Annotated in this window: 50 protein-coding genes, 1 tRNA gene and 1 pseudogene; 7 read left to right on the top strand and 45 right to left on the bottom strand. The window is 61.5% G+C overall.

Translation table 11 applies throughout. The features are described 5' to 3' along the window. Positions 1–1,092 (bottom strand): annotated as a pseudogene (locus IAE40_RS22865) (MFS transporter); the annotation flags it as partial. Between the two features lie 100 nt (positions 1,093–1,192). Between IAE40_RS22865 and IAE40_RS22860 the strand changes: the two are divergent. Beyond that, positions 1,193–1,621: a winged helix-turn-helix transcriptional regulator gene (locus IAE40_RS22860; RefSeq protein WP_200603916.1), complete on the top strand. Its 429-nt coding sequence runs from the start codon at positions 1,193–1,195 to the stop codon at positions 1,619–1,621. Between the two features lie 83 nt (positions 1,622–1,704). On the opposite strand, the gene IAE40_RS22855 is transcribed toward IAE40_RS22860, so the two are convergent. Both IAE40_RS22855 and IAE40_RS22850 read right to left on the bottom strand, forming a co-directional pair. Then, on the bottom strand, positions 1,705–2,637 hold the full coding sequence (locus IAE40_RS22855) for an NAD-dependent epimerase/dehydratase family protein (RefSeq protein WP_200603915.1): 933 nt from the start codon (positions 2,635–2,637) through the stop codon (positions 1,705–1,707). Beyond that, positions 2,630–3,514: a sugar nucleotide-binding protein gene (locus IAE40_RS22850; RefSeq protein WP_063542503.1), complete on the bottom strand. Its 885-nt coding sequence runs from the start codon at positions 3,512–3,514 to the stop codon at positions 2,630–2,632. Before IAE40_RS22850 ends, IAE40_RS22855 begins: the two co-directional genes overlap by 8 nt. A gap of 435 nt (positions 3,515–3,949) precedes the next feature. Here IAE40_RS22850 and IAE40_RS22845 point away from each other — a divergent pair, with 435 nt between their 5' ends. The 3 genes from IAE40_RS22845 to IAE40_RS22835 are packed head-to-tail and all read left to right on the top strand — an operon-like array spanning position 3,950 to position 6,661. Continuing rightward, positions 3,950–4,993, top strand: coding sequence for a hypothetical protein (locus IAE40_RS22845; protein ID WP_200603914.1), 1,044 nt, complete (start codon positions 3,950–3,952; stop codon positions 4,991–4,993). Between the two features lie 19 nt (positions 4,994–5,012). Further along, positions 5,013–5,807: a TSUP family transporter gene (locus IAE40_RS22840; protein ID WP_200603913.1), complete on the top strand. Its 795-nt coding sequence runs from the start codon at positions 5,013–5,015 to the stop codon at positions 5,805–5,807. An 8-nt stretch (positions 5,808–5,815) separates the two neighbouring features. After that, complete coding sequence (locus IAE40_RS22835) at positions 5,816–6,661, top strand: alpha/beta hydrolase (RefSeq protein WP_200603912.1); 846 nt, start codon at positions 5,816–5,818, stop codon at positions 6,659–6,661. 192 nt (positions 6,662–6,853) lie between these two features. Here the strand turns inward: IAE40_RS22835 and IAE40_RS22830 are convergent, their stop codons facing one another. Further along, a complete protein-coding gene (locus IAE40_RS22830) occupies positions 6,854–7,666 on the bottom strand; it encodes a helix-turn-helix domain-containing protein (RefSeq protein ID WP_054893579.1) in 813 nt (270 codons plus the stop codon). Between the two features lie 178 nt (positions 7,667–7,844). On the opposite strand from IAE40_RS22830, the gene IAE40_RS22825 reads away from it, so the two are divergent. Next, a complete protein-coding gene (locus IAE40_RS22825) occupies positions 7,845–9,287 on the top strand; it encodes an alanine/glycine:cation symporter family protein (protein ID WP_054893578.1) in 1,443 nt (480 codons plus the stop codon). 72 nt (positions 9,288–9,359) lie between these two features. After that, a complete protein-coding gene (locus IAE40_RS22820) occupies positions 9,360–10,349 on the top strand; it encodes an asparaginase (RefSeq protein WP_200603911.1) in 990 nt (329 codons plus the stop codon). Positions 10,350–10,468: 119 nt separating this feature from the next. Here the strand turns inward: IAE40_RS22820 and IAE40_RS22815 are convergent. The 10 genes from IAE40_RS22815 to IAE40_RS22770 all read right to left on the bottom strand — a co-directional run bounded on the left by IAE40_RS22815 (position 10,469) and on the right by IAE40_RS22770 (position 26,156). Continuing rightward, positions 10,469–10,564: transfer RNA gene (locus IAE40_RS22815), tRNA-Sec, on the bottom strand. Between the two features lie 6 nt (positions 10,565–10,570). Further along, positions 10,571–12,493 (bottom strand): selenocysteine-specific translation elongation factor, encoded by a 1,923-nt coding sequence (selB, locus tag IAE40_RS22810; RefSeq protein ID WP_200603918.1) that lies wholly within the window; start codon positions 12,491–12,493, stop codon positions 10,571–10,573. Then, the gene (selA, locus tag IAE40_RS22805) at positions 12,490–13,917 is read right to left on the bottom strand and encodes an L-seryl-tRNA(Sec) selenium transferase (RefSeq protein ID WP_200603910.1); all 1,428 of its coding nucleotides are present in this window, start codon (positions 13,915–13,917) and stop codon (positions 12,490–12,492) included. Before selA ends, selB begins: the two co-directional genes overlap by 4 nt. 167 nt (positions 13,918–14,084) lie before the next feature. Then, positions 14,085–15,011, bottom strand: a complete 927-nt coding sequence (fdhE, locus tag IAE40_RS22800) for a formate dehydrogenase accessory protein FdhE (protein WP_200603909.1) — start codon at positions 15,009–15,011, stop codon at positions 14,085–14,087. A gap of 4 nt (positions 15,012–15,015) precedes the next feature. Beyond that, positions 15,016–15,672 (bottom strand): formate dehydrogenase subunit gamma, encoded by a 657-nt coding sequence (locus IAE40_RS22795; protein WP_054893574.1) that lies wholly within the window; start codon positions 15,670–15,672, stop codon positions 15,016–15,018. Next, positions 15,669–16,619: a formate dehydrogenase subunit beta gene (gene fdxH / locus IAE40_RS22790; protein ID WP_054893573.1), complete on the bottom strand. Its 951-nt coding sequence runs from the start codon at positions 16,617–16,619 to the stop codon at positions 15,669–15,671. Before fdxH ends, IAE40_RS22795 begins: the two co-directional genes overlap by 4 nt. Then, complete coding sequence (gene fdnG, locus IAE40_RS22785) at positions 16,619–19,687, bottom strand: formate dehydrogenase-N subunit alpha (RefSeq protein WP_200603908.1); 3,069 nt, start codon at positions 19,685–19,687, stop codon at positions 16,619–16,621. The genes fdxH and fdnG overlap by 1 nt, the downstream gene beginning before the upstream one ends. Positions 19,688–19,963: 276 nt before the next feature. Next, complete coding sequence (locus tag IAE40_RS22780) at positions 19,964–23,929, bottom strand: hypothetical protein (RefSeq protein ID WP_200603907.1); 3,966 nt, start codon at positions 23,927–23,929, stop codon at positions 19,964–19,966. A 280-nt stretch (positions 23,930–24,209) separates the two neighbouring features. Then, positions 24,210–24,752: a single-stranded DNA-binding protein gene (locus IAE40_RS22775; protein ID WP_054893569.1), complete on the bottom strand. Its 543-nt coding sequence runs from the start codon at positions 24,750–24,752 to the stop codon at positions 24,210–24,212. Between the two features lie 9 nt (positions 24,753–24,761). Further along, positions 24,762–26,156, bottom strand: a complete 1,395-nt coding sequence (locus tag IAE40_RS22770) for an MFS transporter (protein ID WP_063542485.1) — start codon at positions 26,154–26,156, stop codon at positions 24,762–24,764. Positions 26,157–26,285: 129 nt separating this feature from the next. Here IAE40_RS22770 and uvrA point away from each other — a divergent pair, with 129 nt between their 5' ends. Further along, complete coding sequence (gene uvrA, locus IAE40_RS22765) at positions 26,286–29,120, top strand: excinuclease ABC subunit UvrA (protein ID WP_054893567.1); 2,835 nt, start codon at positions 26,286–26,288, stop codon at positions 29,118–29,120. Between the two features lie 66 nt (positions 29,121–29,186). Here uvrA and bfr read toward each other — a convergent pair whose 3' ends face one another. The 31 genes from bfr to IAE40_RS22610 form a co-directional block, all read right to left on the bottom strand. Next, positions 29,187–29,651 carry a bacterioferritin gene (gene bfr / locus IAE40_RS22760; RefSeq protein WP_063542481.1) on the bottom strand — a complete coding sequence of 155 codons (465 nt, stop codon included), beginning with the start codon at positions 29,649–29,651 and terminating at the stop codon, positions 29,187–29,189. 165 nt (positions 29,652–29,816) lie between these two features. Beyond that, positions 29,817–31,256, bottom strand: a complete 1,440-nt coding sequence (locus tag IAE40_RS22755) for a catalase (protein WP_063542479.1) — start codon at positions 31,254–31,256, stop codon at positions 29,817–29,819. A gap of 172 nt (positions 31,257–31,428) precedes the next feature. Then, positions 31,429–31,815, bottom strand: a complete 387-nt coding sequence (gene rplQ, locus IAE40_RS22750) for a 50S ribosomal protein L17 (protein WP_003255451.1) — start codon at positions 31,813–31,815, stop codon at positions 31,429–31,431. Between the two features lie 42 nt (positions 31,816–31,857). After that, positions 31,858–32,859, bottom strand: coding sequence for a DNA-directed RNA polymerase subunit alpha (locus IAE40_RS22745; RefSeq protein WP_003255452.1), 1,002 nt, complete (start codon positions 32,857–32,859; stop codon positions 31,858–31,860). Between the two features lie 22 nt (positions 32,860–32,881). Next, the gene (gene rpsD, locus IAE40_RS22740; protein ID WP_063542477.1) at positions 32,882–33,502 is read right to left on the bottom strand and encodes a 30S ribosomal protein S4; all 621 of its coding nucleotides are present in this window, start codon (positions 33,500–33,502) and stop codon (positions 32,882–32,884) included. A 15-nt stretch (positions 33,503–33,517) separates the two neighbouring features. Further along, entirely contained in the window at positions 33,518–33,907 is a 390-nt protein-coding gene (gene rpsK / locus IAE40_RS22735; protein WP_003255454.1) for a 30S ribosomal protein S11, read from the bottom strand. 18 nt (positions 33,908–33,925) lie between these two features. Beyond that, positions 33,926–34,282 carry a 30S ribosomal protein S13 gene (gene rpsM / locus IAE40_RS22730; protein ID WP_003257112.1) on the bottom strand — a complete coding sequence of 119 codons (357 nt, stop codon included), beginning with the start codon at positions 34,280–34,282 and terminating at the stop codon, positions 33,926–33,928. A gap of 131 nt (positions 34,283–34,413) precedes the next feature. Beyond that, entirely contained in the window at positions 34,414–34,530 is a 117-nt protein-coding gene (gene rpmJ, locus IAE40_RS22725) for a 50S ribosomal protein L36 (protein ID WP_011531897.1), read from the bottom strand. Between the two features lie 28 nt (positions 34,531–34,558). Beyond that, positions 34,559–35,890: a preprotein translocase subunit SecY gene (gene secY, locus IAE40_RS22720; RefSeq protein ID WP_003255459.1), complete on the bottom strand. Its 1,332-nt coding sequence runs from the start codon at positions 35,888–35,890 to the stop codon at positions 34,559–34,561. After that, positions 35,891–36,325 (bottom strand): 50S ribosomal protein L15, encoded by a 435-nt coding sequence (gene rplO, locus IAE40_RS22715; RefSeq protein ID WP_054893563.1) that lies wholly within the window; start codon positions 36,323–36,325, stop codon positions 35,891–35,893. 3 nt (positions 36,326–36,328) lie between these two features. Continuing rightward, the gene (rpmD, locus tag IAE40_RS22710) at positions 36,329–36,505 is read right to left on the bottom strand and encodes a 50S ribosomal protein L30 (protein WP_029614570.1); all 177 of its coding nucleotides are present in this window, start codon (positions 36,503–36,505) and stop codon (positions 36,329–36,331) included. Between the two features lie 2 nt (positions 36,506–36,507). After that, the gene (gene rpsE, locus IAE40_RS22705) at positions 36,508–37,008 is read right to left on the bottom strand and encodes a 30S ribosomal protein S5 (protein WP_003255465.1); all 501 of its coding nucleotides are present in this window, start codon (positions 37,006–37,008) and stop codon (positions 36,508–36,510) included. 3 nt (positions 37,009–37,011) lie between these two features. Continuing rightward, complete coding sequence (gene rplR / locus IAE40_RS22700) at positions 37,012–37,362, bottom strand: 50S ribosomal protein L18 (protein ID WP_023629183.1); 351 nt, start codon at positions 37,360–37,362, stop codon at positions 37,012–37,014. 10 nt (positions 37,363–37,372) lie between these two features. Further along, a complete protein-coding gene (gene rplF, locus IAE40_RS22695; RefSeq protein ID WP_027594874.1) occupies positions 37,373–37,906 on the bottom strand; it encodes a 50S ribosomal protein L6 in 534 nt (177 codons plus the stop codon). Positions 37,907–37,918: 12 nt separating this feature from the next. Further along, positions 37,919–38,311, bottom strand: coding sequence for a 30S ribosomal protein S8 (gene rpsH / locus IAE40_RS22690; protein WP_023382627.1), 393 nt, complete (start codon positions 38,309–38,311; stop codon positions 37,919–37,921). Between the two features lie 209 nt (positions 38,312–38,520). Then, positions 38,521–38,826 (bottom strand): 30S ribosomal protein S14, encoded by a 306-nt coding sequence (rpsN, locus tag IAE40_RS22685; protein WP_013970638.1) that lies wholly within the window; start codon positions 38,824–38,826, stop codon positions 38,521–38,523. Between the two features lie 13 nt (positions 38,827–38,839). Beyond that, the gene (gene rplE / locus IAE40_RS22680; RefSeq protein ID WP_003255474.1) at positions 38,840–39,379 is read right to left on the bottom strand and encodes a 50S ribosomal protein L5; all 540 of its coding nucleotides are present in this window, start codon (positions 39,377–39,379) and stop codon (positions 38,840–38,842) included. Between the two features lie 20 nt (positions 39,380–39,399). After that, entirely contained in the window at positions 39,400–39,714 is a 315-nt protein-coding gene (gene rplX / locus IAE40_RS22675; protein ID WP_003255476.1) for a 50S ribosomal protein L24, read from the bottom strand. Between the two features lie 11 nt (positions 39,715–39,725). Beyond that, the gene (gene rplN, locus IAE40_RS22670) at positions 39,726–40,094 is read right to left on the bottom strand and encodes a 50S ribosomal protein L14 (protein WP_011063774.1); all 369 of its coding nucleotides are present in this window, start codon (positions 40,092–40,094) and stop codon (positions 39,726–39,728) included. Between the two features lie 23 nt (positions 40,095–40,117). Next, positions 40,118–40,384 carry a 30S ribosomal protein S17 gene (gene rpsQ / locus IAE40_RS22665; RefSeq protein WP_023534981.1) on the bottom strand — a complete coding sequence of 89 codons (267 nt, stop codon included), beginning with the start codon at positions 40,382–40,384 and terminating at the stop codon, positions 40,118–40,120. Positions 40,385–40,386: 2 nt separating this feature from the next. After that, positions 40,387–40,578: a 50S ribosomal protein L29 gene (gene rpmC, locus IAE40_RS22660; protein ID WP_002555481.1), complete on the bottom strand. Its 192-nt coding sequence runs from the start codon at positions 40,576–40,578 to the stop codon at positions 40,387–40,389. Next, on the bottom strand, positions 40,578–40,991 hold the full coding sequence (gene rplP / locus IAE40_RS22655) for a 50S ribosomal protein L16 (protein ID WP_009397508.1): 414 nt from the start codon (positions 40,989–40,991) through the stop codon (positions 40,578–40,580). Before rplP ends, rpmC begins: the two co-directional genes overlap by 1 nt. A 12-nt stretch (positions 40,992–41,003) precedes the next feature. Continuing rightward, entirely contained in the window at positions 41,004–41,690 is a 687-nt protein-coding gene (gene rpsC / locus IAE40_RS22650; RefSeq protein ID WP_003255481.1) for a 30S ribosomal protein S3, read from the bottom strand. A 13-nt stretch (positions 41,691–41,703) separates the two neighbouring features. Further along, positions 41,704–42,036 (bottom strand): 50S ribosomal protein L22, encoded by a 333-nt coding sequence (rplV, locus tag IAE40_RS22645; RefSeq protein ID WP_003103908.1) that lies wholly within the window; start codon positions 42,034–42,036, stop codon positions 41,704–41,706. Between the two features lie 11 nt (positions 42,037–42,047). Next, entirely contained in the window at positions 42,048–42,323 is a 276-nt protein-coding gene (gene rpsS, locus IAE40_RS22640; protein ID WP_010486981.1) for a 30S ribosomal protein S19, read from the bottom strand. Between the two features lie 16 nt (positions 42,324–42,339). Further along, positions 42,340–43,164: a 50S ribosomal protein L2 gene (gene rplB, locus IAE40_RS22635; protein WP_029614573.1), complete on the bottom strand. Its 825-nt coding sequence runs from the start codon at positions 43,162–43,164 to the stop codon at positions 42,340–42,342. A gap of 14 nt (positions 43,165–43,178) precedes the next feature. Continuing rightward, positions 43,179–43,478 carry a 50S ribosomal protein L23 gene (gene rplW / locus IAE40_RS22630; RefSeq protein ID WP_003255484.1) on the bottom strand — a complete coding sequence of 100 codons (300 nt, stop codon included), beginning with the start codon at positions 43,476–43,478 and terminating at the stop codon, positions 43,179–43,181. Continuing rightward, positions 43,475–44,077 carry a 50S ribosomal protein L4 gene (gene rplD, locus IAE40_RS22625; protein WP_009397517.1) on the bottom strand — a complete coding sequence of 201 codons (603 nt, stop codon included), beginning with the start codon at positions 44,075–44,077 and terminating at the stop codon, positions 43,475–43,477. Before rplD ends, rplW begins: the two co-directional genes overlap by 4 nt. Before the next feature lie 12 nt (positions 44,078–44,089). Then, complete coding sequence (gene rplC, locus IAE40_RS22620) at positions 44,090–44,725, bottom strand: 50S ribosomal protein L3 (protein ID WP_054893562.1); 636 nt, start codon at positions 44,723–44,725, stop codon at positions 44,090–44,092. 81 nt (positions 44,726–44,806) lie between these two features. After that, positions 44,807–45,118 carry a 30S ribosomal protein S10 gene (rpsJ, locus tag IAE40_RS22615; protein ID WP_003186070.1) on the bottom strand — a complete coding sequence of 104 codons (312 nt, stop codon included), beginning with the start codon at positions 45,116–45,118 and terminating at the stop codon, positions 44,807–44,809. A gap of 141 nt (positions 45,119–45,259) precedes the next feature. Next, positions 45,260–45,889, bottom strand: a 630-nt coding sequence (locus IAE40_RS22610) for an EF-Tu/IF-2/RF-3 family GTPase (protein ID WP_200603906.1), incomplete at its 5' end; no start/stop codon positions are given.

Genomic DNA, 45,889 nt, shown 5'->3' with positions numbered 1-45,889 from the left:
CCCCGTAGACCCAGCTCGCCGTCACCGCCCCGCCCCACTACCCACCGAATAGCAGCACATGTACGCGCCAATCAGACGACTGGCCATCTCGGCACGCCCGGCCAGCAGCAGGCTCTGGTTGGTCACATGCACTGCCTGCACGGCGAGGTCCAGCATCACCACACCGGCTACCAGCGCCAGCAGCGACTGCCCGACGAACAGGCTCGGCAGCCATGACAGTGTCAGCAGCCCCAGCGCCAGCCCTGTGGTGCGCTGCCCCAGGCCGCGATCGGCCAGGCGCCCGGCACGCGATGCGGCAAGGGCTCCGGCGACACCGGCCAGGCCGAACAGGCCGATCTGGGTGTGGGTCAACTGCAGCGCACTCAACGGCAGCACCATGCTGCTCCACAGCACGCTGAACGCGGCGAAGATCAGCAATGCGAACACACCCCGCTGGCGCAGCAGGCGATCATCGCGCAGCAGCACCGCCATGGAGCGCAACAGCGCCCGGTACTGTTGGCGCTGCCCCACAGGTCGTGCAGCGGGCATACGCCAGCCGAGCAGCACGACCATCAGCAGCCCCAACCCGGCAGCAGCGAAATAAACCCCTCGCCAGCCAGCCAGATCAGCCACGACTCCCGCCAACAGCCGCGCCAGCAAAATCCCCAGCACGATGCCGCTGGTAACCGTCCCCACCGCCTGCCCCTGCTGCGCCGGTGTCGCCAGAGTGGCCGCCTGGGCGACCATCAGCTGCGTCACCACGGCCATCAGCCCGACCATACCCATGGCCGCCAAGAGCGCCGCCCAATGCTGGGCCAGGCCGACCGCGACCAGCGCCAGTGCCGACAGCAGCAACTGCGCGAGGATCAAGCGCTTGCGGTCGAGCAGGTCCCCTAGCGGCACGATCAGCAGCAATCCCAATGCATAGCCTGCCTGGGTTGCGCCGACAACCCAGCCGACCTGACGACTCGGCACGCCCAGGCTCTGGGCCATGGACTCCAGCAGGGGCTGGGCGCAGTACACCGTGGCCACCGCCAGTGCGCAGGCTGCGGCCAGCAACAGGGTCAGGCCGCGAGTGAGTTGAAACGAAGATGCATCGTGGGCGGATGACATGCAGACTCCTGGCAATCTGGTCTCAAAACAAAACCACAAGCTGGATTTCTAGCAAACCTGGTTTTAATATGCAACCAAACTGGCTCATCCGGAATGATCGATGCTCGACGAAAACAACAGCCGATGCCCCGTGGCCCGGGCACTCGAAGTGCTCGGCGACCGCTGGGCACTGATGATCCTGCGCGACGCGTTCGATGGGCTGCGCCGTTTCAGCGAGTTCCAGAAGAACCTGGGGCTGGCGAAGAACATCCTCGCCACGCGCCTGAAGCTGCTGGTGGAAACAGGGCTCATGGAGCTGCAGCCGGCCTCGGATGGCAGTGCGTACAAGGAATATGTGCTGACAGAAAAAGGCCGCTCGGTGTTTCCGATCGTGGTGGGCCTGCGTCAGTGGGGGGAGCGGTTTCAGTTCGAGGCGGGCGAGGCGCGTTCGGTGCTGCTGGACAATGCCAAGGGCGAACCTGTGGCGAAGCTGGAAGTACGGGCGCGGGATGGGCGGGTGCTTGGGCCGGAGGATTGTCGGCGGGCTTGATGGTGTTCTGGCCTGTCAGGGCTTGTTCGCGGTACTCCACTGTCCTGGAGATCAGTGGAGTACCTGGAAGGCCAGCGTGTTTGTCAGTCTTTGCCCAACAAACGCGCCAGCCCCTCGGCGATCGGCGTCGCCTGGGGAAAATCAAAACGCGCCAACAGCCGGTGGTTGTCCGCCCGCGAGTGGCGGATATCTCCCGCGCGCGCCGGGCCATGGCTGATCGTCGGCAAGCTGCCAACCACCTGCTGCAATGCCGCCAGCAAGTGATTCAGCGAAGTCGCCTGGTTCAAGCCGATGTTCACAGCGCCCTCTTCCACCTGCGACTGCTCCAGCGCCTGCACCATCACCTGCACCAGGTCACCGACATAGAGGAAGTCACGGGTCTGCTCGCCATCGCCGAACACAGTGATCGGCAAGCCCTTGGTCGCACGCTCGCAGAAGATACTGATCACCCCCGAGTACGGCGAAGAGGGATCCTGGCGCGGCCCGAAGATATTGAAGAAGCGGAACACCACAGGCTCCAGCCCATGTTGGCGGCGGTAGAAGTCCAGGTACTGCTCGCCAGCCAGCTTGTCCACGGCGTAAGGCGTCAGTGGCGCCTTGGGCGTGTCCTCGGTGATCGACTGGCCTTCGCCATTGTTGCCGTAGACCGCCGCGCTCGAGGCGAACAACACCCGGCGCACACCATTGATGCGCATCGCCTCGCAGACATTGAGAGTGCCGATGAAGTTGCTCTGGTGGGTCTTGACCGGGTCGTCCACCGACGCCTGCACCGACGCGACTGCAGCGAGGTGGACCACCGCCGCGCAACCGGCGGCTGCACGGGTAACCAGTGCAGTGTCGGCAACATCACCTTCGATCAGTTGCAGGCGCGGATGGTCGATCTGCAGGTTGCTGCGCTTGCCGGTGGACAGGTCATCGAGAATGCGCACCGCATAGCCTTTGTCCAGCAGCGCATCGCACAGGTGGGAGCCGATGAAACCAGCTCCGCCGGTAATGAGGATGGGGGCATCAGCCATGACGATAGAAACGGTCCAGTAGGGGCGGCAAGCCGGCGCGCCAGGCGCGGGGCTTGATGCCGAAGGTATGAAGGATCTTCTTGCAGGCCAGCACCGCATGCTGCGGCTCCTCGCTGGCATCCGGGCGCGCGGCGTGGGCCTGTGCGGTGGGGGCCTGCACGGCCAGCTTGTGCCACTGCGCTGCCTCGGAAAGGATAGCTTGTCCCAGCGCCAGCGGTGTGGTCGCCTCGTTGCCAGCGTAATGGTAGGTGCCCCACAGCGGCGCATCGCAGTCCAGCTGCTTGATCACCGAGAGGATCACCCGGGCGGCATCGTCGACCGGCGTCGGGTTGCCGCGGCGGTCATCGGCCAGCAGCAGCTCCTGCGGTTGCTCGGCGCGCGTCAGGAAGCGCCCGAGTGCGCCGTCGAGGCTTTCGTCCAGCACCCAACCGAAACGCAGCAGCACATGCTGCGGGCAGGCCGCACGCACGCTCTGCTCGATGCGCCACAGCGCCTGGCCACGCAGGCCCAGCGGCACCGGCTCGTCCTTCTCGCTGTAGGAGGTGGCGCGCGAGCCGTCGAACACGCGATAGCTGGAAGGCTGGACCAGCGTGATCTCGTGGTGCTGGCACAATTCGGCCAGACGCTCCACGGCACGCTCCTGAAGGGCCAGGCGCTGTTCGCTGACCGACTCGGCCTGGAACCAGTCGAAGTAATAGGCCAGGTTGACCAGGGCATCGGGGCGGTGATCGTCGAGCAACTGGGTGAGGCTGGCCGGATCCCAGCCCTCGTCCGGCGGGCGCGGTGCCAGAAACGCGATGTCTTCCTCGGCCCCGAGACGAATCAGCGCTTGCCCGAGGGCATTGCCACCACCCAACAGCATCAGGCGCATACGCATAGAGTCAGCAGGTCCGCTCAGATCGATTAGGGAAAGGGGTCATTTTGCGGTTTCCGCCAGGGGAAGTCCAACCCTAGGGGCTTCCTCGTCTGCACGTAGGAAGTTTCCAACAGGCATCGAAGCTTTCTCTGTCGCTCACATAAAACCGGTCTTGCACCACGCCGGACGAAAACCTTGAACTAATAGCAGAGACCAGGCATGGCAGCCCCGTATGCGCACCCGATAACCAGGAGCACCACCATGACGCGCCGGCTTCGATCTTCACATCGTTTCACGGCCGTGAAATTTTCCAACCCCTCTTTTGCACCTTCGGAAACTACCCGATACTGCGCGGCAGTTGGCCACTACCGTCTGGAGTCTCCCCAGTCAGGTCAACTCACTCCAGCTGTCGGCCGGCACGGAACGCCAACACAACAATAACAAGGAAGGTTTCCCATGCAGGATTCCGAAGTCGCGTACCTGGAATTTACCCAGGATCAAGCCGATGCGCTGTTCGTCGCCAGCCAATCCCTCGCCCGACTCGGCGGCCCGGAAGTCTTCGGGGCAGCCGGCAAGGCACGGCAATGCGCCGAAGCGCTGACAAGATCGCTCGATGCCCAGCAACAAGCGACACTGCGGCGCTTCGCCGACGGCACGCTGTCTGCACTGATGTACCGCGGCATGAGCTGCCCGGAGCACGATCCCATCCCCGAAGACCTGCCTGAGCTGCAGGGCCTGGAGCACGATCCCCGCTGCATCTACCTGGCCTCACGCAACCAGATCCTGCTGGAGCTGGTGCGCTACCGGGCGTTCGCCTTCGATATCGACAACGAAGGCAAGCAGGTGCGTCTGGTCGGCAACTTCAAGGGTGGCGGCAGCCAGCCGCGTCCGCAGGAAACCCGCGACACCCGCGTGGAACTCAGTTCCCACGCCGGCCTGCGCCTGGGCCCACACACCGAAGCTCCGTACAACTGCTCGGTGATCGCTCGCGATGACCATTCGCCGGCACCCTCTGCGCTGATCCTCACCGCGCGCTGGAACCCGGCGAACGAGCCGACCCACGTCATTCCCATGCGCGAGGTCATAGAAGGCTTGGGCAGCCTGCACGCGCTGGCGCTGACCTCAGCGTCGTTCGACTTCACCCGCAGCGACTGCTTCGTCGCGGGCAGCGGTGAACCGGAGCAGGCCACCGCGATGCTGCAGTTCGACGCCAACGGCGGCTTTGCCCTGCGTTACAACTCGTATCGGTTCTCGCTCAACGACCAGGCCAGCGACCTCGCCGCCCAGGCCTTCGACGCCTTCCAGCAGCGGGTCGCCGAAACGCGGCCACGGCCCTTCGTGCTGCAACCGGACACCGCCCTGGTGATCAACAACAACCGCGCCCTGCATGGTCGCGACATCGTCCAGGACAACCGTCGCCTGCTGGTGCGGCTGTTCGGCTACTCCCCCTTCGCCCAACCTCGGGTGATCACTCCGGATCCGCTGCTGGTGCGCGGCTGAATAAAAGGAACGTGCGGTAATGATGGAAATCGATGTCTCCCTGCTGCTGACCCTCGCGTCGGTGGCGCTGATGGCCGGCTTCTTCGACGCCATCGCGGGTGGCGGCGGGCTGATCACCCTGCCGGTACTGTTCGTCGCCGGCATCGACCCGTTGGCGGCCATCGCCACCAACAAATTCCAGGCGGCGTCGGCGACGGTGTCGGCCACCGTCGCCTTCGCCCGCAAGGGCATGATCGACTGGCAACGCGGCCTGCCCATGGCCGCCATGGCCTTCGCCGGCGGCGCCCTCGGCGCGCTGTCGGTGAGCCTGGTGCCCAAGACGTTCCTGCAAGCCTGCGTGCCGGTGCTGCTGATCCTGGTTGCGGCCTACTTCTCTTTCAGCCCCAAGCCCGACGAGCACGAGCGCAAGGCGAAGATCTCCAACGCCGTGTTCTGCCTGACCGCCGCCCCGCTGATCGGCTTCTATGACGGCGTGTTCGGCCCTGGGGTGGGTTCGTTCTTCATGCTCGCCTGCGTAATCCTGCTGGGTCAGCACCTGCTGCGCGCCGTGTGCAACAGCAAGCTGCTCAACGCCGCGTGCAACCTGGGCGCCCTCTCGGTATTCTCGCTGAGCGGGGCAATCATCTGGCCCCTGGCCCTGGCGATGGCCTGTGCCGCGTTCATCGGTGCGCAACTGGGCGCACGCTGCGCGGTGCATTTCGGACCCAGGCTGATCAAGCCGTTGCTGGTCTGCGTGTGCTGCATCATGGCCCTCAAGCTGCTGCTTGGCGCAGGCAACCCGCTCGGTGAATGGCTGCAACACCAGTTCCTCTAGGGAGCGCCATGGACTTCGCGAACACCTCCGAGCAACGCGGCAGCTGGCAATACGACGAACCTGCGCCGGGCACCGAATGCTTCATCGACGAAGCATTCGACGGTTATCAACAGCAGGCACGCCTGCTTTTGCCCGACAGCGAGCGCGCTCCGCCACTGTTCGTGGTCGGCGGCGCACGCTCCGACTTCACCCGCCTCAATCCGCTGCTCTATCGCCTGCAACGCCAGGGCATCGGCTCGCTGACCGGCAACCTGTCCGGCCACAGCCAGGCGAGCGAACCCGGCGCCAGCGCACCGACCCTGGCGATCAACCTGCAGGAGGCCCGGCGCTTCCACCGGCATATCGCCGAACGCTGCCGTACCCTGGTCGGCCACAGCCTGGGTGGCGCCATTGCCCTCAAGCTTGCGGCGCAACTGCCAGACATCGACAAGCTGGTGCTGATCTGCCCGGCGGTCTACCCCGATGACGCCCACGACGCGCCATTCGGGCCGGCCTTCAGCGCGGCGATCCGCAAGCCCTACGCCTTTCTCGACTGCGACAGCTACGCCTTCCTGCGCCAGTTCCAGGGGCGGGTACTGCTGGTGATCGGCGAGTACGACGGCCTCAACTCCCAGACCCACGGCCAAGGCCCCGGCACCAGCGCCGGTACCCGAATGCTGCGCGGTGTGCAGCGCTACAGCCCGATACCGGAGGAAGTCACCCATGCGCTGCTGCGCTCGGTGCCGGCGCCCCATGTGGAATGCCTGTTGCTGACCGACTGCGACCACGGCATCGCCGCACACCTGCGCGATGCACCGGAGATTGCCGATCAGGTAGCGGATGCGGTGGCGGCGTTCATTCTCGAACGAGAGTGACTGGTTCGGCACCCCACTTGTCCCGCGAACACGGGCGTAGCGCGTGCCAGGGAGCGTGGTGTCTTTTTCGCGGGCAAGCCCGCTCCCACAGCCCCCATAGCGTCTGAATACGCTGGTGTTACCTGTGGGAGCGGCGGTTCGCCGCTGCGACTTGCCCGCGAAAAAGACGCCGCGCTGGTAGAGCCGAAACCCCTATTCGATCTCGAACAACCCGTTGCTGATCGCGCCGGCGCCGAGCCGGTCGCGAATATCATCGTCGATACGCGGGTCGTCCGGGCGATAGAGCTTCACCTGGCGATAGGCATTGATACGGTTGATCTCTTCACCAAGAAACTCCCACACCACGCGGGTGCAGGCAGGGTTGCGCCGGTCGCCGCTGGAGACCCCGGTCTTGAGCCCGTTGAGGCGGGTGATACGGCTCTTGAAGCTGGGAATGAGCACGGTCTGGCTCATCTCGTTGAGGGTCAGCGACTCGTAGTCGATCAGGAACACCCGATCCTGCAACTGGAACGCTGCGCCCAGGTAGCGGCAACGCACCTCCGCATGCTGGCTGCCGGCACTGCTGCGCTCCTGGCGTTCCTGGCGCTCGAACAGGAAGCTGCCGCGCTCCTCCCACAGGTGCACCAGCGACACCAGGATCGAGCCTGGTACCGACATGCAGTTGGAATATTCGAAGTAGTAGCCGCAATAGCGCGACAGGTTGCCGGCCTGGGCATGCAAGGGCTTGAACAGCTCGCTGATCGGGTCGTCCTGCGGGCCTGACGACACCGAAGGGTTGCGCGCACCGATCAGCCGGGCGAACTGTTCCGGCGGCAGGTTCAGCTCGTAATCCTCGACCCCGAAGAAATCGCCGATGCGCTTGAGGTTGTAGGTCGTCGGCTGGCTCTGCCCGCTCAGGTACTTGTTGAATTGCGCGCGATTTATCGACAGCTGTCGGCAAACCTCTGAAATAGAGCGGTAGTGACTGCAGGCGAGTTTGAGATTGGCGGCTAGAAAATCGGCCATGAACGGCGTTCCAGGTGATGCGAGTGGTGCAAGTCTAGCATCAAGTCGCACCAAAACAGAGCAACCCGCGAAATTGTAACCACAGGTGTCATGACCAACCATGCGCGCCAACGATAGCGCGCGTCTCTGTCGCCGCTGGTCACTCCACACGAAGAATAAGAATCGAGGTCATTTTCCAATGCTCGAAGCACTTAACGATTTCCTTTCAGGAAAACTGCTCATCGTCCTGATCGTCGGGCTCGGTAGCTACTTCACCATTCGTTCACGGTTCGTCCAGTTCCGCCACTTCGGCCACATGTTCGGCGTGTTCAAGGAGTCCCTGCGCGGCCAGGCTGGCCAACTGAGCTCGTTCCAGGCCCTGATGCTGAGCCTCGCCGGCCGCGTCGGTGCAGGTAACATTGCCGGTGTCGGCATCGCCGTGACCCTGGGCGGCCCAGGCGCAGTGTTCTGGATGTGGGTCACCGCACTGGTGGGCATGTCCAGCAGCTTCTTCGAATGTACCCTGGCCCAGGTCTACAAGCGCGCCGACGGCGACGGCCTGTACCGCGGCGGCCCGGCCTATTACATTCAGCACGGCCTGAAGCTCAAGAGCATGGCGATCGTGTTCTCGATCCTGCTGCTGGTCACCTACGGCTTCGCCTTCATCGGCCTGCAGTCGTACACCGTGACCCATTCGCTGCAGAACGCCTTTGCCTTCGACCCACGCCACACCGGTATCGTCCTGGCAGTGCTGCTGGCCATCACCTTCATCGGCGGCATCAAGCGCATCGCCGCGGTGTCGGACCTCCTGGTGCCGATCAAGACCCTGGCCTACATCGGGGTGACCCTGTACGTGATCGGCACCCAGATCGAACACGTGCCTGCCATGCTGGAAACCATCTTCAAGAGCGCCTTCGGCCTCGACCCGGCCTTTGCCGGCCTGCTGGGCAGCGCCATCGTCATGGGCGTGAAACGCGGCGTGTTCGCCAACGAAGCGGGCCTGGGCAGTGCCCCGAACGTCGCGGCCGTGGCGGCGGTGAAGCACCCGGGCGCCCAGGGCGTGGTGCAGGCCTTCAGCGTGTTCCTCGACACCTTCGTGATCTGCACCTGCACCGCGCTGCTGATCCTGCTGTCGGGCTTCTACACCCCAGGCTTCGAAGGCGACGGTATCGTCCTGACCCAGAACTCGCTGGCCGCCGTGGTCGGTGACTGGGGCCGCATCTTCGTCAGCGTCGCGCTGTCGCTGTTCGTCTTCACCTGCATCCTCTACAACTACTACCTGGGCGAGAACAGCTTGCAGTTCCTGAGCCGCAACCGTGTCGTGCTGATGGCCTTCCGCGGCCTGGTGCTGGCGCTGGTGGTGTGGGGTTCGATGCAAGACCTGTCGACCGTGTTCGCCTTCGCCGACATCACCATGACCTGCCTGGCCTTCGTCAACCTGGTCGCCCTGGCCCTGCTGTTCAAGGTCGGCCTGCGCGTGATGCGCGACTACGACGCACAGCGCAAGGCCGGCATCAAGCAGCCGGTGTTCGACTCCAGCAAATTTGCCGACCTGGACCTGGACCGTGCCGCCTGGCCAGCCAATCCTCAGGCTGAAACAGCCACTGACAAAGCTGCTGGCGAACTTCAGCACCAGCGCTGATACCCTGCCCTGCCCGGCCGCCCCGCTCGTGGGCGGCCGGCTTTCCTTCGCTCCTCGCTTCGGAATCCTTCCATGGGTGCAGTCAAGAATCTCCTCGTTCTCTACACAGGTGGCACCATCGGCATGCTGCAGACCCCCGCGGGCCTGGCGCCGGCGGGTGGCTTCGATGCACGTATGCGTGACCACCTGGCACAGCGCAATGACGCGCCGACACTGCAATGGACCTTGCGCGAGCTCAACCCGCTGATCGACAGCGCCAACATGCAGCAGGCCAATTGGCTGGCGATGCGTGATGCCATCGTCGAGGCGGTCGAGCATGACGGCCATGACGGCGTGCTGGTACTGCATGGCACAGACACGCTGGCCTACAGCGCGGCAACGTTGTCGTTCCTGCTGCTCGGCCTGCAGGTGCCGGTCCTGCTTACCGGCTCCATGCTGCCGGCCGGTGCGCCAGACAGCGACGCCTGGGACAACCTGGTCGGCGCGTTGCGTCAGTTCGAGCAGGGCCTGGGCAACGGCGTGCAGTTTTACTTCCACGGCCGGTTGCTGCACGGCTGCCGCGCCTCGAAACTGCGCAGCGAAGCCTTCGATGCGTTCACCGTGATGGAACGCCACCGCGAAGGCGAGCGCGCTGAGCAGATCCCTGCCAGCCTGGATTACCGCCAGGTGCGCCAAGCGGTGAAGCTGGCGGTGCTGCCGGTGTTCCCGGGGCTGCGTGCAGATTACCTGCGCGGGCTGTTCGACGCTGGGGTCCAGGGCTTGCTGTTGGAGTGCTATGGCAGCGGTACCGGCCCGTCCGATGACCAGGCACTGCTCGACGCGCTGCACGATGCGCGTCAACGCGGGGTGATGATCGTCGCGATCAGCCAGTGCCCCGAAGGCGCGGTGGTGTTCGACACCTATGCCGCCGGCAGCAAGCTGCGTGATACCGGGCTGGTCAGTGGCGGCGGGATGACTCGCGAAGCGGCGCTGGGCAAGATGTTCGCGCTGCTGGGGGCTGGGTTGGATGTGGAGGCCGCAGAGCGGTGGTTTGCATTGGACCTGTGTGGGGAGCGGGCTTAGGTTTCAGCCTGTCATGGCCTCTTCGCGGGCAAGCCCGCTCCCACAGGGATTTCCACAGTTCTTGAGAATTGTGCTGTACCTGTGGGAGCGGGCTTGCCCGCGAATGGGCCTGGCGAAAATGGCGGAAGGCAGCGGGAGTCGAACCTGCCCGGGAACGGCTGCCGTCCCCAACCGGGTTTGAAGCCCGGCCGCGCCACCGGGCGCGATTGCCTTCCTTGAACTCAGGGCCTGGCCTGCTGCCGGGCCAGCGCGCTATCGGCGCGGATGTGACGTTGCTCGGCAACCCTGCGGGTCAGGCCGAGCCGGTCGAAGTACTCGAGAATCTGCACGCTGCGCTTGCGACCGATGCCCAACATATCGCGAAACGCCGCCACCTGCACTACCGGCGTGTCCTGTGCCTGCCGCAACAACATCTCGGCCATGCGCTGGATCGTCTCCTGCGGGTAGAACAGGTCGCGCACCACCTGGTGCAGCACTCCCAGCCGCGCCAGCTTGCGCATCAGCAGGCGCACGTGGGTTTCCTCCACCTGCTCGGCTGCAGCCAAGGTCCTGACCCAGGGCGGATCGAACGCGCCGTCCAGCAAACGCGGTTGCAGACGCTCCCAGAGCGCAGTATCGGCGTCACTCAACTGCACCTTGTGATCCGGCAGGTGCAACCACGGGCCGCTGCTGGCGACTGCGCCCTCACCGAGCAACTCGTCCAGCAGGCTGACAAAGGCGGCACGCTCCAGCGGCAAGGCGCAGAAGCGGCGCAGGCGGTCGCGGTCGGGGCCAAGCTGGTCGGGCTCCTGCTCGTGGAACCGCGCCAGTTGCTCGAGCACTTCACGCCTGAGCGCCTGCCATTGCTGACGATCGAACAGCAACGGCCCCTGGCGGGTGGCAATGACCTGGACGTCATCGGGCAACCGCCAACTGTCACGCAGACGGTTGAACTGTCGCTCCAGACGCTGCGGGTCGAGCCCGGCGGGAGCCGCCGCCAGCAGGGCCGGCAGCGCCTGCTCCAGATCGCAGGCATCGCGCAGCACCTGCAGTTGGCGCAAGCGCGACTCGCTGCGGCGCTGCCTGCTGGGGGCGAAAGGATCAAGCACCCGACCACCGCCGAGGGTGCGCTGGGCACGCTGGTCGCGCAGCACCAGGCGGTCGCCATGCACCGCCTGCAGCGGCGCGTTGAGCAGTAACTGGGCGAACATGCGTTGGCCTGCCGTCAGAGCCTCGCCCTCCAGCAGCGCCACCCGCGCGGTCACGTCCTGGGTACCGAGGTGCACATGCACCGCGCTGAAATGCTCGAAGGTGCGCGTTTCGCCCGGCAACAATGACAACTCGATATCGATACGCGAACTGGGCGCATGCAGCCACTCGGGCACCAGCCAATCGCCACGGTGCACGTGCTCCACGGCCAGGCGCTCGGCACTGATGTTCAGCGCCACGCGCTGTCCGGCCTCGGCCACCAGCGCGGCCTGGTTCTGCGCATGCAGGCCACGCACCCGCACAGCTTTGCCAGCCTTGCCCAGCAACAGGGTGTCGCCCGCGCTCACCTGCCCGGCCAGCGCGGTGCCAGTCACCACCACACCGGCACCGGAAACGGCGAAAGCACGGTCAATTGCCAGCCGAAAGCCTCCTTGGCTCCCGCGCCGCAGCACCTGCGTGCGCGCCTCGACCAACGCCTGGCGCAGCACTTCGACGCCTTCACCGGTCACGCTGGACAAGACGAACTGCCGAGCCCCGGCATAAGGCCCGGGGGCCAGCAGCGCTTCGACTTCGTGCTGGACTTCCAGCAGTCGCGATGCCTCGACCCGGTCGCACTTGCTGATCGCCACCAGCGCCTGGGGAATGCCCAGCAGCTCGATGATCGCCAGGTGTTCACGGGTCTGCGGCATAACGCCGTCATCAGCGGCCACTACCAGCAACACCAGGTCGATACCATGGGCGCCGGCGAGCATGTTGTGGATAAAACGCTCGTGACCGGGGACGTCGATGAAACCGGTCAACGGCTCGCCTTCGGCCAGCGCCGCATAGCGATAGCCGAGGTCGATGGTCATGCCCCGGGCGCGTTCTTCCTGGCGCTGGTCGCCGGCCTGGCCGGTCAGGGCCTGGAGCAGCGCAGTCTTGCCGTGATCGATATGCCCGGCGGTGCCGACGATCACTGCACCGGCCCCAGCTGTAATGCCGGCAACTGGGCCAGCCACTGGATTTCGTCATCCAGCTGACGCAGGTCGAGCCACAGGGCATCGTCATCGATGCGGCCGAGCACCGGCACCGGCAACTCGCGCAGTGCGCGCTCCAGCACCCTCAGGCTGCGACCACGCAGCTTCTTCGAGACCTGTGGGCGCAGGCACAACGCTGCGCTGGGCAGCCGCGCCACCGGCTGGCTGCCGCTGCCGATCATGCCCAATGCGGGCTCGACCGTGACCGTCCACTGCTCGCCCAGTCGCTCGGCCAGTTCCGGCGCCAAGCGCTGCGCCTGGGTTGCGATCTCGTCCTGGGGCCGGGTCAGCAGGCGCAGGCTGGGCAAGCGTTCGGCCAGGCGGTCGGGGTCACGGTACAGCGCCAGCACCGCCTCGAGCGCCGCCAGGGTGATCTTGTCCACACGCAGCGCGCGCTTGAGCGGGTTCTTCTTGATCCTGGCGATCAGCTCCTTGCGCCCGACGATGATGCCCGCCTGCGGACCACCCAGCAGTTTGTCGCCGCTGAAGGTGACGATATCGGCGCCGTCCGCCAACGCCTGACGCACCGTCGGCTCGGCGGGCAGGCCCCAACGGGTGAGGTCGAGCAGGCTGCCGCTGCCCAGGTCTTCGAGCAGCGGCAGATCATGTTGATGGGCGATGCGCGCAAGCTCGGCGGTCGGCACCTGGGTGGTAAAGCCCTGGATGCTGTAGTTGCTGCAATGCACGCGCATGAGCAGGCCGGTGCGCGGATTGATCGCCGCCTCGTAGTCGCGGGCATGGGTGCGGTTGGTGGTGCCGATCTCGTGCAGGCGCACACCGGCACGGGCCATGATGTCGGGGATGCGGAAGGCGCCGCCGATCTCGATCAGCTCGCCACGGGAGATGATCCCTTCCTTGCGCGCACCCAGGCTGTTGAGCGCCAGCAGCACGGCAGCGGCGTTGTTGTTGACCACGGTGACTGCCTCGGCGCCGGTCAGCTCGCGGATCAGTCCCTCGATCAGGTCATCGCGGTCACCGCGCTTGCCGGTGGCCAGGTCGAACTCGAGGTTGAGCGGATAACGAGCGGCGGTCTGCATCGCCTGTACGGCCTCTTCCGGCAACAGGGCACGACCGAGGTTGGTGTGCAGCACCGTGCCGGTGAGGTTGAAGACCCTTCGCACCTGGCTGCGCTGCTGGATCGCCAGGCGCTCGCCGGCGCGGCCAAGCAGGATTTCAGCAGCCAGTTCGACGGCGCTCAACTGGCCAAGGCGAGCGGGCTCGCGCAGGTCGTCGAGCAGTTGACGCAGGCTGGCCAGGGTGGCGTCGCGGCCATGGCGATCGAGCAAGGGCTGGCAGGCGGGGTGGCGTAGCAGGGTGTCGATGGAGGGCAGGCGTGGCGCTTGATTGGCGAGGCTTGACGACATGCGGTACTACCTTGGTTGATCCGGTGTCTGTAATGGCCCTTTCGCGGGCAAGCCCGCTCCTACAGGTTACCCGTCGTCCGCAAAGGTGGCGGGGTCATTGCAGGAGCGGCGGTTCGCCGCTGCGACTTGCCCCGCGATAGGGGCGGCTCGGTGTGCAGTGTAGACCCTCACCCTCCTCCAGGCGCCAACATCAGGTTCGGCGCCAGCCGATGAAAGCCCTCCTCGTCCAACCGGATATCCAGCGCCAGGCTGGCCAGGTCATCGGCCAACGCCTCGCCCATCGCGTCATTTTCCAGGTAGCAGTGCTTGAGGTAGGTGTTGCAACCAGGGCAGCACTCCGCCCGCAGCGGCGCCTTGCCTGGGGCGTGACGATCATCCTCCAGGCTGGAGTAGCGCAAATCCTTGCTCGACTCGCAGTACACACACTTGACCCGCACCACATGCCACTCACAGGCGCACAGCGAACAGGCCAGATACCGCAGCCCGTTGTGCTTGCCGCGGTTGCGCACCAGGCCCGTCATCGCTGGCGAGCCGCAGCACGGACACTGCGCGAGGTTGCTGCCGGGCTTGAGCTCATCGCTGGGCAAGGCCCGCCGCCAACTGGCCCAGGCCGCCTGCAACGCAGCGCCGATGAAAGGCACCAGCGCCGCGGGCACGGCATCGTACTGACCGCTCAGCAAAGCGATACCCCAACCTTTGCGCTGGCTCTCTTCGCTGCTGCGCAGAACCTTCAGGGCATCCGCCAGGGCACCCTGCTCCGGTACCTCGAAGCGATCCAGCAGCGCCTGCAGCCAGATCAACCACGGCCCTTCGCGCACCAGGCTGTCGGCCGCCAGCGGCGGCAGGCCGTGGCTGATGCACAGGCGCTGACGCTGCTCGGCGACCGGCACGCCGGAGGGTGGATTGTCGAGCAACTGCTGCTGCACCCGGCACAGGCGCGCAACCAGCCTCAGGTAGTCGCCAAGGGCATGGCCCTCGGCAAGCTGCTCCAGTCGCGCCGCGCGCAGTTCGAACAGGTTGTCGGCGGGCTGGTGGAGAAACGGCGGCATTACCGCCGACGCTTCGATCTGCCCGGGTTCGAGAATCGTGCTCAAGCGCTCATCCTTCTTTCCGTCCGGGGTTGTGTGGCGTCTTGTCGCCGGTCACGTCCCGGTACCACAGCTCATGATGTTTGCGTGCCCAGGCACGGCTGACCCAGCCGTGCAGCATGGCGCCGACCGAGCCCTTGATCCAGATCCCGGCATAGATGTGCACGATGATGCTCAGCACCAGCACGAACGCCGCCAGGGCGTGCAGCAAGGTGGCCAGGCGAATCGCGCCGATGTCGAAGTACTGGCTGAACCAGGCGCGCCAGATCACCACACCACTGACCAGCAGGATCAGCATGCACACGAGCAAGGTCCAGAACAGCAGCTTCTGCCCGGCGTTGTACTTGCCGATCGGCGGCACGCCTTCTTCCTCGTTGCGCATCACCCGATCCACACGGCGCAGCCACAGGCGGTCGTTGGCGGTGATGAAGTTGGCCCGCCAGAAGCGGATCACCAGCCCCAGGAAGAACACGAACATCGCCACCCCGAGGAAGGGATGCAGGATGCGTGTCCAGGGGCCGCCACCGAACAGGTTGCTGAGCCAGAACAGCGCCGGATGGAACAGCGCCAGCCCCGACAGCCCGGCCATGAAGAACAGGATCGCGACGATCCAGTGGTTGGTCCGCTCGTTGGCGTTGTAGCGCAGGATAGGCTTGTTGTCGTTCATGGCCGCTGCTCCCCTTGCCCGCCGGGCTTGCCCGGGTCATAGACGTGCACTGCCGGATCCACCTGGTGCACGCTGGTATCGGTCGGAGCGGGATGCTCGTCCTCCTCGACCCGCTGCGGCCCGACCCGCACATAGTGGAAGAACCCGGCCAGGACCGCCGCGCCCATGGCCAGCAGCGCCAGCGGTTTGCTGATGCCTTTCCACAACCCTACCAGCGGGCTGATCACCGGTTGGTCCGGCAGGCCTGCATACAGCCTGGGTGTATCGGCGTGGTGCAGCACGTACATCACGTGGGTGCCACCGACACCGTCCGGGTCGTACAGGCCGGCGTTCTCGTAGCCGCGCGACTTGAGGTCGACGATGCGCTCGTCGGCATGCACCTTCATCTCGTCCTTGCTGCCGAAGACGATCGCCCCGGTCGGGCAGGTCTTCACGCAGGCCGGCTCCAGGCCCACGGCCACGCGGTCGGAACACAGGCTGCACTTGTAGGCCTTGTGGTCTTTCTGCGAGATTCGCGGGATGTTGAACGGGCAGCCGGTGATGCAATAACCGCAACCGATGCAGTGGTCCTGGTTGAAGTCGACGATGCCGTTGGCGTGCTTGATGATCGCGCCGGGGCTCGGGCAGGCCTTGAGGCAGCCAGGGTCGGCACAGTGCATGCAGCCGTCCTTGCGGATCAGCCACTCCAGGTTCCCGTCGTCGCGCTCGTGCTCGGTAAAGCGCATCAGGGTCCAGGTGTCGGCGGTGAGGTCCTGCGGGTTGTCGTAGGTGCCGTGGTTGTGGCCGACCTCGTCGCGCAGCTCGTTCCACTCCGAGCACGCCACCTGGCAGGCCTTGCAGCCGATGCACTTGGTGGTGTCGATCAGCTTGGCGACCTGCTCCTGCTGGCGTACCGAAGGCGGTACGGTCGTGGTGGCCGAGCGGGCGATGATATCTTGCTGGGCCATCAGATTTTCTCCACGTTGACGAGGAACGACTTGGACTCCGGCGTCTGGGTATTGCCATCACCGAGGAACGGCACCAGCGTGTTGGTCAGGTAGCCATGCCGGGTCGAACCGGTGAAGCCCCAGTGCAGCGGGATGCCGATCTGGTGCACGGTCTGGTTATTGACCTGCAGCGGACGGATCCGCTTGGTCACCACCGCTACCGCCTCGATGTGCCCGCGCTTGCTCGACACCCGCACCCGATCTCCCGCCTTGATGCCCTTCTCGCCGGCCAGCACTTCACCGATCTCGACGAACTGCTCGGGCTGGATGATCGCGTTCAGGCGGCAGTGCTTGCTCCAGAAGTGGAAGTGCTCGGTCAGCCGGTAGGTGGTCGCTGCGTAGGGGAACTCCTCGTGCTTGCCGAGGGTGTCCCACACCGAATCGAAGATCCGACCTGCCGGGTTACTGGTGGCCTTCTTGTTGTTCGGGTGCAGCGGGTTGATCCCGATCGGCGTCTCGAACGGCTCGTAGTGCTCGGGGAACGGCCCCTCGGCCATCTTGTCGATGGCGAAGAAGCGCGCCACACCTTCGGGGTTCATGATGAACGGATTCATCCCCGCTTCAGGCGGCGAGTCGACCTTGAAGTCGGGCACGTCAGTGCCGCCCCAGGCCTTGCCGTTCCACCACACCAGGCGTTTCTTGTGCGGGTCCCACGGGTTGCCCTGCGGGTCGCTGGAGGCGCGGTTGTAGAGGATGCGGCGGTTGGCCGGCCAGGCCCAGGCCCAGTTCTGTACCTGGTGCATGCCGTAAGGGTCGCTGTTGTCGCGCCGGGCCATCTGGTTGCCTTGCTCGGTCCAGCAGCCGGCGAAGATCCAGCAGCCGGATGCTGTGCTGCCGTCATCTTTCAACTGACCGAAGCCCGACAACTGCTGACCGCCCTTGATGGCCAGACCACTGGCGTCGGTCATGTCGCTCACCGCCCAGCCGTTCATCTCCTTGGCGAGCTCTTCGGGGGAAGGCTCCTCGGGGATCTTGTACGGCCAGCTGATGTTGAGCATCGGGTCGGGGTAAGCGCCGCCTTCGGACTTGTAGCGCTCACGCAGACGCAGGAACAGCTCGCTCATGATCTGCACGTCGGTGCGCGTCTCGCCGGGGCCGTCCGCGCCCTTCCAGTGCCACTGCAGCCAGCGGCTGCTGTTGACCAGCGAGCCGTCCTCCTCGGCAAAGCAGGTGGTGGGCAGGCGAATCACCTCGGTCTGGATATTGGCCGTATCGACATCGTTGTACGGCCCGGCGTTGCGCCAGAACTCGGATGTCTCGGTGGCCAGCGGGTCCATGACCACCAGCCACTTGAGCTTGCCCAACGCCGCGGTGACGCGGTTCTTGTCCGGCAGCGCGGCGATCGGGTTGAAACCCTGGCACATGTAGCCGTTGACCTTGCCCTGGCTCATCATCTCGAACATGCGCAGCACGTCGTAGGCCGCCACGTCGAGCTTGGGCAGCCAGTCGTAGCCCCAGTTGTTCTCGGCGGTGGCGTTGGCGCCATACCAGGCCTTCATCAGGCTGACATGGAACTTGCCATAGTTCTGCCAATACGAGAGCTGGCCCGGACGCAACGGCTTGGAGGCGCGCTTGTCGATGAACGCGGCGTAGTCCTGCTCGGCATCGCCGGCCAGCGTCAGGTACCCCGGCAGCGAGTTCGACAGCAGCCCCAGGTCGGTCAGGCCCTGGATGTTGGAATGCCCGCGCAGGGCGTTGACCCCACCGCCGGGCATGCCGACGTTGCCCAGCAGCAGCTGGACCATCGCCGCACTGCGGATGATCTGCGCGCCGATCGAATGCTGGGTCCAGCCCAAGGCGTAGAGGATCGTCATGGTCTTGCCCGGCACGGCGCAGGTGGCGATCTCTTTCCAGACCTTCATCATCTGGTCCTGCGGCATGCCGCAGGTCATGCTGGCGATTTCCGGCGTGTAGCGGCTGTAGTGCTGCTTCATCAACTGGAACACGCAGCGCGGGTGCTGCAGCGTCGGGTCGACCTTGGCGAAGCCGTCCTCGCCCAGCTCGTAGCCCCAGCCGGACTTGTCGGCATAGATCCGCTTGGCCGCGTCATAGCCACTGAACAGGCCGTCTTCGAAGCCATAGTTCTCTTTGACGATGAACGACACGTCGGTGTAGTTGCGCACGTATTCGTGCTGGATCTGGTCGGTCGTCAACAGATAGTTGATAAGCCCGCCCATGAAGGCGATGTCGCTGCCGGTGCGAATCGGCGCGTAGTAGTCGGCCACCGAAGCGGTCCGGGTGAAACGCGGATCGACCACGATCAGGCGCGCCTTGTTGTGCGCCTTGGCCTCGGTCACCCATTTGAACCCGCAGGGGTGGGCCTCGGCTGCGTTGCCGCCCATGACCAGCACCAGGTTTGCGTTGGCGATGTCAGACCAGTGATTGGTCATCGCGCCACGGCCGTACGTCGGGGCAAGACTTGCCACCGTCGGGCCGTGTCAGACACGCGCCTGGTTGTCGAACCCCAGCATGCCGAGTGAACGGATGACTTTATGAGTCAGGTAGCCTGCTTCGCTGGACGCTGCCGACGCCGCGAGGAAGCCCGTGCTCAGCCAGCGGTTGACCGTCTGGCCCTGGGCGTTCTTCTCGATGAAGTTGGCATCGCGGTCCTGCTTCATCAGCGTGGCGACGCGGTCGAGCGCCTCGTCCCAGCTGACCCGCACCCATTCCTGGCTGCCCGGCTTGCGCATCTCGGGGTATTGCAGGCGGCTGGGGCTGTGGATGAAGTCGAGCAGCCCGGCACCTTTCGGGCACAGGGTGCCGCGGTTGACCGGATGATCGGCGTCGCCTTCGATGTGGATGATGTTCTGTTTGACGTTCTTGCCCGCATCGCCCTGGCTGTACAGGATCAGGCCGCAGCCGACCGAGCAGTAGGGGCAGGTGTTGCGGGTTTCTTTGGTGTGCGCCAGCTTGAAGTGGCGCACCTGCTCGGCGAACGCGGCTGTCGGGGCCATGCCCAACGCCGCGAGGCTCGAGCCTCCAAGGCCGACGGCGGCGACCTTGAAGAATTGCCGACGGTTCAGGTCCATCGTGCACTCCTGATCAGGTTTGGACGCACGGGACATTGCCGGCGCCTCTGGACTTCACGGTGGCGGTAGACAGATACCGCCAGCGTTAAGCCTAGACAAGATTCCGAGAAGTGCTATGACAAAGGTCAATGGATGCCGCCAAGGCACCTCGGCTTCCTGTAGAAGCGGGCTCGTCCCGCGATGGCGGCGGTGTGGCCAACATCGCATCGCGGGGCAAGCCCGCTCTACGAAAAAGCCCCGGACGGTCCGGGGCTTTTTCAGTTCATCCGCCTGACCTCACCCGCGCATGACGCGCCAGGCCGGCACATCATCGTTGGGCTTGTAGGTCAGATCGCTCTTGTCGGTCTTCTCCACCCCGATCGCCTTGAGCCAGGTGTCCAGGTCACCCGTGCTGATCTTGCCGTCACGACGATCGTTCTTGGCCAGGTTGTCGAGCTGATCGAAGAAGCCCTGGTTGTCGAGCAGGAAGCGCGCGGCCTTCTTCTCGGCGTCGCTGCCGTCGCCATCGGCGATCTTTTCCAGATCCTTTCTGCTGACGATGTCATCCTTGCCGTTCCAGTCGTCCCAACGGTCGCGGATGGTATCGATGATGTCCTTGTGCTCTTCGAAGAAACCGCGGCCGTAGCCATCCTCGTGGGCACCGACGATCTTGAGCCAGGTGTTGAGATCGTCGGTGCTCACCTTGCCATCCTGGCCACCCTTGCCCCACTGGGTATCGAGCTGATCGAAGAAGCCCTCGTGCTCGAGCAGGAATCGCGCCGCCGCTTTTTCCTGCTCGCTGCCGCCGCCCTCGGCGATCTTGTTCAGATCCTTCCGGCTGACGATGTCGTCCTTGCCGTTCCAGGCATCCCAATATTCGCGGATGTCGTGGATCACTTCACGGTTGTCCTGGTAGAACGCCTTGTCGTAGGTGTTCAGGTGCTTGTCGTCGTCCAGGCGGTTGACCGACGAGCCGCCCTCCTGCGGCGTCTCCCTGAAGTGATCCCACTCGTCCTTCTGATAATCGAAGATGCTCTGCCCGTCCGGCGCATCGCGACCGTCGTATTCGTAGAAGCTGTAGCGGGCATATTCGAGCTTGTCGCCCCAGTCATCCTGGGTCAGGCCGATATCGGCGAGGTCCTTGAACCACTGACCTTCCTTGTCCGTGGCCTTCTGGCGCTTCTCGTGGTCGACGAAGATACCGATGATACCGGTGATCAGCCCAAGCCCGGCAGTCACCAGGAACAGCGGTCCGGTCACACCCGCCAGGGCGCCGATGTTGGCGACCAGACCAACCGTGCCGATCACCCCGGCACCGAAACCTGCCGCCCCACTGACCACCTGCAGCGCACCGTTGGCCTTGCCCAGGGCGCTGCCGCTCTTGATGGCGTCCTTGATCGCCAGGCCGCCGACAACGATGTCGGCAATGCTCAGCAGGTCCGGAGCCACGCCGAGCACCTTGGTCAGCGAGCCACCGATCTTCGCCGCAACGCCCGGCTTGACGGGTGGCTTGTCGGTGGTCGTGAGTGCGTCCTGGACGGTGCGGGTATCGATCACGCTCGGGGTCGACGGGGTGTTGCGGATGGACTCGTTGATCGGCTCGAGCGCGTCATCGATGACATCGGCCGGTGGCGGGGTGCGGTTATCCAACTCGTACATCTCGTTGATGGATTCGCGATCCAGCTCGAAAGTGTCCGGGTGCGGGAGCTCCCCGCTACCCACCGAGGCACCACTGCCTCGGTAGTTCTCGGGATCATTCCAGATCTGGTCGAAGGACCGGCGGCTCGGCGGCGTAAGATTGCGCGACTCGAAATACTCCACGACCCCTTCGTAGATCGAGGTGACGGTGTCGGAGGAGCTGATCGAGGGTGTGCGATGAGCCGAGTCCTGGACGCGCTCGGTGAACTCGAACACCGAATCGTCATCCGGCAGATCGCCCAAGCCATTGGCCGCACGGCGCTCGCTGATGCTGTCTCTGATGATCTCGTCGGTCAGTTCCAACCCCTGGTCCTGCGCCAGCTGCGACAGGGTCTGGTAGCGCGAGTAATCCGTAGGCGGCGTTCCGCCTGCGCGGGTGACGATGTCATCGAGCAATTCGCGGCTGCCGTTGTCCTCCAGCGAGCCGAGCCCCGAAGCTTCCCCGGACAGCCTGACCTCATCCAGCACGTCACCGCCGCCGCTGTTGTGCAGCGAGCCCAGCTCGATAAGGCTGCCGACCCGATCCGCCGCAGGATCCGGCACTCCGGAAATACCTTTGTCGTGCAGGGATTTCTCGATTTTCTTGCCGAGCGAGCTTTCTTTGCCCCAGATTTCCGGCAGGGTCTTGCTCAGCCCCAGCAACTTGGCGGTGTCGGTACCGGTCAACAGGTCGAAGACCTTGGTCTTTTCGAACTGCGCGCCAGCCCCGAGGAAGCCGATGAAGTCGCGGGCGATGGCCAGACGCTCCAGCGGCTCGTCTGCCAACTGGCCGTTCTTCGCCGACAGCGCATAGATAGCACCGCCCAACGAGCCGAACGCCGAAACGCTGCCCAGTACGCCGTACTTGTTGAGCGTCCCTATCGCCTTGGTGAAGTCGTTGCTGCTGACATCCAGCGGCTTGTACTTGCCAGTGAGCTCTTCGTTGAACTTGTCCTGGGTGATCTCACCACTGTTCAGGCGCTCGGTGAGCTTGTTGAAGTCGTCGAGCTTGGTCTTGTCGTTGAGCAGCTCGTTGTAGAACTTCTCGATGCTGTCTGCGACCCGACGTGGAATGTCGGCCGACTTGAGGATCGTCTTGACCAGCGCGCCGAAGTCTTTGTAGGCCAACTCCTTGTATTCATCGGGAATCGCTCCCGGATCACCGAGCAGGGTGTCGATCTCGGCGACGATGCTGTTTTGCTGCAGCTGGGCCTCGGCCTTGCGCGCGCGCTCAGGGTCGAGCATCTCGAGGCTTGAGGTGAGGCCGGCGACTTCGGCCTTGGCCTCGGACTCCATGCCGTTCTTCTTCAGATCGGCCAGGTATTTGACGTAGTCGGGGCTGGTCAGGGTGTCGTAGAGCTGGTCGGCCAGCTTGTCCTTGTCTTCGCCACTGACCTTCTTGATCGCTTCATCGAGTTCGGCCTGGTACTCCTTGCCGATCTTGTCCTTTTCGCCGTTGCCGTTGGTGAACAGCTCATTGAGCAACTTGTCCACGGAATTGCCATCGAGGATGTCCTGCATGTCCTCCTTGCTCAGGGTTTCCCCGTCACCGAACTGCCGCCAGGTTTCGCCGCCGCGCGGATCCTCGATGTAAGGCGTGATGCTGTGCCCGCCCTCCATGGTCGCCTTGGCCTCGATGGCCTTGACCAGTTTGTAGACGTCGCTGTCCTTGTCCACCTTGCCGTCGTCGACCAGCTTCTTGTACTTGTCGAGCAGGTTCTTGGTGGCCAGCTCGACCACCGACATCGACTCCTTGTCGTCCTTGTCGGCCTTTTCACCGGTCTTCTTGTTGAGCAGGTCCAGACTGTCGAGGTCGGGCAGGTCGTATTTGTCGCGCAGATCCTGGATCGAGCCCTCGCTCTTGTTGTAGTCGCTGCGCTTGGAGGCCACGCGATCGTACATTTCCTTGTTCTCGAACTCGGAGACGACGTATTTCTTGCCGTCCTTGGTCTCGAACTGGATCACGCCATTGCCGAACTCGTCCGGCCAGCCGAAGGTGGAAATATCGTGGTCGGCGACGTAGGTATCGGCGCCAGCGACTTCGCGGCCATCGTCGGCGCGCTTTTCCAGGGTGTAGCGCGACAGGGCCATGGGTTGCAACGAAGCGAAGAGCTCGGGTGTCAGGGCTTTCGACACCGTCACGGTTTCGCCGTCCTTGGTGGTGTAGGTGATGACCTCGGCTTTTTCCAGATCGCCCTTCCACTCGAACTGATCGTAGTCGCCCCACTTCTTCAATTCGGTATTGCGGTCGGCGATGGCATGATCGTCCTTCATCGCAGCGACCACCTGGGCCTTTTGCCCAGGCGATTTGTTCAGCTCGAAGAGATTGGCCAGGAACTTGTAGAGCTCGGGGTTTACCGAGCGCTCGACCACCACACCCTTGCCATCCAGCTCGTAGCGAATCTTGCCATCCAGTGCCGGCTCGACCTCGGTCTTGTCCACCGGCGGCCACTTCTCGTTGTCGGTGGCGGTACGGTCGTCGTTCGCTTTTGCATTCACCTTGGCGTTGAGCACGACCCCATCGAATCGCTTGCCGTCGGTTTCGGATCTTTCGCTGGAGCTCGGGTTCAGTGGTTTCACGTTCACGGTGCGGTCCTCGCGTGGCGGTAGCGTTTGGCCAAGCCCTTTCGCAGATGCTTTCACGTTGTGCATCCGTGATCGGGAGCTGTCCATCGTTAGCCCATGTGGCGTGAATTGCTGTGAAACGCTGAGAATCGATGTGAACGATGGGGAAATTGAAACATTTGTCGTTTTGGCGATGACGCGTCCTGGCTCTCGCCTGTCCTGTGAAGAGGTAATAAAAAACCCGATGAATCAAAGACTCATCGGGTTTTTTATTACCGGGCTAGCCGATGCAACAGACGTATCAGAACGGAATATCGTCATCGAAGCTGTCGAAGTCAGCGGCAGGCTGCGGAGCCTGCTGTTGCGGCGCTGGGCGCTGTTGCGCCTGCTGCGGACGCGGCGCCTGCTGGCGTGGCGCCTGGTTGTACTGTTGCTGCTGGCCACCGCCCTGGTTGTAGTTGCCGCCGCCCTGGTTGTACTGATCGCCGCCCTGGCCCTGCGGACGGCCGCCGAGCAGCTGCATGGTGCCCTGCATGTCGACGATGATCTCGGTGGTGTAGCGCTTGATGCCGTCCTTTTCCCACTCGCGGGTCTGCAGCTTGCCCTCGATGTAGCACTGCGAACCCTTGCGCAGGTACTCGCCGGCGATCTCGGCAACCTTGCCGAACAGCGAGACACGGTGCCATTCGGTGCGCTCGACCTTCTGCCCCGACTGCTTGTCGGTCCACTGCTCGCTGGTGGCCAGGCTCAGGTTGGTCACGGCGTTACCGTTGGGCAGGTAGCGGACTTCGGGATCCTGGCCGCAAGTACCAACCAGAATGACTTTGTTAACCCCACGGGCCATAACGTTCTCCTAGGCTTCGCACGCCGCCGAGGCTGGGTTCACCAGACGCTCGAGGGTCGCACGGTCCAAAATTTTCGTATCCAGTTTGATATAGATGGCGGCTTCTTCTGCCACCACCACGGCGTCGGTTACACCCGGCACAGCCATCAGGCGCTCGGTCAATCCAGCTTCGCGAACCGCCTCCGGTGTCAGCGGCATGCGCAGGCTGGTGACGTACGGCGGTTCATTCATGCCCAGGGCAGATACCAGCCAGATACCACACAGTACAGCACATCCCAGGAACACCATGCCCAGGCCACCGTGCTGGTACAACCAGCCACCGATGATTCCTCCCAGCGCGGCACCCAGGAACTGGCTCGTGGAGTAGACCCCCATGGCCGTTCCCTTGCCGCCGGCGGGCGACACCTTGCTGACCAGCGAAGGCAAGGATGCCTCCAGCAGGTTGAAGGCGGTAAAGAATATCACGGTGCCGGTCACCAGTCCTCGCAAGTCGTCAGCCCAGCGCCAGAAGAACACCTCGATCAGCAGCAGCACAGTGACCGCACCAACCAACACGCGTTTCATCTTGCGCTTCTTTTCGCCGTAGATGATGAACGGCACCATTGCAAAAAATGAGACGAGCAAGGCGGTCAGGTATACCCACCAGTGCTCTTCCTTGGGCAGGCCGCCACGCTCGACGAAGGCCAGCGGCAGGGCCACGAAGCTGGCCATGAGGATCGCATGGAGGATGAAAATGCTCAGGTCCAGGCGCAGAAGGTCCGGATTACGCAGGGTCGGGCCGAGCGCCTGGCGTGCGACACCCGATTCGCGGTGTTGCAGTGCGCTATGCGCGCTGGGCACGACGAAGGCGATCAGGGCGATACCGACGACGGCAAGTCCTGCGGTAGCGAGGAACAATCCCGACAAGCCAAAGGCACTTGTCAGCAGCGGCCCTATCACCATCGCCACTGCGAACGACAGGCCGATGCTCATGCCGATCATGGCCATGGCCTTGGTGCGATGCTGTTCGCGGGTGAGGTCGGAGAGCAAGGCCATGACCGCTGCGGAAATCGCCCCCGCGCCCTGCAGGATGCGTCCGGCGATCACGCCCCAGATCGAATCGGCTTGGGCCGCCAGTAAGCTGCCAAGGGCGAAGATCACCAGGCCCAGGTAGATTACCGGACGGCGCCCGATGCGGTCGGAAATCACCCCGAACGGGATCTGTAGCACGGCTTGCGTCAGGCCGTAGGCGCCAATGGCCAGGCCGATCAGCGCGGGCGTGGCACCGGCGAGGTCCATGCCATAGGTGGCCAGCACGGGCAGGACCATGAACATGCCCAGCATACGAAAGGCAAAGACCAAGGCAAGGCCGCCTGCGGCGCGGGTTTCGCTGCCACTCATGCGCTCGTTGTGGGTGTCGTGCATGGATAAACCTCGTGTGAACCGGCGGCGATTCTATCAGTCCGACGGCTAGACGGCATATACGCGACGCTTTGCCGCGTAGTGGCAGCGCGCCGTATACTTCTTTGTTTATGCCCGCCAAGCGAGGCCGTAGTGGACAAGATCCTGATCCGTGGGGCACGTACCCACAACCTGAAGAACATCGACCTGACCCTGCCCCGGGACAAACTGATCGTGATCACCGGTCTGTCCGGTTCCGGCAAGTCGTCACTGGCCTTCGACACACTCTACGCCGAAGGTCAGCGTCGCTACGTGGAGTCGCTGTCGGCCTATGCCCGGCAGTTCCTGTCGATGATGGAAAAGCCCGATGTCGACACCATCGAAGGCCTGTCACCGGCAATCTCCATCGAGCAGAAGTCGACCTCGCACAACCCGCGTTCGACCGTCGGCACCATCACCGAAATCTACGACTACCTGCGCCTGCTCTATGCCCGCGTCGGTACGCCACGCTGCCCGGACCACGACATTCCGCTGGAAGCGCAAACGATCAGCCAGATGGTCGACCTGGTGCTCGAGCAACCCGAAGGCAGCAAGCTGATGCTGCTGGCACCCGTGGTGCGCGAGCGCAAGGGTGAGCACCTGGCGGTGTTCGATGAGCTGCGCGCCCAGGGCTTCGTTCGTGCGCGGGTCAACGGCAAGCTGTACGAACTCGACGAGTTGCCCAAGCTCGACAAGCAGAAGAAGCACAGCATCGATGTGGTGGTCGACCGCTTCAAGGTGCGCAACGACCTGCAGCAGCGCCTGGCCGAGTCCTTCGAGACCGCGCTGAAGCTGGCCGACGGTATCGCCCTGGTGGCGCAGATGGATGACGAAAGCGCCGAGGACATGATCTTCTCCGCCCGCTTCGCCTGCCCGGTCTGCGGCCATGCGATCAGTGAGCTCGAACCCAAGCTGTTCTCCTTCAACAACCCGGCTGGCGCCTGTCCGACCTGCGATGGCCTGGGCGTGAAGCAGTTCTTCGACACCAAGCGTCTGGTCAACCACGAGCTGACCCTGGCCGAAGGCGCGATCCGTGGCTGGGACCGGCGCAACGTCTACTACTTCCAGATGCTCGGCTCGCTGGCGGCGCATTACGGCTTCAGCCTCGACGAGCCTTTCGGCCAGCTCTCGGCCGATCACCAGAAGGTGATCCTGCAGGGCAGCGGCAAGCAAAGCGTCGACTTCAAGTACCTCAACGACCGCGGCGACATCGTCAAGCGCTCGCACCCGTTCGAAGGCATCGTGCCGAACCTGGAACGCCGCTACCGCGAGACCGAATCGGCGACCGTGCGCGAGGAGCTGGCCAAGTTCCTTGGCACCCAGCCGTGCCCGGACTGCCGCGGCACCCGCCTGCGTCGCGAAGCGCGCCATGTATGGGTGGGCGAAAAAACCCTGCCGGCAGTCACCAACCTGCCGATCGGCGATGCCAGCGAGTACTTCGCCGCCCTGACGCTCAGCGGTCGACGCGGAGAAATTGCAGCGAAGATCCTCAAGGAGATCTGCGAGCGCCTGCAGTTCCTGGTCAACGTCGGCCTGGACTACCTCACCCTCGACCGCAGCGCCGAAACCCTTTCGGGTGGCGAGGCCCAGCGAATCCGCCTGGCCAGCCAGATTGGCGCCGGCCTGGTGGGGGTGATGTACATCCTCGACGAGCCGTCGATCGGCCTGCACCAGCGTGACAACGACCGTCTGCTCGCCACGCTCAACCACCTGCGCGACCTGGGCAATACGGTGATCGTGGTGGAGCACGACGAGGACGCCATTCGCCTGGCCGACTATGTCGTCGACATCGGTCCGGGCGCCGGGGTGCATGGCGGGCAGATCGTCGCCGAAGGCTCACCACAGGAAGTCATGGCGCACCCCGACTCGGTGACTGGCATGTACCTGTCCGGTCGCAAGAAGATCGCCGTGCCGGCCAAACGCACGCCACGCAACAAGAAGCTGTCGCTCAAGCTCAAGGGGGCACGCGGCAATAACCTGCAGAACGTCGACCTGGAAGTGCCGATCGGCCTGCTGACCTGCGTCACCGGTGTGTCCGGCTCGGGCAAGTCAACACTGATCAACAACACCCTGTTCCCTCTCGCAGCCACTGCGCTCAATGGTGCCAGCAGCCTGGAAGCGGCAGCGCACACCAGCATGGATGGCCTGCAGCACCTGGACAAGGTGGTCGATATCGACCAGAGCCCGATCGGCCGCACACCGCGCTCGAACCCGGCCACCTATACCGGCATTTTCACGCCGATCCGCGAACTGTTCGCTGGCGTGCCGGAGTCGCGTTCTCGGGGTTATGGCCCTGGGCGCTTCTCGTTCAACGTCAAGGGCGGGCGCTGCGAAGCGTGCCAGGGCGATGGCCTGATCAAGGTGGAAATGCACTTCCTGCCGGATATCTACGTGCCGTGTGATGTGTGCAAGAGCAAGCGCTATAACCGCGAGACGCTGGAGATCAAGTACAAGGGCAAGAATATCCACGAGGTTCTGGAAATGACCATCGAGGACGCACGCGAGTTCTTCGACGCGGTCCCGGCGTTGGCGCGCAAGCTGCAGACACTGATGGACGTGGGCCTTTCGTACATCAAGCTAGGACAGTCGGCTACGACGCTTTCAGGCGGTGAGGCGCAGCGGGTGAAGCTGTCGCGCGAGTTGTCCAAGCGCGACACCGGCAAGACCCTCTACATCCTCGACGAGCCGACCACCGGCCTGCACTTCGCTGACATCCAGCAGTTGCTGGACGTGCTGCATCGCCTGCGCGACCACGGCAACACCGTGGTGGTGATCGAGCACAACCTGGACGTGATCAAGACCGCCGACTGGCTGGTGGACCTGGGGCCGGAAGGTGGCTCCAAGGGCGGCCAGATCATTGCCAGCGGCACGCCCGAGGAACTGGCCAAGATGAAGCAGTCGTATACCGGGCATTACCTGAAGCCCCTGCTGGAACGCGACCGGGCCTGACAAAAAAAGCCCCTGGCATGCAAATGCCGGGGGCTTTTCTCTCTATACGTGCCCTCTGCAGGGACGTTACATTTGCGATTGCAGGTAATTCTGCAGCCCGATGGACTTGATCAGGCCCTGCTGCTTCTCCAGCCAGTAGGTGTGATCTTCCTCGGTGTCGGCCAGTTGCGCGCGCAGGATATCGCGGCTGATGTAGTCCTTGTGCAGCTCGCACAACTCGATGCCCTTGCACAATGCGGCGCGGACCTTGTACTCCAGGCGCAGGTCGGCAGCGATCATGTCAGGCACGGTGGTGCCCACGTCGAGGTCATCCGGGCGCATGCGCGGGGTGCCTTCGAGCATGAGAATGCGGCGAATCAGGGCATCGGCGTGCTGCGCCTCTTCTTCCATCTCGTGGTTGATGCGTTCGTAGAGCTTGGCCAAGCCCCAGTCTTCGTACATGCGCGAGTGAATGAAGTATTGGTCACGTGCCGCCAGTTCGCCCGTCAGCAACGTGTTGAGGTAATCGATTACGTCCGGGTGACCTTGCATCGCCCTGATTCTCCCTGAGTGAAAGCTTGATAAGGAGATAGTGTGAACCATGATTTCTTCAAGGTCACTGAAAAATGCGCAATTTGTGTGAAAAAAGCGGGCAAACCGTAGTGATTTTCATTGAAAAACCGCCCAAATGAGGGCGGTTCTCCTTATCACTTCGACTTAGGCCAGCTTGATGCCCAAGGCGTTTGCAATCCCCTCGCCGTAAGCAGGATCTGCCTTGAAGAAGTGCTGCAACTGACGCTGCACCACATCTTCGCTGACGCCTTGCAGGGTGCCGGCAATGTTGTTTATCAACAGGGCTTGCTGCTCGGCATTCATCAAGCGGAACAGCGCACCCGCATGGCTGTAGTAGTCATTGTCCTCACGGTGGTCGTAACGATCCGCCGCACCATTGAGGGCCAACGCAGGCTCGGCATGACGAGGCGACTGCTTGGGCGCATCGGCGTAGCTGTTCGGCTCGTAGTTCGGAGCGCTGCCGTAGCTGCCCATGGTCATCGCCCCATCGCGCTGATAGCTGTGCACCGGGCTACGTGGCGCATTCACCGGCAAATGCTGGTGATTGGTACCAATGCGGTAGCGGTGGGCATCAGCGTAGGCGAATACGCGGCCCTGCAGCATGCGATCTGGAGACAGGCCAACACCTGGCACCATGTTGCTCGGCCCGAACGCGGCCTGCTCGACTTCAGCGAAGTAGTTGAGCGGGTTGCGATTGAGTTCCAGCACACCTACCTCGATCAGTGGGTAGTCCTTCTGCGACCAGGTCTTGGTGACGTCAAAGGGGTTCTCGGCGCGATTGGCCGCTTCTTCTTCGCTCATCACCTGGATGCAGACGGTCCAGCGCGGGTAGTCGCCGCGATCGATCGCTTCGAACAAGTCACGTTGGGCGTAGTCTGGATCGGTACCCGCGATACGTGCCGCATCGGCCGGGGCCAGGTTCTTGATACCTTGCTGGGTCTTGAAGTGCCACTTGACCCAGGTGCGCCGGCCATCGGCGCTCAGCAGGCTATAGGTATGGCTGCCGAAACCGTGCATGTGGCGGTAGCCGTCCGGAATACCCCGATCAGAGAACAGGATGGTGACCTGGTGCAGCGCCTCGGGCGAATGTGACCAGAAGTCCCACATCATCTGGGCGTTCTTCAGGTTGGTCTGTGGGTGACGCTTCTGGGTGTGGATAAAGTCCGGGAATTTCAGCGGATCGCGAATGAAGAACACGGGGGTGTTGTTGCCGACGATGTCCCAGTTACCTTCTTCGGTGTAGAACTTGACGGCAAAACCACGTGGGTCACGCTCGGTGTCGGCCGAACCACGTTCGCCTCCGACAGTGGAGAAACGCAGGAAGGTTTCGGTCTGCTTACCAATGCTCTCGAACAGACGAGCGCTGGTGTATTGAGTGATGTCGCGAGTGACAGTGAAGGTGCCGTAAGCGCCCGACCCCTTGGCGTGCACGCGACGTTCAGGGATGTTCTCGCGATTGAAGTGGGCCAGCTTCTCGATCAGATGGAAGTCGTCGAGCAGCAGCGGGCCGCGTGGGCCTGCCGAACGGGAATTCTGGTTATCGGCTACAGGTGCACCGCTGGCGGTAGTAAGAATCTTGCTCATGGGCTCTCCTTATCGGTCTCGAAATGCCGGCTAATCGGCCTGAGAGCAAGTATGGGTGCGCAACATGACAAGATCTAATTTATAGATATGCTTAAATCGATAGTTTTTTACAATTTATTAAGACACAAAAAACCGGGCACTAGGCCCGGTTTCTTGTAGCAGACAGAACGTCTTACTCGGCAGCTTCTACAGCACCACCGACCGGACGATCAACCAGCTCGACGTACGCCATAGGCGCGTTGTCGCCAGCGCGGAAACCGCACTTCAGGATGCGCAGGTAGCCGCCCTGACGGGTGGCGTAACGCTTGCCCAGGTCGTTGAACAGCTTGCCAACAGCGGATTTCGAACGGGTACGGTCGAAAGCCAGACGACGGTTGGCGACGCTATCTTCCTTGGCCAGGGTGATCAGCGGCTCGGCAACGCGGCGCAGTTCCTTGGCTTTCGGCAGGGTGGTTTTGATCAGCTCGTGCTCGATCAGCGACACTGCCATGTTCTGGAACATAGCCTTGCGGTGAGAGCTGGTACGGCTCAGGTGACGTCCACTTTTACGATGACGCATGATTCATTCCTTACCAAACACTACGTTCGGTGATTACGACGATCAGGCAGTCGCCTTGTCGTCTTTCTTAAGACTTGCAGGCGGCCAGTTGTCGAGGCGCATGCCGAGAGACAGACCACGGGAGGCCAGGACGTCCTTGATTTCGGTCAGGGACTTCTTGCCCAGGTTAGGAGTCTTCAACAGCTCTACTTCGGTACGCTGAATCAGGTCGCCGATGTAGTAGATGTTCTCCGCCTTGAGGCAGTTGGCCGAACGTACAGTCAGTTCCAGGTCGTCAACCGGGCGCAGCAGGATCGGATCGATCTCGTCTTCCTGCTCGACCACGACCGGCTCGCTGTCACCTTTGAGGTCGACGAACGCGGCCAGCTGCTGTTGCAGGATGGTCGCGGCCCGACGGATGGCCTCTTCAGGGTCCAGGGTGCCGTTGGTTTCCAGATCGATGACCAGCTTGTCCAGGTTGGTACGCTGTTCAACACGGGCGTTCTCGACCACGTAGGCGATACGACGCACCGGGCTGAACGAAGCGTCCAGCTGAAGACGGCCAATGCTGCGGCTTTCATCTTCGTCAGTCTGACGGGAATCGGCCGGCTCGTAACCGCGACCACGAGCTACGGTGAGCTTCATGTTCAGGGCGCCGTTGGACGCCAGGTTCGCGATTACGTGATCGGGATTGACGATCTCGACATCGTGATCCAGCTGAATATCGGCAGCGGTAACCACCCCCGAACCCTTTTTCGACAAGGTCAGCGTAACTTCGTCACGACCGTGCAGCTTGATCGCCAGGCCTTTGAGGTTCAACAGGATTTCAATGACGTCTTCCTGTACACCTTCGATCGCGGAGTACTCATGGAGTACGCCATCGATCTCGGCCTCGACTACTGCACAGCCAGGCATGGAGGACAACAGGATGCGACGCAGCGCGTTGCCCAGGGTATGGCCGAAACCACGCTCGAGAGGCTCGAGCGTGATCTTGGCGCGGGTTGGACTGACTACCTGCACGTCGATGTGACGGGGAGTCAGGAACTCATTTACCGAAATCTGCATGGATGCACCTATTTTCTAGCCCTTACTTGGAGTAGAGCTCGACAATCAGGTTTTCGTTGATGTCGGCGGACAGATCGCTGCGAGCAGGAACGTTCTTGAAAACGCCCGACTTTTTAGCAGAATCAACGTCTACCCACTCAACGCGGCCACGCTGGGCGCACAGTTCAAGGGCTTGAACAATGCGCAGCTGGTTCAGCGACTTCTCACGAACCGCGACCACGTCACCCGGACGAACTTGGTAGGATGGAATGTTTACGGTCTTGCCGTTAACGCTGATCGCTTTGTGCGAAACCAGCTGACGGGATTCGGAACGAGTCGAACCGAAGCCCATACGGTAAACGACGTTGTCCAGGCGGCATTCCAGCAGTTGCAGCAGGTTCTCACCAGTAGCGCCTTTTTTCGAGGCTGCGACTTGGTAGTAACCGCGGAACTGGCGCTCCAGGACACCGTAGATACGGCGGACTTTTTGTTTCTCGCGCAGCTGGGTACCGTAGTCGGACTGACGGCCACGGCGCTGGCCGTGTACACCTGGGGCTGCTTCGATGTTGCACTTCGATTCCAGAGCGCGAACACCGCTCTTCAGGAACAGGTCAGTGCCTTCACGGCGAGACAGTTTGCATTTTGGACCAATGTAACGTGCCATTTATCTGTCTCCTGATTACACGCGACGCTTCTTCGGCGGACGGCACCCGTTATGCGGGATTGGCGTCACGTCGGTGATGCTGGCGATCTTGTAGCCGCAGCTGTTCAGTGCACGAACGGCGGACTCACGACCTGGACCTGGACCCTTGACGTTCACGTCGAGGTTCTTCAGACCGTATTCCAGCGCAGCTTGACCAGCGCGCTCAGCAGCGATCTGAGCTGCGAACGGGGTGGATTTGCGCGAACCACGGAAACCCGAACCACCGGAAGTCGCCCAGGACAAAGCGTTGCCCTGACGGTCGGTGATGGTCACGATGGTGTTGTTGAAAGACGCATGGATGTGGGCGATGCCATCAACCACTGTCTTTTTGACTTTTTTACGAGGACGAGCAGCAGGTTTTGCCATGTCTATATTCCTGGGCGATTACTTGCGGATCGGCTTACGCGGGCCCTTACGGGTGCGTGCGTTGGTCTTGGTGCGCTGACCGCGAACCGGCAGACCTTTACGATGACGCAGGCCGCGGTAGCAACCCAGGTCCATCAAGCGCTTGATCTTCATGTTGATGTCACGGCGCAGGTCACCTTCGGTGGTGAACTTCGCGACTTCGCCACGCAGGGTTTCGATTTGCTCGTCGCTCAGATCCTTGATCTTAGCGGCTGGATTTACACCAGCGTCTGCACAGATTTTCTGTGCAGTTGTGCGACCGACACCATAGATGTAGGTCAGCGAGATAACAGCATGCTTGTTATCTGGAATGTTGACGCCTGCAATACGGGCCATTCAGTGGGACTCCAATTGACAGCTACCTACGCCCCGGAAGCCAAGAAATAGGGCGCGAGATAATATCGCTGTAGAAACGAATAATCAACCCAGCAGCACACTAGCTGCTGGGTTTGAAGCGCAGATCACACTCAGCCTTGGCGCTGCTTGTGACGCGGTTCCGCGCTGCAGATCACGCGCACGATACCTTCGCGACGAATGATCTTGCAGTTGCGGCACAGCTTTTTCACCGATGCACGAACTTTCATTACCGACTCCTCGAACCTTAGGGGTCTATCAGCGCAGCAGACCGCTGCCACCATAGCCTTTCAGGTTGGCTTTCTTCATCAGGGATTCGTACTGGTGCGAAACGAGGTGCGATTGTACTTGGGACATGAAGTCCATCACAACCACTACCACAATCAGCAACGAGGTCCCGCCAAGGTAGAACGGCACGTTTGCTGCCACCACCAGGAACTGGGGCAGAAGGCAGACGGCCATCATGTAAAGAGCACCGAACATGGTCAAACGAGTCAGAACGCCATCAATGTAGCGCGCCGACTGCTCACCAGGACGGATACCCGGAATAAAGGCACCGGACTTCTTCAGGTTTTCCGCTACGTCTTTCGGGTTGAACATCAACGCTGTGTAGAAGAAGCAGAAGAAGATGATCCCTGCACTAAACAGCAGAATGTTCAACGGCTGACCAGGAGCGATCGACTGCGAGATGTCCTGCAGCCAGCCCATACCCTCGGACTGACCGAACCAGGCACCCAGCGAAGCCGGGAACAGCAAGATGCTGCTCGCGAAAATGGCAGGAATGACGCCCGCCATGTTCACTTTCAGCGGCAAGTGGCTGGTCTGCGCAGCGAAGACCTTGCGGCCCTGCTGACGCTTGGCGTAGTGAACGGCGATACGACGCTGACCACGCTCAATGAACACCACGAAACCGATAATCGCTACTGCAAGCAAACCGATAGCGACCAGGGCGAAGATGTTGATATCGCCTGTGCGCGCAGACTCGAAAGACTGCCCGATTGCTCTCGGAAGACCGGCAACGATACCTGCGAAGATCAACATCGAGATACCGTTGCCCACACCGCGCTCGGTGATCTGCTCGCCGAGCCACATCATGAACATTGCGCCAGCCACGAAGGTGGAGACGGCAACGACATGGAAGCCCAGGCCAGCAGAAAACGCCACGCCCTGGTTGGCCAGGCCAATGGACATGCCAATGGCTTGAACCAGCGCCAGGATAACGGTGCCGTAGCGGGTGTACTGGCTGATCTTGCGACGGCCAGCTTCACCTTCCTTCTTCAACTGCTCCAGCTGAGGGCTGACTGCGGTCATGAGCTGCATGATGATCGATGCCGAGATGTACGGCATGATCCCCAGTGCAAAGATGCTCATGCGCTCCAGCGCACCACCGGAAAACATGTTGAACAAGCTAAGAATGGTCCCCTCATTCTGTCGAAACAGATCCGCCAGACGGTCTGGATTGATGCCAGGCACCGGGATATGTGCGCCGATCCGATAGACGATGATCGCCATGAACAGAAAGCGCAGACGAGCCCAGAGTTCCGACATCCCGCCCTTACCGAGCGAAGAGAGAGCACCTTGCTTAGCCATTTATTCCTCGAACTTGCCGCCAGCTGCTTCGATAGCCGCACGCGCACCTTTGGTGACGGCGATGCCCTTGATAGTGACTGCGCGAGTGACTTCGCCGGACAGCATGATTTTCACACGCTGTACATGCTGGCCAATCACGTTGGCGTCTTTCAGGGACTGTACGGAGATCACGTCGCCTTCCACCTTGGCCAGCTCGGACAGACGCACTTCGGCGCGATCCATGGCTTTCAGGGAAACGAAGCCGAACTTCGGCAGACGACGGTGCAGCGGCTGTTGACCGCCTTCGAAGCCCGGAGCGATGGTGCCACCGGAACGGGAGGTCTGACCTTTGTGACCACGGCCACCAGTCTTGCCCAAACCGCTACCGATACCACGACCCGGACGATGCTTCTCGCGACGGGAACCCGGCGCTGGACTCAGATCATTGAGTTTCATCGATTAACCCTCGACGCGCAGCATGTAGTAAGCCTTGTTGATCATCCCGCGATTCTCGGGAGTATCCTGGACTTCTACAGTGTGACCGATGCGACGCAGACCCAGGCCTTTAACGCACAGGATGTGGTTAGGCAGGCGGCCGGCGGTGCTCTTGATCAGCGTTACTTTTACGGTTGCCATGATCAGAAGATCTCCTCAACGCTCTTGCCGCGCTTGGCAGCAATGGATTCAGGAGATTGCATGGCTTTCAGACCCTTGAAGGTGGCATAAACCACGTTCACTGGGTTGGTCGAACCGTAGCACTTGGCCAGAACGTTCTGGACACCAGCAACTTCCAGGACAGCACGCATTGCGCCGCCGGCGATGATACCGGTACCTTCCGAAGCAGGCTGCATGTAAACCTTCGAGGCGCCGTGGGCAGCCTTGGTGGCGTACTGCAGGGTGGTGCCCTTCAGGTCAACCTGGATCATATTGCGACGGGCAGCTTCCATGGCTTTCTGGATCGCGGCAGGTACTTCGCGCGATTTGCCACGGCCGAAGCCGACGCGACCTTTGCCATCACCTACCACGGTCAGCGCGGTGAAGGTGAAGATACGGCCGCCTTTAACGGTTTTAGCAACGCGGTTAACTTGAACCAGCTTCTCGATGTAGCCTTCGTCGCGCTTTTGATCGTTATTTGCCATAACTTAGAACTCCAGTCCGCCTTCACGAGCAGCATCGGCCAGCGCCTTGACGCGACCATGGTACTTGAAGCCGGAACGGTCAAAGGCAACTTGAGATACACCGGCGGCTTTCGCACGCTCAGCTACCAGCTTGCCAACCTTAGTGGCCGCGTCGATGTTGCCGGTGGCGCCATCACGCAGTTCTTTGTCCAAGGTCGAGGCGCTTGCCAGAACCTTGCTGCCGTCGGCCGAAATGACCTGGGCATAGATGTGCTGCGAGGAGCGGAACACGCACAGACGCACGGCTTCGAGCTCGTGCATTTTCAGGCGTGCTTTGCGAGCGCGACGCAGTCGAATAACTTTTTTGTCGGTCATTTGCTAGGCCCTACTTCTTCTTGGCTTCTTTACGACGGACTACTTCGTCCGCGTAACGCACACCCTTGCCTTTGTAAGGCTCTGGCGGACGGAAGTCGCGGATTTCAGCGGCCACCTGCCCCACCAGCTGCTTGTCGATACCCTTGATCAGGATGTCGGTCTGGCTTGGGGTTTCAGCGGTGATACCGGCTGGCAGTTCGTAGTCCACTGGATGCGAGAAGCCCAGAGCCAGGTTCAGGATGGTGCCCTTGGCCTGTGCCTTGTAACCAACACCGACCAGCTGGAGCTTGCGCTCGAAGCCTTGGCTTACGCCCTGGACCATGTTGTTCACCAGAGCACGGGTGGTACCGGCCATGGCACGAGCTTGCTGGTCACCGTTGCGAGCGACGAAGCGCAGCTCGCCGGACTCTTCGGTAACTTCAACAGACGAGTGAACGTTCAGTTCGAGAGTGCCCTTGGCACCCTTCACCGAAAGCTGCTGGCCGGCGAATTTGACTTCGACACCGGATGGCAGCTTAACGGGGTTCTTAGCGACGCGAGACATGCCTATCTCCCCTTAGAACACTGTGCACAGAACTTCGCCACCGACACCGGCAGCGCGCGCAGCGCGATCAGTCATCACACCTTTGTTGGTGGAGACGATAGACACGCCCAGACCGCCACGTACTTTCGGCAGGTCGGAGACGGACTTGTACTGGCGCAGGCCTGGACGGCTGGAGCGCTTCAGTTCCTCGATGACCGGACGGCCTTCGAAGTACTTCAGTTCGATCGACAGGGAAGGCTTGGCTTCGCCACTGACCTGGTAGCCAGCGATGTAACCTTCGTCCTTCAGAACTTTGGCAACCGCGACCTTCAGAGTGGAGGAAGGCATGCTTACGACGGACTTTTCAGCCATCTGGGCATTACGGATGCGAGTTAGCATGTCCGCTAACGGGTCCTGCATACTCATGGGCTAGATGCTCCTGATACAAGAATTATTAGCCTTGCGGCTATCACAACCACCTGACCGCCCCGGGCAAAAAACCCAGGCTCAGGTGAGCCGGTCATTCTAGACACAAGACAGAAACGAAACAAGCCCCACGAGGGGGCTTGTTTGTTGGCGATGTCACCGGCGGTCGGAAGATTGCTCCCCCTACGCCGGGATCACACCTGCAGCGATTACCAGGAGGCCTTGACCAGACCTGGTACGTCACCGCGCATTGCAGCTTGACGCAGCATGTTACGGCCCAGGCCGAACTTACGGTAAACACCGTGAGGACGACCGGTCAGGCGGCAACGGTTGCGCAGACGCGAAGCGCTGGCATCACGAGGCTGCTTCTGCAGAGCGACAACGGCAGCGAAACGCTCTTCTGGAGAGGCGTTCAGGTTGACGATGGTCGCTTTCAGCTCGGCACGCTTTTTGGCGTACTTGGCTACCGTGAGCTGACGCTTCAGCTCGCGGTTTTTCATGCTCTTCTTGGCCATTTTCCTACTCCAATCAGTTGCGGAACGGGAACTTGAATGCACGCAGCAGAGCGCGGCCTTCGTCGTCCGAACGAGCAGTGGTGGTCAGGGTGATGTCCAAACCGCGCAGAGCATCGATCTTGTCGTAGTCGATTTCCGGGAAGATGATCTGCTCTTTCACGCCCATGCTGTAGTTGCCACGACCATCGAAGGACTTGGCATTCAGGCCGCGGAAGTCGCGAACCCGAGGCAGGGAGATCGCCAGCAGGCGGTCCAGGAATTCGTACATCTTGTCGCTACGCAGGGTCACCTTGACGCCGATCGGCCAGCCTTCACGGACTTTGAAGCCCGCGATGGATTTACGAGCGAAAGTCACGACCGGCTTTTGACCGGTGATCTTTTCCAGGTCGGCAACTGCATGCTCGATGACTTTCTTGTCGCCGATCGCTTCGCCCAGACCCATGTTCAGGGTGATCTTGGTAACGCGCGGAACTTCCATCACGTTCGACAGCTTAAGTTCTTCCTTAAGCTTGGGAGCGATTTCGTTCCGGTAAATCTCTTTCAGTCGTGCCATGGTCTTCTACCTAGCAGTGTTCAAGCATCAACCGCTTTTTGGGTCGACTTGAAGACACGAATTTTCTTACCGTCTTCTACTTTGAAACCAACGCGGTCAGCCTTGTTGGTTTCGCCATTGAAGATGGCAACGTTGGAAGCGTGCAGAGGCGCTTCTTTCTCGACGATACCGCCCTGAACGCCTGCCATCGGGTTCGGCTTGGTATGACGCTTGACCAGGTTGACACCACCGATGACCAGACGGTCATCAGCGAGAACCTTCAGCACCTTACCGCGCTTACCCTTGTCTTTGCCGGCGATCACGATGATCTCGTCGTCACGACGAATCTTTTGCATGTCGGATCTCCTTACAGCACTTCAGGGGCGAGCGAGACGATCTTCATGAACTTCTCGTTACGAAGTTCACGGGTCACTGGCCCGAAGATGCGGGTACCGATCGGCTCTTGCTTGTTGTTCAGCAGAACAGCAGCGTTGCCGTCGAAACGAATGATGGAACCGTCAGCGCGACGTACACCGTGACGGGTACGAACGACAACAGCAGTCATCACCTGGCCTTTCTTGACCTTACCGCGAGGAATCGCTTCCTTGACGGTAACTTTGATGATGTCACCGATGCCGGCGTAACGGCGGTGCGAACCGCCGAGCACCTTGATGCACATGACGCGACGAGCGCCGCTGTTATCGGCCACATCGAGCATGGATTGAGTCTGAATCATAAAATTTCTCCGACCCCTAGCCCTTAGACTTCAACAGCGCGTTCGAGGACTTCAACCAGTGCCCAGGACTTGGTCTTGGCCAGCGGACGAGTTTCGGTAATCGAAACCTTGTCGCCGATCTTGCACTGGTTGGTTTCGTCGTGCGCGTGCAGCTTAGTCGAACGCTTAACGTATTTACCGTAGATCGGGTGCTTAACGCGACGCTCGATCAGAACGGTGATGGTCTTGTCCATTTTGTCGCTGACGACACGGCCAGTCAGCGTACGGACGGTTTTTTCAGCTTCAGCCATGATCACTTACCTGCCTGCTGGTTGAGCACAGTTTTCACGCGAGCGATGTCACGCTTAACTTGCGAGAGCAGGTGCGACTGCCCCAACTGGCCAGTTGCTTTCTGCATACGCAGATTGAACTGGTCGCGCAGCAAGCCGAGCAGTTGCTCATTCAGTTGCTGTGCCGATTTTTCACGAAGTTCATTCGCTTTCATCACATCACCGTCCGCTTAACAAAGGAGGTGGCGAGAGGCAGCTTTGCAGCAGCCAGGGCGAAAGCTTCGCGCGCCAGCTCTTCAGAAACACCCTCGATCTCGTACAGGACTTTGCCTGGCTGGATCTGGGCAACCCAGTACTCCACGGAACCCTTACCTTTACCCATACGAACCTCGAGAGGCTTCTTGGTAACCGGCTTGTCCGGGAATACACGGATCCAGATCTTGCCGCCACGTTTTACGTGACGGGTCAGCGCACGACGCGCCGACTCGATCTGGCGGGCGGTGAGACGACCGCGAGCGACAGCTTTCAGAGCGAACTCGCCGAAGCTGACCTTGCTACCGCGCAGTGCCAGACCACGGTTGTGGCCGGTCATCTGCTTGCGGAATTTTGTACGCTTTGGTTGCAACATTTGGCGTACCCCTTACTTAGCAGCTTTTTTACGAGGCGCTGGTGCTTGCGGCTTCAGCTCTTCCTGGCGACCACCAATTACTTCGCCTTTGAAGATCCAAACCTTCACACCGATCACACCATAGGTGGTGTGAGCTTCGTAGGTGTTGTAGTCGATATCGGCACGCAGGGTGTGCAGAGGCACACGACCTTCGCGATACCACTCAGTACGGGCGATCTCGGCACCGCCGAGACGACCGCTCACCTGGATCTTGATGCCTTTGGCACCAATACGCATGGCGTTCTGTACGGCGCGCTTCATGGCGCGACGGAACATAACGCGGCGCTCCAGCTGCTGGGCAACGCTTTGCGCAACCAGCATGGCGTCGAGTTCCGGCTTGCGGATCTCTTCGATGTTGATGTGCACAGGCACACCCATCTGCTTGGTCAGGTCCTGACGCAGCTTCTCTACATCCTCACCCTTCTTGCCGATAACGATACCGGGACGAGCGGTGTGGATGGTGATGCGTGCAGTTTGAGCCGGACGATGAATATCGATACGGCTTACGGACGCGCTTTTTAGTTTGTCTTGGAGGTACTCACGCGTTTTCAGATCCTTCAACAGGTAATCTGCGTAAGTAGCACCGTCTGCGTACCAGACGGAGGTGTGCTCCTTGACGATTCCCAGGCGAATGCCAGTGGGATGTACTTTCTGACCCATCTGATCGACTCCGTTACTTGTCCGCAACCTTGACAGTGATATGGCAAGACCGCTTGACGATGCGATCAGCGCGGCCTTTGGCTCGCGGCATGATGCGCTTCAGCGAACGCCCTTCGTTGACGAAAACGGTGCTGACCTTCAGGTCATCAACGTCTGCGCCTTCGTTGTGTTCGGCGTTGGCAACGGCCGACTCGAGGACTTTCTTCATGATTTCAGCGGCTTTTTTGCTGCTGAAGGCCAACAGGTTGAGCGCTTCGCCCACCTTCTTCCCGCGGATCTGGTCGGCGACCAAGCGGGCTTTCTGGGCGGAGATTCGAGCGCCCGACAACTTAGCGGCTACTTCCATTTCCTTACCCCTTAACGCTTGGCTTTCTTGTCAGCCACGTGCCCGCGATAGGTGCGGGTACCGGCGAACTCGCCCAGTTTGTGGCCGACCATGTCTTCGTTCACGAGAACTGGGACGTGTTGGCGACCGTTGTGTACCGCGATGGTCAGACCGACCATTTGTGGCAGGATCATCGAACGGCGCGACCAGGTTTTCACTGGCTTGCGATCGTTCTTCTCCACCGCCACTTCGATCTTCTTCAGCAGGTGAAGATCGATAAAAGGACCTTTTTTCAGAGAACGTGGCACTGTCGTATCCCTCTAGTTACTTGCGACGACGGACGATCATGTTGTCGGTACGCTTATTACCACGGGTTTTCGCACCCTTGGTTGGGAAGCCCCATGGCGATACCGGATGACGACCACCGGAGGTACGACCTTCACCACCACCATGTGGGTGGTCAACCGGGTTCATGGCAACACCACGAACGGTTGGGCGAACGCCGCGCCAGCGTTTGGCACCAGCTTTACCCAGCGAACGCAGGCTGTGCTCGGAGTTCGAGACTTCACCCAGGGTCGCACGGCATTCAGCCAGTACTTTGCGCATCTCACCGGAGCGCAGACGCAGAGTCACGTAGGCACCTTCACGAGCGATCAGCTGAGCCGAAGCACCAGCGGAACGAGCGATCTGCGCACCTTTACCCGGCTTCAGTTCGATGCCGTGAATGGTGCTACCTACCGGGATGTTGCGCAGTTGCAGGGAGTTACCGGCCTTGATTGGGGCCAGGGCACCTGCGATCAGCTGGTCGCCAGCGCTCACGCCTTTAGGGGCGATGATGTAGCGACGCTCGCCGTCTGCGTAGCACAGCAGGGCGATGTGAGCAGTACGGTTTGGATCGTATTCCACGCGCTCGACAGTGGCTGGAATGCCATCTTTGTCGTTGCGACGGAAGTCGACCAGACGGTAATGCTGCTTGTGACCACCACCAACGTGACGAGTGGTAATGCGGCCATTGTTGTTACGACCACCAGACTTCGATTTCTTCTCGAGCAGCGGTGCGTGAGGAGCGCCTTTGTGCAGCTCCTTGTTGACCACCTTGACCACGAAACGGCGGCCAGGGGAAGTCGGTTTGCATTTAACGATTGCCATGATGCACCCCTTCCTTACTCAGCACTGCTGCTGAAATCGAGATCTTGGCCTGGCTGAAGGGAGACGATCGCCTTCTTCCAGTCATTACGCTTGCCCAGACCACGTGCGGTACGCTTGGTTTTACCCAGGACGTTGACAGTCGACACGTTTTCAACTTTTACGTTGAACAGGCCTTCGACAGCTTTCTTGATTTCCAGCTTGGTTGCATCGGTAGCAACCTTGAATACGAACTGGCCTTTTTTCTCAGCCAGAACGGTAGCCTTCTCGGAAACGTGCGGGCCAAGGAGGACTTTGAATACGCGTTCCTGGTTCATCCCAGCAGCTCCTCGAATTTCTTCACGGCGGAGACAGTGATCAACACTTTCTCGTAGGCGATCAGGCTGACCGGGTCGGAACCCTGGACGTCACGTACGTCGACGTGCGGCAGGTTACGAGCAGCCAGGTACAGATTCTGATCAACTGCGTCCGAAACGATCAGTACGTCGTTCAGGCCCATGCCGTTCAGCTTGTTCAGCAGGTCTTTGGTTTTCGGCGCTTCGACAGCGAAGTCCTGAACCACGACCAGACGATCGCTACGCACCAGCTCGGAGAGGATGGAGCGCAGTGCTGCGCGGTACATCTTCTTGTTGAGCTTCTGCGAGTGATCCTGAGGGCGAGCTGCGAAGGTGACACCACCGCCACGCCAGATCGGACCACGAGTGGTACCGGCACGAGCACGGCCAGTACCCTTCTGACGCCATGGGCGCTTACCGCCACCGGCTACGTCAGAGCGGGTCTTCTGCTGCTTGGTGCCCTGACGGCCGCCGGCCATGTAGGCCACGACTGCTTGGTGTACCAGCGTCTCGTTGAATTCGCCACCGAAAGTCAGTTCGGAAACTTCGATCGCCTGAGCGTCATTTACATTGAGTTGCATGTCAGTTTCCCCTTAACCGCGAGCCTTGACAGCCGGACGCACAACCACGTCGCCGCCAGTAGCGCCTGGAACGGCACCCTTGATCAGCAGCAGGTTGCGTTCAGCGTCTACGCGTACTACTTCCAGGGACTGTACAGTCACGCGCTCAGCGCCCATGTGACCGGACATCTTCTTGCCCTTGAATACACGACCAGGAGTCTGGCACTGGCCGATGGAGCCAGGGACACGGTGCGATACGGAGTTACCGTGGGTGTTGTCCTGACCACGGAAGTTCCAACGCTTGATGGTACCGGCGAAGCCTTTACCTTTGGACTGACCGGTTACGTCTACCAGCTGGCCTGCAGTGAAGAGTTCAGCTTTGATCAGATCGCCAGCCTGGAAATCGCCTTCTTCAAGACGGAACTCCCAGACACCGCGACCAGCGGCAACGTTAGCCTTGGCGAAGTGACCTGCCTGAGCGGCAGTCACGCGCGAAGCACGACGCTCGCCGACAGTGACTTGCACTGCACGGTAGCCATCGGTTTCTTCAGTTTTGAACTGGGTGACACGATTCGGCTCGATCTCGATGACCGTGACCGGAATGGAGACACCTTCTTCGGTGAAAATGCGGGTCATACCGCACTTGCGACCGACTACACCAATAGTCATGTTGTAAACCTCATGAGTGTACGGGGCTTTCACCCGCTATGGCCGCCCATTTCAGAGCGTTACACGACTCAGACCGAAGTCTTAGCCGAGGCTGATCTGCACTTCCACACCTGCCGCGAGATCAAGCTTCATCAGCGCATCAACGGTTTTATCCGTTGGCTGGACGATGTCCAGAACGCGCTTATGAGTGCGAATCTCGTACTGGTCACGCGCGTCTTTGTTGACGTGCGGGGAGACCAGAACGGTGAAACGCTCTTTGCGGGTAGGCAGTGGAATTGGACCACGCACTTGTGCACCAGTACGTTTCGCGGTTTCCACGATTTCCTGGGTGGATTGGTCGATCAGGCGATGGTCGAAAGCCTTCAACCTGATACGGATTTGCTGATTTTGCATTGGATTTCAGACTCCAGGCTGTTCCCAACGGACGCACTACGCCCGCTAAAAGGAGGCGTGATTCTATAGACGCCCCTATTTAGTGTCAACCCAATAAAAAAAACCCCCGCTAAGCGGGGGTTTTTTCAATCGGTCGAGTGATTACTCGATGATTTTGGCTACGACGCCGGCGCCGACGGTACGACCGCCTTCACGGATGGCGAAGCGCAGACCGTCTTCCATTGCGATGGTCTTGATCAGGGTGACAGTCATCTGAATGTTGTCACCTGGCATTACCATTTCAACGCCTTCCGGCAGTTCGCAGTTACCGGTCACGTCAGTGGTACGGAAGTAGAACTGAGGACGGTAGCCTTTGAAGAACGGAGTGTGACGACCGCCTTCTTCCTTCGACAGAACGTAGACTTCTGCGGTGAACTTGGTGTGCGGCTTGACCGAACCTGGCTTGACCAGAACCTGGCCACGCTCAACGTCGTCACGCTTGGTACCACGCAGCAGAACGCCGCAGTTCTCGCCAGCACGACCTTCGTCCAGCAGCTTGCGGAACATCTCAACACCGGTGCAGGTGGTGGTGGTGGTGTCACGCAGACCAACGATTTCCAGCGGATCCTGAACGCGAACGATGCCACGCTCGATACGGCCGGTAACAACGGTACCACGACCCGAGATCGAGAATACGTCTTCGATCGGCATCAGGAACGGCTGGTCGACGGCACGAACTGGCTCAGGGATGTAGGCATCCAGAGTTTCTACCAGCTTCTTGACAGCGGTAGT

Source organism: Pseudomonas sp. S44 (assembly GCF_016624805.1).
Lineage (GTDB): Bacteria > Pseudomonadota > Gammaproteobacteria > Pseudomonadales > Pseudomonadaceae > Aquipseudomonas > Aquipseudomonas machongensis.
The sequence above is the reverse complement of the archived record's forward strand: the minus strand, read 5'-3'. Positions and strand labels throughout refer to the sequence as shown.

Coding starts and splice junctions, on each gene's coding strand:
- IAE40_RS22860 (WP_200603916.1), top strand. CDS start 1,193: ATGCTCGACGAAAACAACAGCCGATGCCCCGTGGCCCGGGCACTCGAA.
- IAE40_RS22855 (WP_200603915.1), bottom strand. CDS start 2,637: ATGGCTGATGCCCCCATCCTCATTACCGGCGGAGCTGGTTTCATCGGC.
- IAE40_RS22850 (WP_063542503.1), bottom strand. CDS start 3,514: ATGCGTATGCGCCTGATGCTGTTGGGTGGTGGCAATGCCCTCGGGCAA.
- IAE40_RS22845 (WP_200603914.1), top strand. CDS start 3,950: ATGCAGGATTCCGAAGTCGCGTACCTGGAATTTACCCAGGATCAAGCC.
- IAE40_RS22840 (WP_200603913.1), top strand. CDS start 5,013: ATGATGGAAATCGATGTCTCCCTGCTGCTGACCCTCGCGTCGGTGGCG.
- IAE40_RS22835 (WP_200603912.1), top strand. CDS start 5,816: ATGGACTTCGCGAACACCTCCGAGCAACGCGGCAGCTGGCAATACGAC.
- IAE40_RS22830 (WP_054893579.1), bottom strand. CDS start 7,666: ATGGCCGATTTTCTAGCCGCCAATCTCAAACTCGCCTGCAGTCACTAC.
- IAE40_RS22825 (WP_054893578.1), top strand. CDS start 7,845: ATGCTCGAAGCACTTAACGATTTCCTTTCAGGAAAACTGCTCATCGTC.
- IAE40_RS22820 (WP_200603911.1), top strand. CDS start 9,360: ATGGGTGCAGTCAAGAATCTCCTCGTTCTCTACACAGGTGGCACCATC.
- selA (WP_200603910.1), bottom strand. CDS start 13,917: ATGTCGTCAAGCCTCGCCAATCAAGCGCCACGCCTGCCCTCCATCGAC.
- IAE40_RS22795 (WP_054893574.1), bottom strand. CDS start 15,672: ATGAACGACAACAAGCCTATCCTGCGCTACAACGCCAACGAGCGGACC.
- fdxH (WP_054893573.1), bottom strand. CDS start 16,619: ATGGCCCAGCAAGATATCATCGCCCGCTCGGCCACCACGACCGTACCG.
- IAE40_RS22775 (WP_054893569.1), bottom strand. CDS start 24,752: ATGGCCCGTGGGGTTAACAAAGTCATTCTGGTTGGTACTTGCGGCCAG.
- IAE40_RS22770 (WP_063542485.1), bottom strand. CDS start 26,156: ATGCACGACACCCACAACGAGCGCATGAGTGGCAGCGAAACCCGCGCC.
- bfr (WP_063542481.1), bottom strand. CDS start 29,651: ATGCAAGGTCACCCGGACGTAATCGATTACCTCAACACGTTGCTGACG.
- IAE40_RS22755 (WP_063542479.1), bottom strand. CDS start 31,256: ATGAGCAAGATTCTTACTACCGCCAGCGGTGCACCTGTAGCCGATAAC.
- rplQ (WP_003255451.1), bottom strand. CDS start 31,815: ATGCGTCATCGTAAAAGTGGACGTCACCTGAGCCGTACCAGCTCTCAC.
- IAE40_RS22745 (WP_003255452.1), bottom strand. CDS start 32,859: ATGCAGATTTCGGTAAATGAGTTCCTGACTCCCCGTCACATCGACGTG.
- rpsD (WP_063542477.1), bottom strand. CDS start 33,502: ATGGCACGTTACATTGGTCCAAAATGCAAACTGTCTCGCCGTGAAGGC.
- rpsK (WP_003255454.1), bottom strand. CDS start 33,907: ATGGCAAAACCTGCTGCTCGTCCTCGTAAAAAAGTCAAAAAGACAGTG.
- rpsM (WP_003257112.1), bottom strand. CDS start 34,282: ATGGCCCGTATTGCAGGCGTCAACATTCCAGATAACAAGCATGCTGTT.
- rpmJ (WP_011531897.1), bottom strand. CDS start 34,530: ATGAAAGTTCGTGCATCGGTGAAAAAGCTGTGCCGCAACTGCAAGATC.
- secY (WP_003255459.1), bottom strand. CDS start 35,890: ATGGCTAAGCAAGGTGCTCTCTCTTCGCTCGGTAAGGGCGGGATGTCG.
- rplO (WP_054893563.1), bottom strand. CDS start 36,325: ATGAAACTCAATGATCTGAGTCCAGCGCCGGGTTCCCGTCGCGAGAAG.
- rpmD (WP_029614570.1), bottom strand. CDS start 36,505: ATGGCAACCGTAAAAGTAACGCTGATCAAGAGCACCGCCGGCCGCCTG.
- rpsE (WP_003255465.1), bottom strand. CDS start 37,008: ATGGCAAATAACGATCAAAAGCGCGACGAAGGCTACATCGAGAAGCTG.
- rplR (WP_023629183.1), bottom strand. CDS start 37,362: ATGACCGACAAAAAAGTTATTCGACTGCGTCGCGCTCGCAAAGCACGC.
- rplF (WP_027594874.1), bottom strand. CDS start 37,906: ATGTCTCGCGTCGCTAAGAACCCCGTTAAGCTGCCATCCGGTGTCGAA.
- rpsH (WP_023382627.1), bottom strand. CDS start 38,311: ATGAGTATGCAGGACCCGTTAGCGGACATGCTAACTCGCATCCGTAAT.
- rpsN (WP_013970638.1), bottom strand. CDS start 38,826: ATGGCCAAGAAGAGCATGAAAAACCGCGAGCTGAAGCGTCAGCTCACG.
- rplE (WP_003255474.1), bottom strand. CDS start 39,379: ATGGCACGACTGAAAGAGATTTACCGGAACGAAATCGCTCCCAAGCTT.
- rplX (WP_003255476.1), bottom strand. CDS start 39,714: ATGCAAAAGATTCGTCGTGACGACGAGATCATCGTGATCGCCGGCAAA.
- rplN (WP_011063774.1), bottom strand. CDS start 40,094: ATGATTCAGACTCAATCCATGCTCGATGTGGCCGATAACAGCGGCGCT.
- rpsQ (WP_023534981.1), bottom strand. CDS start 40,384: ATGGCTGAAGCTGAAAAAACCGTCCGTACGCTGACTGGCCGTGTCGTC.
- rpmC (WP_002555481.1), bottom strand. CDS start 40,578: ATGAAAGCGAATGAACTTCGTGAAAAATCGGCACAGCAACTGAATGAG.
- rplP (WP_009397508.1), bottom strand. CDS start 40,991: ATGTTGCAACCAAAGCGTACAAAATTCCGCAAGCAGATGACCGGCCAC.
- rpsC (WP_003255481.1), bottom strand. CDS start 41,690: ATGGGTCAGAAAGTACATCCCACTGGCATTCGCCTGGGAATCGTCAAG.
- rplV (WP_003103908.1), bottom strand. CDS start 42,036: ATGGAAGTAGCCGCTAAGTTGTCGGGCGCTCGAATCTCCGCCCAGAAA.
- rplB (WP_029614573.1), bottom strand. CDS start 43,164: ATGGCAATCGTTAAATGCAAACCGACTTCCCCTGGCCGCCGTTTCGTG.
- rplW (WP_003255484.1), bottom strand. CDS start 43,478: ATGAACCAGGAACGCGTATTCAAAGTCCTCCTTGGCCCGCACGTTTCC.
- rplD (WP_009397517.1), bottom strand. CDS start 44,077: ATGCAACTCAATGTAAATGACGCTCAGGCGATCGAAGTTTCCGAACTG.
- rplC (WP_054893562.1), bottom strand. CDS start 44,725: ATGACTATTGGTGTAGTCGGTCGCAAGTGCGGTATGACCCGCATTTTC.
- rpsJ (WP_003186070.1), bottom strand. CDS start 45,118: ATGCAAAATCAGCAAATCCGTATCAGGTTGAAGGCTTTCGACCATCGC.